The organism is Georgenia thermotolerans, from assembly GCF_009193185.1.
GTDB lineage: Bacteria > Actinomycetota > Actinomycetes > Actinomycetales > Actinomycetaceae > Georgenia > Georgenia thermotolerans.
The window spans coordinates 1-57,061 of the sequence record NZ_VUKF01000027.1 but is presented as its reverse complement, the minus strand read 5'-3'; the positions used below and the strand labels follow the sequence as shown (position 1 = coordinate 57,061).

Here is a 57,061-nt window from a genome sequence, read left to right as displayed (position 1 = left end):
GGCACATCTCCGGACCCCGCGGCCGCCGACGCGCGCAGCGCATCTCCGGACCCCGCGGCCGCCGACGCGCCACACTGGCGTCATGCCGCTCTCGCACCGCGCCGTGCCCGCCGCTCCCGGCGGACCGCGATGAGGCGGGCCGGCACGCCGTCGTGGTTGCTGAGCGTCGCGACCAGCACCGAGCCGGCGCCCGAGCTGTACGTGCGCGACGCGCTCGGCCTGGACACGACGGCGGAGCCGACGTCGCCGCCCCGGCTCGACCCGCCGCCCCCCGACCGCCGCCACCTGCTCGGCCCGGCCGAGCGCGTCGAGGCGTCGGCGCAGTGGCCGCGGTGGTGGCGCGAGACCTTGCGCCTGCAGGCGCGCTTCCACGACCCGGACGAGGAGCCGCGGGACGTCGAAGCCTGGCTCCGCGCCCACGCGGAGGAACGCGGGCGCCTCGTCGGCGAGCCGCCGGACTTCGCGGGGCTGGCCTCCTCCCCGGCGCTGCGCCGCGCCGTCGTCGCGCTGCACACGGAGGCGGTCCGGTGGCGGCCGCACCGAGCGCGCCCCGAGTTCGACGAGGCGGGCGGCCTCGCCGCGGACGCCCGCGAGGTCGCCGAGTCGGTCATGGCCGCGCACGACGTCGCTCCCGACCAGGTCCGCGGCTCGCTGCTCGGGCTCGCCGTGCCGGGCACCTGGTGGGTGCTGGTCGAGCCGGGAGTCATCGCCTGCTCGCTGGCCTGCCTGGAGGACGCGGACCTCGCACCGGTGCTCGTCCGCGAGGCGTTCGAGTCACGGCTGCGCGGCGGGCCCGCTCCCCGGCGACCCGGCACGCACCGGTGACCGCGCTCCGCCCTGCCCTGGGGAGATCCTGATGCCGAGCTCGGACGCGTCGACGTGGGTCAACACCACCCACGACTGGGCCGCGGGCGTCGACCGCCCGCATCTGGCCGCCATCCGCCGCGACCCTGGCCGGTACGCGCCCGGCGGCGCGGTGCACCTGGTCCTGGAGGTCCTGGCCTACGCCGACGACGAGGCCGAGGCGCTGGGCCGACGAGGACGCTGCGCCGTCACCGTCCAGCAGGACGGCTCGATCCGGCTCGCCGACGACGGCCGCGGCACCGACACGCGGCGCGACGACACCGGGCGGGCCATCAAGAAGCCCGTGATGGCGACCAAGGACCTGCGCTTCTTCGACGGCGACCACGGCATCCTGCTCCCCGATGGTCACCCTCGCCGCGGGATGTCGGTGGTCGCCGCCCTGAGCCGGTGGCTGGTCCACACCAACCGCCGCGCCAACGGCGCCTGGTCACAGCGCTACGAGCACGGCCTTCCCGTGACGGACCTTGTCCCGCTCGACCACGGGCCTGGTGCCGCCGCTGGGACCGGCACGGGCACCGGCACCGGCACCGGCACCGGCACCGGCACCACCGTCCACTTCCTGGTCGATCGCCACCTCGTGGCCAGGCCGACCACCACCGCCGCCGAGATCCGCGCCGCCGCGCGCTTCCGGTCGCTGACGGTCGAGGTCACCACGAGGACGTCGCCCGGCTAGGCAAAGACTGGGCGGCGCGCCGTCGTCGGACCGCGAGGGATCGGACGAGGGATCGGACCGGCGGGCTCAGCCCGCCTGGGCGAGGGTGTGGCCGGCCAGGTCCTGCTCGAGGTCGCCGGTCTCCCCCGCCCGCGCGGCGCGCCGGCCCAGCACGAGGGTGTAGGTCCAGTAGCCGGCGAGCACGAGGGCGCCGACGGCGATCTTCGCCCAGGTGGGCAGCGAGGACGGGGTGACGAAGCCCTCGACGAGCCCCGAGAGGGCGAGCACGAGCACGAGGCCGACCGCCACGGTGATGAGCGCCCGGCCCTCCTCGGCCAGCGCCCGCGACCGGGTGCGCCGCCCCGGCGCCACCGCCGTCCAGAACAGCTTCAGCCCCGTGCCGCCGGCGATGAAGATGGCGGTGAGCTCCATGAGGCCGTGCGGCAGGATCAGCGCGAAGAAGACCCGCAGGTCGCCGAAGACGGCCATGATCGCGCCGGCCTGCCCCACGCCCACGGCGTTGGCGAGGAGCACGTAGACGGGGAACACGCCGGTGATGCCCAGCCCCACGCACTGCGCGGCGATCCAGGCGTTGTTGGTCCACACCTGCGCGGCGAAGTCGGGCGCGGGGTAGTTCGAGTAGTACGCCGCGAAGGCCTCCTGGGCGTACTGCTCCAGCTCGGCGGGGCTGCCCAGCTGGGCGATGACCGCCGGGGTGCGCGCCGTCCAGAAGCCCACGACGACGGCGATGCCGATCCAGGCCACCATCACCGCGACCGTCCACCACCGCACCCGGTAGAAGGCGGTGGGCAGGGTGATGGTGAAGAAGCGCGCCAGGTCGGCCAGGCGCAGCTCGTGGGTCCCGGCCACCCGCCCGCGGGCCTGGCCGAGCAGGCCGGAGAGCCGCCCGACCAGGTAGGGGTCGGGGGCGGAGGTGCGCACGGCCGAGAGGTGCCCGGCGGTGGCCTGGTAGAGGCGCACCAGCTCGTCGGCCTCCGGGCCGGTCAGCCGGCGCTGCTTGCTCAGCTGCTCGAGGCGGTCCCACTCGGCGCCGTGCACCAAGGCGAAGGCGTCGGTGTCCACACCGGTACCCTGCCACACATGACGACCCCCTCCCGCCGCCCCGGCCCGGAGGCCGCCCTCGCGCGCGCCCGGTTGCAGGAGGACCTCATCGTCACCGGTGAGGCGGTCGCGCTGGACATCCGGCCGACGTCGGTGGGCATGCGGGTGCTGGGCGGGCTGGTCGACGCCGTGGCGTACCTCCTCGGCGCGGTCGGGCTGCTCGTCCTCGCCGCCCGGCTGCTCTCCGGCCTCAACGAGGCCCAGCTCGGCGTGGTGCAGGTGACCACGTTCGCCGTCGTCATGGTCATCGCCCCCACGGTGATCGAGACGCTCACCCGCGGGCGCTCGCTGGGCAAGTGGGCCACCGGCACCCGCGTCGTCCGCGACGACGGCGGCCCGGTGCGGCTGCGCCACACGCTCGTGCGGGCGCTGGCCGGGGTCGGGGAGCTGTGGCTGACGGCCGGGTCGGTGGCGGTGGTGGCCGCGGCGGTCAACCGGCGCGGCAAGCGGCTGGGCGACCTGCTCGCCGGCACCTACGCCGTGCGGGTGCGTGGCGGGGCCCGGCCGCCGGCCCCGCTGGCCATGCCGCCGGAGCTGGCGGCCTGGGCCGCCGGGGCGGACATCCGCGCCCTGCCCGACGGGCTGGGCCTCTCCGTGCGGACCTTCCTCGGGCGCGACTCGATGACGCCGCAGCGCCGCGCCGAGCTCGGCGCCCGCCTCGCCGCCCAGGTGGAGCCGTTCGTGGCGCCGCCCCCGCCGTGGGGCACCCCGCCGGAGCGCTTCCTCACCGCGGTGCTGGTGGCCCGCCGAGACCGGGAGTACGCCGCCGGCCTGCGTGCCCAGGAGCGCGAGCGGGCGGAGGCGGCCCAGATCGGGCGGCTGCCGTTCGAGATCCGCGGCTGAGCTTCACCCGCGCCGGTCCCCAGACACGCCCGGATGCGCCTCGCGGTGGGCCGGATCGCTGAGGGGTAAAGAACGTCAGGCTATTCCTGACGTTCTTTACCCCTCAGCACGTGCCCTATGGGGCAGCCGCCTCACCGGCTGAACGTCCACGCCGCGGGCCGGCCGCTCGGCGTGCCAGCACCGCTCACCCCCGGACGCGGCGGTCCGCCTCGTCACACCTCGCGGGCGGCCAGGCCGGGATAGCTCACGAGCAGCCCCGAGGCGTCGAACCGCAGCTCGGCGGCCACGTCGAAGGCGGGCGCCGCGTAGGCGTACCGGCCCTCCCCCGGCAGGCGCTCGTAGCTCTGCGCCAGCCGCTCGACGGCGAGGAACGGCACCCGGACGTATGCCGCGGGAGCCTCGGCACGCTCGCCCGGCGCGAGGCCCAGCCGGTGCACGGGCAGGGCGTTGGTCAGCACGGAGGACTCCAGGTCCAGGTCCAGGCAGCCCTGCAGCTGGGGGGCGGTGCGCCCGTCCACCCGCCACGAGCCGGTGCCGTCCGCCTCCACCTCGAGGTGGAAGAGCCCCGACGTGGACCGCGCCGTGATCCGCGCGTGGTGCGTGGTCCAGCTCGCGTCGACCTCCACGAGGTACTCCACCATCCACGTCTCCCCCGCCTCCACGGCGGTCGTGCCGCCCTCGAGGCGCCACCCGGTGCCGTGCGTGCGCAGATAGGCGACCTCGAAGCCGACGCGGGCGCCGGCATGGCGCCAGGCCGCCGTCGTCGGCGGGGGCAGCCAGGCGCCGGCACCGCCCGACGCGCCGACGGCCCGCGCGCCACCCACCGGGGCGGCGCCGGGTGCGGGCACGCCCGCCCGCCACGCCGTGCCGGGTGCCACCGGGTCGCCGGGCCGCATGCCGCTCACGTGAACGTCACGTCGGTGGCGGGCACGACGACGGCCCCCTCGGCGGCCAGCTCCTCCTCCACCGCGCGGGCGAGCTCGGCCGCCGGCGCCTCGTCGTCGAACGTGGCATGGGCCCCGCTGGGGATCGTCACCCGGAAGCCGGCCTGCAGCCCGGCGCGGCCCGTGGCCCGGATGCAGTAGTCGCTCTGCAGCCCGGCCACGACCACGTGGTCGACCCCGCGCTCGCGCAGCGTGGTGACGAGCTCCGGGTCCGCGCCCAGCGCGTCGGAGGCGGACTTGCGCACGAGCAGCTCGCCGTCCCGCACCTCGAACACCAGCGCCCACCCGGCGGACCCGGGCTCGTCGGGATAGCCCCGCGGCCCGTCGTTCTGCACGTGGACGACGACGGCGCCCGCCGCCCGCGCCCGGTCCAGCAGGTCGAGCAGCGCCGGGCGGACCGTGCCCGCCGCCGGCACCGCCCCCTCCCCCTCGAGGAGGTTGCGTTGGGCGTCGACCACCATGAGCGCTGTCGCCATGCCTCAAGTGTGACCCCGCTCACCAGCGACCGCCGCGCCTGCGCACCCTCGCGCAGCGGCAGAGGCGCGGCGCTCGGCCCCCTGCCGCCCGGCGCCTCGAGACGCTCCTCGACAGCCTCCGAGCCGCCTCGCACCGACCTCTCGACACCCACTGAACGCGCGTGTAGTGTACTGAACGTGCGTTCAACGAAGTCCGGCACCCCCGAGGACCTCACCGCCCGGGCCCGCATCCGCGACGCGGCCATCCGCCGCTTCGCCACCGACGGCATGGGCGCCCCGCTGCGGGCCGTCGCGGCCGACGCCGGGGTGAGCCCGGGCCTGATCCTCCACCACTTCGGCTCGCGGGCCGGGCTGCGCGCGGCCTGCGACGAGCACGTCCTCGCGGAGATCCGCGAGAGCAAGACCGCCGTGCTCAACCCCACCGGTGGCACCGGCGCGTTCCTCGCCCAGCTGGCCGGGGTCGAGGGCTACGCCCCGCTGGTCGGCTACGTGCTGCGGTGCCTGCAGGCCGGCGGTCAGCTGGCGAGCGACCTGGTCGACCATCTCGCGAGCGACGCCGTCGGCTACTTCGCCCAGGCCGTGGAGGCCGGCACCATGCGCCCCAGCCGCGACCCGGAGGGACGCGCCCGCCTGCTCACCGAGCAGGCTCTGGGCGCCCTGCTCCTCCAGCTGCCCGCCCGCCAGGAGCACCTCGACCTCGAGACGCTGCCCGCCTGGCTGCACGGGTATCTGAACCGCATCGCCCTGCCCATGCTCGAGCTGCTCACCGAGCCGCTCCTCACCGACGCCACCCTGCTCGAGGCCTACCTGGCCTCGCGCACCGACTGACCCGGAGCCCCCCCATGGTCGACCTCGCGATCGAGGCCCGCGGCCTCGTGAAGTCCTTCGGCACCACCCGCGCCCTCGACGGCTTCTCGCTGCGGGTCGAGCGCGGCCAGGTCGCCGGCTTCCTCGGGCCCAACGGCGCCGGGAAGTCCACCACCATCCGCGTGCTGCTCGGCATGCTGCGCGCCGACGGCGGCACCGCGGCCGTGCTGGGGCGCGACCCGTGGGCCGACGCCGTCGAGATCCACCGCCGCACCGCCTACGTGCCCGGCGACACGAACCTGTGGTCGAACCTGACCGGCGGGGAGGCGATCGACCTGCTCACCCGGCTGCACGGCGCCGAGCGCCCGCGCCGGCGCGCCGAGCTGCTCGAGCGCTTCGAGCTGGACCCGACCAAGAAGGCCCGGGCCTACTCCAAGGGCAACCGGCAGAAGGTGGCCCTGGTCGCCGCCCTGGCCTCGGACGCCGAGCTGTTCCTGCTCGACGAGCCGACCTCCGGCCTGGACCCGCTCATGGAGGCGGTCTTCACCGACGAGGTGCGCCGGCTGCGCGACGAGGGCCGCACGGTCCTGCTCTCCAGCCACATCCTCGCCGAGGTGGAGAAGCTCTGCGACACCGTGACGATCATCCGCGCGGGCCGCGACGTGGAGTCCGGCACCCTGGCCCATCTGCGCCACCTGACCCGCTCCACCGTCACGGCCACCACGGCGGCGGACCCGGCCGCGCTGCGCACCGCGCCGGGCGTGCACGACTTGGCGTTCGACGACGGCTTCCTCACCTTCGACGTCGACTCCGCCGAGGTGCCCGCCGTCCTGCGGGTCCTCGCGGACGCCGGCGTGGAGAACCTCACCATCGCCCCGCCCTCGCTGGAGGAGCTGTTCCTGCGCCACTACGGCGACGAGGTGCGCGAGCACGCCGAGGTGGGCGTCCGATGAGCGCCACCGCGGTGGCGCCCGCCGTGCCCCGGCCGGCCGTGACCCGCGAGCCGTGGGCCGGCACCGGCACGCTGCTGCGGCTGTACCTGCGCCTGGACCGGGTGCGCGTGGCGGTGTGGGTGCTCGCCCTGACCCTCACCGTCGCCGGCACCGTGCCCGCGCTGCAGGCGGCCTACCCCGACGCCGCCGCGCGCCAGACCCGCGCGGCCCTCATGTCCAACCCCTCGGCCGTGCTCATGACCGGACCGGCCTTCGGGGTGGACGACTACACCTTCGGCGCCATGGTCGCCAACGAGCTCAGCCTCACCGTCCTCGTCGCGACGTCGATCATGGCCGTCCTCCTCGTGGTGCGGCACACCCGCGCCGACGAGGAGGCCGGCCGCACCGAGGTCCTGCGCGCGCTGCCCGTGGGCCGCTTCGCCCCGGCGACGGCGGCGCTGCTGTTCGTCACCGTCGCCACGTTCGGCGTCGGCGCGGGGGTCGCGGCGGGCCTGCTCGCCGGTGGGCTCGAGGCGGCCGGTGCGGCGGCCATGGGCCTCGGCGCCGCGCTGACCGGGCTGGTCTTCGGCGCCGTCGCGGCCGTGACCACCCAGGTGACGGCGCACGCGCGCGGCGCCTCCGGTCTCGCCCTGGCGGTGCTGGGCGCGGCGTTCCTCGTCCGCGGCGTCGGCGACATCATGGAGACCGGCGGGTCGTGGCTGTCGTGGTTCTCCCCGCTGGCCTGGGCGCAGCAGACCCGCCCGTTCGTCGCGCTGCGCTGGTGGCCCCTCGCCCTCTCGCTCGCCGCGGTCCTCGTGCTGCTGGCCGCGGCCGTGGCCCTGGCGCAGCGCCGGGACCTGGGCGCCGGGCTGCTGCCGGGCCGCCCCGGCCCGGCCGGCGCCCGCCCCGCCCTGCTCTCCCCCGCCGGCCTGGCCGCGCGGCTGCTGCGCGGGTCGTTCCTCGGCTGGGCGGTGGGGCTGTTCTTCTTCGCCGTCGCCTTCGGCACCCTCGCCCGCTCGCTCGAGGACGCGGTGGCCGACCTGCCGCAGATCGGCGAGTGGATCGGCGCCGGGTCCCTGCTCGCGGACATGACCGCCACCTTCGCCGCCGCGATGCTGTCCTACCTCGCGCTGGGCGTCGCGGCGTTCGCCGTCGGGGCGGTGCTGCGCCTGCGCGCCGAGGAGGAGGCGGGCCGCGCCGCGCTCGTCCTGACGGCCGGCGCCTCCCGGGCGCGGTGGCTGGCCGGGTGGCTCGCGACGGTGCTGGCGCAGAGCGTGGCGCTCCTCGTGCTCTCCGGCCTGGGCCTGGGCCTCGGCGTGGCGGCGGCGACCGGCGACGGCGGCGCCGTCGGCCGGCTCACCGCCGCGGCCCTCGCCTACCTGCCGGCGGTGCTCGCCACGGCGGGCCTCGCCGTCGCCCTGCTCGGGGTGGCGCCGCGGCTGGCGTCGCTGGCCTGGGCGGTGGTGACGTACGCGATCTTCGTGGCGTGGTTCGGCCCGCTGCTGGGCATGGCCGGCTGGGCGCAGGACATCTCGCCGGTCGGGCTGACCCCGGACGTGCCGGTCGCGGACGCCGCCGTCGGGCCGCTCGTGCTGCTCACCGGGGTGGCCGCGGTGCTGGTGGCGGCCGGGTTCGCCGGGTTCCGGCGGCGCGACCTGGCCGGGTGAGGCGCCCCGGCGACGACGGGACGGCGCCCCCCGCGTCCGGCGGGGTGAGGGGGAACACGCTGCGCCGCACCCCCGCGCGCGGTTACCGTCGAAGTCGATCCTCATTCGCCGACAGGTGGCCGTCCGCCGCCGGCGGTACCCTCGACCTGGCGCGGTGACAGCCGCGCGGAAGCCGGAGCACCATGACGCGTCAGCTCGTCGTGACCGCTGACGACCTGGGCCTCGATGCCGAGACCAACGAGACGATCGCGGACCTCGTCGCCAGCGGCCGCGTCACGTCCACGACGCTGATGACCGTCGCCCCCGCCGCCCGCGACGCCGTCGAGCGCGTGCGCGCCGCGGGCCTGCCCGCGCCCCGGCTGCACGTGACCCTGACGAGCGCCCGCGAGATGCGGCCGTGGCGCCCGCTCGCCGACGGCGTCGCCACGCTCACCGATCCCGACGGCGCCTTCCACACCGATCCCGGCCGGCTCGCGGGCGCGGCCACCCCGGCCGACGTCGACCGGGAGATGACGGCGCAGCTGGCGTGGATGCACGAGGCCGGGCTGCGGCCCACCGGCCTGGACTCCCACTCCGGCAGCCTCTACGGCACCCGCGGCCGGGCCCTGCTGCCCGCCGCGCTGCAGTTCTGCGCGGACAACGGCCTGGCCTTCCGGCTGCCGCGGCGCCTGCCCCGCCTCGTCGACGCGGCCTGGCGCGGCAAGGTCCGCCGCCGCTACGACGAGGGCGTGGCGGCCGCGGCGGCGGTGGGCGTGCGGCTGCCCGAGGCCCTGGTCGGCTGCTGGCTGCCGGGCCGGCTGCTCCTGGGCGGCTACGCCCAGCTGCGCGCCGGGGTGCTCAACCAGCTGCGCCACCTGCCCGAGGGCGTCTCCGAGCTCATCCTCCACCCGGCCCCGGCGCGCGCCGCGCGCCGGCTCGACCGGGCCGAGGGGCGCAAGCGCGTGTGGGAGCTCCGCCTGCTGCGCGACCCGGTGTTCTGGCGCGCGCTGCGCAGCGAGGGCATCGGGCTGGTGCCCGCCTGGTAGCCGCTCAGCGCTCCTGGGCCGGCGCGGCCGGCACCGCCACCACCGCCGGCTCCGGCGCGCGCAGCTCGTCGTAGCGCACCGCCACCAGCCCGGCGACGATGAGGACCCCGCCTAGCAGCTGGACCGGCAGCGGCAGCTCGCCGACGAGCAGCCAGGCGAACAGCACCGCGAACATCACCTCGGTCAGCCCGACGAACGAGGCGATCTTCGAGCCCAGCCGCCGCGTGCCCGCGATGCCGGTCGCGTACGCCGTCGCCGTGGCCACCAGGGACAGCGCGGCCAGCGGCACCAGCCAGTGCACCTCGATCCCGGCGAGGACCACGTGCCCGCCGGCGGCGCGCATCGGCATGAGCCCGGCCGCCCCGGCCGCGCCCAGGGCGAGCGCGGCGACCACCATCGCCCCGGCGGCCATGACCAGCGGCGGCAGCCCGGTGCGCTGGTGCGCGGACAGGATGAAGTAGACGGCCAGGCCGACGGCGGCGCCCAGCCCCCACAGCACCCCGCCGAGGTCGACGCGCACCCCGCCGGTGACGTCGAGCACGAGGACCAGGCCGGCCAGGGCCGCGACGATGCCCAGGACGGTGAACCGGCGCGGGCGCTGCCCGTGGCGCGCCCACAGCCAGCCCACCACGAGCAGGAAGCCGAGGTACTCCAGCAGCAGCGCCACGCCCACCGACAGGGTGGTCACGGCGTTGAAGTAGAACAGCTGGCAGGCGGCCATCGCGAGCAGCCCGTAGACCGCGATGAGCGGGAGGTTGCGCCACAGCAGGCGCCACCGTCCCCGCAGCGCGACCAGCGCGGGCACCAGGAGGATGAGGGCGCCGCCGGCGACCCGGGCCGTCACCGCGGCCCCGGGGGACCAGCCGGCCTCGAGCAGCGACTTCGCGACCGCGCCGGAGGTGCCGAACGCGGCCGCGGAGGTCAGCGCGAAGGCCAGCCCCGGGCGCAGGCTGCGGTCGTCGACGGGCACGGCTCCCCCTCGCTCGCCGCGCCTGATCGGCAGGCCGGCCGGGTTGATGTCATGAGTCAAATGCATGACACTCATGACAGTAGTCCTGGCCGGTTTGAGGGGTCAACGTGGTCTTCAGTCGCGACACCGAGGTCGGCCTCGTCACCGCCGCGGCGCTCGTGAACACCCTGGGCGCCGAGGAGGACCGGCTGAGCTCGCTCGCCGACCTCGACGCGTTCGTGGCGCGCTGGGAGTTCACCGGCGACCGCCGCCACGACGACGCCGAGCTGCAGGCGGTGCGCGCCCTGCGCCCGGTGCTGCGCGAGCTGTGGACGGTCGGCGCCCCGGACGCCGTCGCCGCCGGCGTCAACGCCCTGCTGGCCGAGGCCCGCGCCCTGCCCCAGCTCGTCCGCCACGACGGGTGGGACTGGCACCTCCACGCCACCCCGCCCGACGCCCCGCTGGCCACCCGGATGGCGGTGGAGGCGGCCATGGCGCTGGCCGACGTCGTGCGCGGCGGGGAGCTGGGCCGGCTGCGGGTGTGCGCCGGGGAGGACTGCGCCGACCTCGTCGTGGATCTCTCCCGGAACCGCTCGCGCCGCTACTGCGACAGCGGGTGCGGCAACCGCGCCAACGTGGCCGCCTACCGGGCGCGCCGGGCGGCGTCGTAGGCCGCAGGCCGACGGCCGCGAGCGCGACCGCCGGCCCCCGCTCAGGCGGTCAGGCCTCCAGGCGCATGGCCTGGCGCCACGTCAGCGCGGTGCCGCTCTGCATGACCGCGCGCTGGTAGATCTTCTCCCCCAGGCGCAGCAGCAGGTAGGCGGCCGCGACCGTGAGGAGCAGGGAGGCCACCGGCTCCCACAGCGCGACGTCGTCCTTGACCATGCGGATGGGCATCGCCACCGAGGACACGATCGGCACGTAGGACGCCCCGGTCAGCCAGGTGCCCTCGGCGAACAGGCCGGCGAAGAGCGCGACCATGATGATCCCGATGACCGGGCCGGTGTTGGACTGCAGGTCCTCGCTGCGGCTGGCGAGCGAGCCGAGCACCGCCCAGATCGCGGCCAGCGCGACGAAGCCGGCGACGAAGAAGACGATGAACCACCCCGACGCGCTCAGCAGCCAGCCCAGGTCCTCGGCCAGCCCGGCCACGTTCACCGCGATGAGGCCGACGACGGCGTACAGGGCCACCTGGGCGAGGGCCAGGATGCTGTTGCCGAGCACCTTGCCGTAGAGGAGCTGGCGGACCGGGATCGCCGTGGCGAGGATCTCCACGACCCGGTTCTGCTTCTCCTCGAGCACCGAGTTCGCGATCGCCATGCCGAACACGATCGCCGCCACGTAGAAGAGGAAGGCGAAGACGAAGCCGACGGCGCTGGCCATGGCGCTGCGCTCGCCACCCTCGAGCAGCTCCGTCTCCAGGGTCGACCCGGCGGTGAGGGCGGCCGCGGTGGTACCGGCCGCCCGCGCGTTCGTCTCGAGGACGCTCGCCTCGACGGCGTCGCCCAGCGCGCGGCTCAGCGTGCCGCTCACGTCGTCCAGCCCGACGACGGTCCACCCGTCGCCGGTCTGCAGGAGCGCGGCGTCGGCCTCTTCCTCGCGCACCGCGTCGCGGGCGGCGTCCGCGTCGGCGACCTCGACGGCCCGCAGGGTGTCTCCGGAGTCGTCGGCCGTGATGGCCGGCTCCGCCTGGCCGACGACGTCGCGGGCGGCGTCCGAGGCGACGGCGACGGTGTAGTCGGTGCTGCGGGAGTCCATGAAGGCGGAGATGCCGACGCCGGCCAGGATCATCACCAGCGTGACCGCCGTGGAGATGAGGAAGTTCCGGTCGGTGAGCTTGACCGTCATCTCCCGGACCGTCACGACGAGCCACGGGCTCTTCACGGCCGGCGCGGGCGCCTGCTCGACGGTGGTGCGGGGCGTGGTGGGGGCGCTCATCGGGTGACCTCGCGGTAGATCTCGGACAGGGTGGGCCGCAGCGGGGTGAACTCGCGCAGGCCGCGGGCGACGGCGTGCGTCAGGACGCGGTCCCGGGCGGCGTCGTCGAGCTCGACGACGGCCGCGGGGCCCTCGACGTCGACGACGTGGACGCCCGGCTCCTCGCGCAGCCAGCCGGCGTCGGGCTCGGTGGCGATGCGGAAGCGGCGCGGGCCGCGGGCCCGGAGCTCCTCGGACGTGCCGGCGGCCATGATCTTGCCGTCGGAGAGCACCACGAGGGACTCGCACAGCCGGTCGACCAGGTCGAGCTGGTGGCTGGAGAAGAGCACCGGGACGCCCTCGCGGAGGCGGTCGCGCAGGAGGTCGACCATGGAGTCGACGGCGACCGGGTCCAGGCCGGAGAAGGGCTCGTCGAGGACGAGCGCCGTCGGGCCGTGCAGGAGCGAGGCGATGATCTGCACGCGCTGCTGGTTGCCCAGGGAGAGGGACTCGAGCTTGTCCTTGAGGCGGGCGCCCAGGCCGAAGCGGTCGAGCATGCGGGTGGCCTCGGAGGCGGCGTCGCGGCGGGTCATGCCGCGCAGCTGGCCGAGGTAGGTGAGCTGGTCGATGACCGTCTGCTTGGGGTACAGGCCGCGCTCCTCGGGCATGTAGCCGAAGCGGGAGCGGTCGGCGGCGGTGATGGGGCGCCCGCCCCACAGCACCTCCCCGCCGTGGAGGGCGAGGACGCCCATGATCATGCGCATCGTGGTGGTCTTGCCGGCACCGTTGGCGCCGACGAAGCCGGTCATCCGGCCCGGCTCGACGACGAACGAGACGTCGTCGACGGCGGTCTTGTCGCCGAACTTCCGTGTCAGGTGCCGCACCTCGAGCGCGGGCGGCGTGTGGTGACTCATCCCGGTCCCCTTTCTGGTCTGGCGCCAGACTAGGAATCGGCCGGTGTCGGGCGCTTCCGCCGGGGGGCGGATTTTCGCGGTCCTGCGGGCCTCCCCCGCGCGGCGGAGCGGGCGTCGTCAGGCGCGGCCCGCAGTCCAGCGCCTCAGCCGGCGCCGGGCCCGCGCGCAGCCGCTGCTCGGCCACGCTCGGCGCCCCCGACTGCGACGAAATTGCTGCCTGGGCGCCGCCGAAGGCGCAATATCGTCACACTCGCGGGTTGGGCGCCGGTCAGGCCAGGGCTCCAGCCGTGCGGGCGGCGAGCAGGCGACGCACCAGCGCCACCACGTCCTCCGGCCGGGCAAGCTGGGACCGGTCGATGACGAGCACCGTCCACCCTGCGGCATGCAGGGCGTTGAGCCGGGCGCGGTCGAGGGCGATCTGCGCCGGATCGTCGTGATACGCGCCGTCGTACTCGAGGCCGATCTTGAGGGTGGGCCAGCCGAGGTCGAGGCGCGCGACGAACTCCCCCGCATCGTTGTAGACCCTCACCTGTGACTCGGGCCGGGGCAATCCGGCGAGCACGAGGGTCACGCGGAGCCGCGACTCGCGAGGTGACTCAGACCGTGGGTCGACCATGTCGAGCGCCCGCCTGATCCGCCTCACTCCCCGCGCGCCGGCGTGCCCGTCCGCCACCGCCTCGACCTGCCGGCGGGTGACGCCCGTGCGCCCGGCGAGAACGTCCAGCAACGGCACGCTCTGGAGGACGTTGGGAAGGCGCGCGATATCGAACGCCGTCCGCGCCGGGCTGGTCGCCGCGCCGTATCGTGTACGGACGACCTCGTCTGCGGGAAGTGAGCAGCTCCTCACGCGAATGAGGTCCCGGCCCCTCACCCGGGCCTCCGCCGGTAGGTACACCTCTACGGGGTCCGACGGACGAAGCACATCCCCCGCGAGCACGTGCAGCGCCGTGCGTCCGCGCAGCACGGCGCTGGGTGGGAGGACCAGCCGGGCGGCGGCGACAGCGTCGTCGTGGGTTCGGAGGCCCGAGACGATGTAGACACCGTGCGTCACCCGCACGTACGCGCGATTCCGCAGCTGGGCGGGGGTGATGTGGCGCAGGGCGGTGGCGCGAGTGAACGGTCCGTCGCGCAAGGCAGCAGGGACCACCGGACGAGAGGACATGGCCGGAGTGTGTTGCGGCGGTTCGGGGCGCCGCCGAGCGCGGTCCGCTGCCTGTGGAGCGGCTGGCGTTTCGTCCGCGGGTGAGACGGCAAGGTCGTTGAGCTGGAAGGGCAGCGGTCCGCGAGTGCAACGAACTGGCGGTTTCCCGGAGCCCCAAGGCAGCAACTTCGTCGATCTCGGCGTGGCGGGCGCGGCGAGAGCGACGAAATTGCGACGGTGAGCGCGGAGATCGAGCAACTTCGTCGATCTCGGCGCTGCCCGACCTCAGGTGCACCGCGCTCTGCACGTCTCGGGAGCGCATGCCGAGCGGGTGGGTGGCGGAACCTCAGGCTCGGCCCGCGGATCCCGACGGGCCTCAGGCGCGGCCCGCGAGCCCGGCGTGGTAGGCGAAGACGACGGCCTGCACCCGGTCGCGCGAGTCGGTCTTGGCGAGGATGTTCGACACGTACGTCTTCACCGTCGACTCCCCCAGGAACAGCCGGGCGGCGATCTCGGCGTTGGACAGGCCCTCGGCGAGCAGGACGAGCACCTCGCGCTCGCGCGGGGTGAGCGACTCGACAGCGCGGCGCACCTGGGGGTCCTGGCCGACGGCGGTGCTGAGGCTCCCGGCCGCCGCCCCGGCGCCGTCCACCGTCTGGTGCCCCCCGACCACGCCCGCGGCCCCAGCCTGTGCCGCCCCGCCGGGTGTCTCCCCGACGAGCCGCGAGATGACCTTGAGGGTCACCTCGGGCGCGAGGAGGGCGTGGCCGCCGGCCACGGCGCGGATGGCCTCGACGAGGTCGTCGGGGTCGGCGTTCTTGAGCAGGAAGCCGCTCGCGCCGGCGGCGAGGGCGTCGAAGAGGTAGTCCTCGCGGTCGAAGGTGGTGAGGATGATGACCTTCGCCAGCCCGGCGGCGACGACCTCGCGGGTGGCCTCGATGCCGTCCATCCCGGGCATCTGCACGTCCATGAGGACGACGTCGGCGGGCCGCTCGGCCAGCACGGCCAGCGCCTCGCGCCCGTTCGCCGCCTGCCCGACCACCTCGACGTCGTCCTCCACGGACAGGACCATGGCGAAGCCCGAACGGACGAGGGCGTGGTCGTCGACGAGCAGGACGCGGATGGGGTCGGACACGGGCTCTTCCTTCTGACGGTGTGGACGGTGGGCCCAACGGTGTGGACGGTGGGCGACGGAGGTGGTGCGGGGTGATCGGAAGCGATGTGCGCCGGGCGGCTCCCGGGGTCGGATCCCCGGGCCATCCGGGGGTCGGATCCCCCGGGGCCAGGTTGGGCTACCCGGAGGGCTGCAGAGCCGTGGCCCCGGATGACGCGGGCACGCCCGGGCCGGCGGCCACGCGACTGACCGGCAGGCGGACCCGCACCCGCCAGCCGGTCGCCTGCGCGCGGGGGCCGATCTCGGCCTCGCCGCCGTGGAGGTGCACCCGCTCGCGGATGCCGCGCAGGCCGTATCCGGAGCCGTCGGTGCCGGGGCGGGGGTGGCCGTTGTCGACCACCTCGACCTCGCTCCACCGCGCCCCGTCGGAGCCGCCGGTGCGGAGGGTGACCTGCACGCGGGTGGCGGTGCTGTGCCGCACCACGTTGGCGATGGACTCCTGCGCCGTTCGGTACAGCGAGAGCGCGACCGGCCCGGTCACCGCGCCCAGGTCGCCGGGATGCCGCTCGACGACGGCCAGCTCGACGTCGAGCCCGGGGCGCCGCTGCGCGGCGACGAGCTCGCGCAGCTCGGCCAGGCCCGGCTCGGGCGCGCGGCCGCCGTCGCCGCCGCGCACGGTGTCGGTCTCGCTGCGCAGCACCCCGAGGAGCGAGCGCATCTCGCCGACGGCGGTGCGGCTGGCGTCCTCGATGGTGCGCAGGGCCTCGGCGGCGGCGTCGGGCGTGCGGGTGAGCACCTTGCGCGCGGCCCCGGCCTGCACGCCGATGACCGAGACGTGGTGGGCGACGACGTCGTGCAGCTCGCGGGCGATGCGCAGCCGCTCGTCCACGACCGCCCGGCGGGCGAGCTCGTCGGCCTGCTGGCGGATGCGCTCGCTCTGGGCGGCCATCCGCTCGCGCCGCAGCGCGCCGCGCCAGGAGGTCCGGCCCATGGCGATGGCGCCGCCGAAGTACAGGAAGTTGATGGCGGCGGAGTAGAGCACAGCCGCCGTCACCTGGGACAGAGGGCCCTGCGGCCTCTCGTAGGACGTCAGCATCGCGGCATAGCCCGAGCTGATCGTGAACCCGATCGCTATCCACAATGCCATCGCGAGCAGCACGAGGCCCATGGCGATCCACAGCAGCCGCCGGTCCGGGGCCCACGCAACGGCGGCGTACAGGGCCGCGAAATACGCCACCTGGAAGCTGATCTGGCTGGCCACCTCCGGGCTGAGATAGCTCAGCGCGACGAAAGCGGCGCTGGAGACCACGAGGACGCCCAACGGGAACCGGCGTCGCACGGCCAGCGGCAGGATCATGAGCCCGACGGCGAGGTATGCACGCCAGGCCGCCTCGTCATCGAGTCGCATGCCCATGTTCTTCGCCAGCATCGTCATGAGGAGCGCCACGGCGAGGAACACGGCCACGCCGACGACGTCGTTGCGCAGCTGGCGCGCGTCCGGCCGGGGTCGTTCCCACAGGGGGTCGACGGGGTCGTTGAGCCAGGCGTTCAGCCGTTCCGGCAGCCCGGTGGAGGCGGGGACGGGAGGGGCCATGCGCGCCACAGTATCGGCGCTCCGCCGTCCCGAGATCCGTCGTCCGGCGGAGCCGCGGCGGGACTGCCGGCGCCGCAGGGCTCCCCCGCGGGACGGAGGGCGGGCGTGGCCGCAGGCTCATACCGGCGGCATGCCCGCCGCCGTCGACGCGGCGGGCATGCCGCGCGGCGGTCAGCCCAGCGTCAGCACCATCGTGTCGGCGTTGCCGTCGCGGCCCACCGGCACGAACCCGTGACGCAGATAGAGGTTCCGCGCCCGGTTGCCGTCCTCGACGCTGAGGCTGAGGCCCGGCAGGCCCTCGCGGCGGGCGTGCGCGACGACGGCGCCCATCAGGGCGGAGCCGATCCCGGCGCCGCGACGGTCACCGAAGACGCAGATGCTGAGCTCCGGGACGTCGGCGCGCCAGAAACCGTACCCAGGGTCCGCCACGGCGAAGCAGCGGGCCCACGCCACCCCGACGGGTCGGCCGCCGTCCTCGGCGACGTAGCCGAAGTCGCCGTCGGCGGGAAAGGTGTCGAAGTAGTGCGCGAACTGGGGGTTGCGGTCGACGTCCTCGTGGCTGAGTCGGTCGGCGACGTGGTTGACGTTGACCCAGGTCGCCTCGCGCAGCAGGGTCCGGTCCGCGGCGGTCGCGGGGCGCAGCATCACGAGGCGTGAGCATAGGGCCGGGCGCGCGCCGCGCTGCGCCGCCGGCCGGGCGTGCAGTGCGCGCTGTGCCGCCGGCCGGGCGGGCGCCGGCGGCGAGCCGGCCGGCAAGCCGCAGCTCAGGCCGCGCGCTTCGTCGCCCGCACGATCGTGAGGGGGCCGTCCTCGTCGGCCTCGGCGGACAGGTCGGGGACGTCGAGCGAGCGCAGTGCCGGGGCGGCGGCGCGGCCGGCCCCGCTCGGGCCCTCGAAGAAGAGCCACAGCCGCGCGCCCGGGCGCATGAGGTCGGCGAGGGACTGTGCCACCGCGGTGGCGGTCGTGGTCCAGAACAGGTGGACGTTGATGGCGAAGACGACGTCGAACGGGCCCTCCGGGGCGACGTCCGGCCCGAGCTCCTCCAGCGGGCAGCACAGCGTGCGCAGGCGTCCCTGGGCGATCGCCGCGGCGTTGCGGGCGGCGGCCGCGGCCACGGCGGCGGCGGACCGGTCGACGGCGAGGTAGCGCAGCCCGGGATGGCGGGCCAGGAGGAGCTCGGCGGCGACGCCGCGGCCGCACCCGAGCTCGAGGACCCGCTCGTCGCCGGCCAGGTCCAGCTCATCGGCGGCCCGCAGGATCCGCTCCGGGACGCGCGGGCGGCTCATGGCCCGGGCGGGCTCGGGCGGCGTGCGGCCATCTCGGACAACGGCTGTGCGGCCACCTCGTACACGGTCTCCCAGCCGTCCTCCTCGTCCCACTGGCGGCCCACCTCGGCGAAGCCGTAGCCGAGCACGAGGCTCCGCGAGGGGAGGTTGTCCGGCCGGATCGAGGCGCGCACCGTGCGCACCCCGGGCTCGCGGGCGGCGCGGGCCAGCAGGTGCTCCAGCGCCGCCCGGGCGTAGCCGCGACGGCGGCACGCCGGGTCGACGGCGTAGCCCACCTCGACCATGCCTGCCTCGTCCGGCGGGCCGTGGTAGCCGGCCTTCCCCACCACCGCGCGCCGGTCGGCGTCGAGGACGACGGCGGTGACCCACCCGGCGGCCACCGGGTCGGCGGCGACCTGGGCGGCGCGGATGCGCCACGTGCCCACGCACTCGGGACCGGCCAGCCACGCCGTCACGGGCAGCCCGCTCGCCTCGCGGGCGGCGGCGAGGTCGCCGGCCGCGAGCGCCCGCAGGGCCGCCAGGCCCAGGTGGACGAGCTCGACGCGCGGGCCGGTGCGGGCATCGGGGTCGTTCATGCCACGACGGTCGCAGACGACCACGCGCCTGTCGACGGGTTTGCGTCTGTCCAGGAGAGCGATCCCCGTGCCGGCCTCGAAGGTGACGTCGGGGACGGCAGCGCGGGGATCTCCGGTCAGGAACACGGCGACGGCCCCGGGGTCTCCGGGGCCGTCGTCAGTTCAGCGTCGGGCGGCGCGGGTGGGCCGGGCAGCTCAGTCCACGCGCCGGGCGTACGCCGGGATGGTGAGGAAGGTCGGGTAGTCCTCCCCCAGCGCGACCTCGGTGAACAGGTCGGCCGCCTGGGCGATCCGGTCGGCGCGGGCGACGTCGTCCGCCTCCCCCAGCAGGATCGCCGTCTCCTCCTCGAGGACCTGGCGGGCGAGCTCGCGGGTGACCGTGCGGCCGTCCTCCAGCCGGGTGCCGTGGTGGATCCACTGCCACACCTGGGACCGGCAGATCTCCGCCGTCGCCGCGTCCTCCATGAGCCCGAAGATCCCGACGGCCCCGCGCCCGCCGAGCCACGCCTCGAGGTAGCGCAGCGCCACGGCGACGTTGGTGCGCAGCCCGGCGGCTGTGACGGCGCCCGGGGTGGCGGCGACGTCGAGGAGCTCGCCGGGGGTCACCGTGACGTCCTCGCGCTGCCGGCCGATCTGGTGGGGCATGAAGCCGAGCACCTCGTCGAAGACCTCCCGGACGGCGGCGACCATGCCGGGGTGGGCCACCCAGGAGCCGTCGAAGCCGGCGAGGGCCTCGCGGCGCTTGTCCTCGCGCACCGTGGCGTCGACCAGGGCGTCGCGCTCGGGGTCCTTGGAGGGGATGAACGCGGACATCCCGCCGATGGCGTGGGCGCCGCGGCGGTGGCAGGTGCGCACCAGCAGCTCGGTGTAGGCCCGCATGAACGGCACCGTCATCGTCACGTCCGCCCGGTCCGGCAGGACGAAGTCCGGTCGGGTCCGGAAGTTCTTGATGACCGAGAAGATGTAGTCCCACCGCCCGGCGTTGAGCCCCGCGGCGTGCTCACGCAGCTCGAAGAGGATCTCCTCCATCTCGAAGGCGGCGGTGATCGTCTCGATGAGGACCGTCGCGCGGATGGTGCCGCGCGCCAGGCCCAGGTGCTGCTCGGTGAAGGTGAACACGTCGTTCCACAGCCGCGCCTCTCGGTGGCTCTCGAGCTTGGCCAGGTAGAAGTACGGTCCCACGCCGCGGCGGACGAGCTCGTGGGCGTTGTGGAAGGCGTAGAGCCCAAAGTCCACCAGGCCGCCGACCATCGCCTCGCCGCCGACCCGCAGGTGCTTCTCGGTGAGGTGCCACCCGCGGGGGCGCACGACGATGGTGGCCAGCTCGCCGTCGTGCAGGGCGTAGCGCTTGCCCTCCGGGGCGGTGAAGGTTATGGTGCGGCGGATCGCGTCACGCAGGTTCACCTGCCCGCCGACGACGTTGGCCAGGTGCGGGGTGTTGGCGTCCTCGAGGTCGGCGAGCCAGACCTTCGCCCCGGAGTTCAGGGCGTTGATGGTCATCTTCCGGTCGGTGGGGCCGGTGATCTCGACCCGCCGGTCCTCCAGGCCCGGGGCCGGCGCCGGCACCCGCCAGTCCCGGTCCTCGCGGATGTGGGCGGTCTCGGGCAGGAAGCCGAGGCTGCCGCCCTCGGCGAGGCGGCGCCGGCGCTCCTGCCGCTCGGCGAGCAGGTCGGCCCGCCGCCCGGCGAACCGGCGGTGCAGCTCGGCGAGGAAGGCCAGCGCCTCGGGGGTGAGGATCTCCGCGGCGCCGGGGACCGCCGGGCCGACGACCTCCACCGGCGGGGCCGACACCGCCGTCACCGGGGTGGGCACCACCATCGCCGGGCTCTGTGCGCCGTTGCTGCGGTACACCGGGGGCCGGGTCCGCCGCACGGGCGGGGCCGTGACTGGTACCGCCGTCGTCGTCCCGGCGGGCAGGACGGCGGTGCCCTGGGTCCCGCCGCGCCCCGGCGTCCCGGCCGAGGCCGGGGTCGCCGCGGACGCGGGCGTCGCGGCGGAGGCCGGCGACGGCGCGCTGGGGGCGACGACGTGCAGGGCGCTGGTGCCGCTGCGGCGCGGCGGGGCGACGGTGAGGCGTGTTCCGGTGGTGGTCATGGCCGTGTCCTTGTCCGCTGCTCGGTCTAGTGGAACTGCTGCTCTTCGGTGGACCCGCGCAGCGCGAGGGTGTCGCTCTCGGGGTTCAGCGCGGTGGAGACGAGGTCGAAGTAGCCCGTGCCCACCTCGCGCTGGTGCTTGGTGGCGGTGTAGCCGCGCGGCTCGGCGGCGAACTCCTTCTCCTGGAGCTCGACGTAGGCGCTCATGCCCCGGGCGGCGTAGCCCTCGGCCAGCTCGAACATGCCGTAGTTGAGCTGGTGGAAGCCGGCGAGGGTGATGAACTGGAACTTGTAGCCCATCGCGCCCAGCTCGCGCTGGAAGCGGGCGATGTCCTCGTCCGTCAGGTGCTTCTTCCAGTTGAACGACGGCGAGCAGTTGTAGGCGAGCATCTTGCCGGGGAACTCCGCGTGCACGGCCTCGGCGACCTGGCGGGCCAGCCCGAGGTCCGGCGTCGACGTCTCGACCCAGATGAGGTCGGCGTACGGGGCGTAGGCCAGGGCGCGGGCGACGACCACCTCGGGGCCCGGGGTGGTGCGGTAGAAGCCCTCGGGCGTGCGCTCGCCGGTGGTGAAGGCCCGGTCGCGCTCGTCGACGTCGGAGGTGATGAGGTTGGCGGCCAGGGAGTCGGTGCGCGCGACGACGATCGTGGGGACGTCGAGGACGTCGGCGGCCAGCCGGGCGGCGTTGAGGGTGCGCACGTGCTGGCGGGTGGGGACGAGGACCTTGCCGCCCAGGTGCCCGCACTTCTTCTCCGAGGCGAGCTGGTCCTCGTAGTGCACGCCCGCGGCGCCGGCGGCGATGAGCGCCTTGGCCAGCTCGAAGGCGTTGAGCGGGCCGCCGAAGCCGGCCTCGGCGTCGGCCACGATCGGGGCGAGCCACTCGTTGCCGGGCTCGGTGCCCTCGGACCAGGTGATCTCGTCCGCGCGCAGCAGCGCGTTGTTGATGCGCCGGACGACCGTGGGCACGGAGTTGACCGGGTAGAGGGACTGGTCGGGGTAGGTGTTGCCGGAGGTGTTGCCGTCCGCGGCGACCTGCCAGCCGGAGAGGTAGATGGCCTGCAGGCCGGCGCGGACCATCTGCACCGCCTGGTTGCCGGTGATCGCGCCCAGGGCGTGGACGTAGTCCTTGGTGTGCAGCAGCTCCCACAGCCGCTCGGCGCCGCGGCGGGCGAGGGTGAACTCCTCGCGGACCGACCCGCGCAGCCGCACGACGTCCCCGGCGGTGTAGTCGCGGCGGATGCCGGCCCAGCGCGGGTCGGAGGCCCAGGTGCGCTCGAGCTCGGCGGCCTCGGCGCGTTGGCGCTCGGCGAGGGCGGGGCGGGTGGGGGTCTGCAGCGTGCTGGTCATCGGTGCTCCTCGGTGGTCCGCCGGGAGGTGGTCGCTCCGCCCGGCCGGGTGAATGTTGTTGTGAATACACAGTGGCGCCGTGATTCAGGTCACAACCACTGCTACCGTGGGTGAAGTTCGTTCGTTCTTCACCCTTGGAGAAGAAGTGGCCAGTCGAGTGCGACCGACGACGGCGGAGCGGGCGCCCGAGGAGGAGATCGACCTCGCCACCCTCGGCGCCCGGATCCGGCACGCCCGCCAGGCCCGCGGGCTGACCCTGGCCGACCTTGCCCAGCGGGTGGACCGGGCGCCGTCGCTGCTCTCCCAGATCGAGAACGGCCGTAAGGAGCCGCGGCTGGCGCTGCTCAGCGCCATCGCGCGCGAGCTGGACGTCACCGTCGCCGACCTCATGCGCGCCGAGCCGCCGTCGCGCCGGGCGGCGCTGGAGATCGCCCTGGCCCAGGCGCAGGCCCGGCCGCTGTACGCCGGGCTGGGCCTGCCGGAGGTGCGGCCGAGCGCGAAGCTGCCCACCGAGGCGCTCGAGGCGCTGGTGGGCCTGCACGCCGAGGTCGGCCGGCTCGCGTCGGTTCGCTCGGCCACCCCGGAGGAGGCCCGGCGCGCCAACGCGGAGCTGCGGCTGCACATGCGCGCCCGGCACAACTACTTCGCCGAGATCGAGCAGCTCGCCTCGCGCATCTCCGCCGCGGTGGGGCACACGGGCGGGCCGCTGACCGAGCGCGGCGTCAGCGCGGTGACGGGCCACCTCGGCTTCACCCTGCACCGGGTCGCGGACCTGCCCCGGGCCACCCGGTCGGTGACCGACCTGCGCAACCGGCGCATCTACCTGCCCATGGCCGCCGACGGCGGGCACGACCCGCGCACAATCCTGCTGCAGACCCTGGGCCACTTCGCCCTGGGCCACACCGAGCCGGCCGGGTACGCCGACTTCCTGCGCCAGCGCGTCGAGGCCAACTACTTCGCGGCGGCGCTGATGATGCCCGAGCGCCCGGCGGTGGACTTCCTCCGGCAGGCCAAGGCCGCCAAGGCGCTGGCCATCGACGACCTGCGCGACGTCTTCGCCGTCTCCTACGAGACCGCCGCGCACCGCTTCACCAACCTGGCCACCGAGCACCTGGGCCTGCCGGTGCACTTCATGCGGGTCGGCGAGGACGGGGTGATCTACAAGGCCTACGAGAACGACGACGTCACCTTCCCCACCGACGTCAGCGGCGCCATCGAGGGGCAGATCGTCTGCCGGTACTGGGCCTCGCGGGCGGTGTTCCACAACCCCGACCGCTACGCCACCCACTACCAGTACACCGACATGGGGCGCGGGACGTACTGGTGCACCACCCACGTCGAGCGCACCGGCTCCGGGGACTTCGCCATCGACGTTGGCGTGCCGTTCGCGCACGTGAAGTGGTTCCAGGGCCGGGAGACGACCGTGCGGGCGACGTCGAGCTGCCCGGACCCGGCGTGCTGCCGCCGCCCGCCGGCGGACCTGGCCGCCCGGTGGGCCGAGCACGCCTGGCCCAGCGCCCGGGCCCACTCCCACCTGCTCGCCGCCATCCCGCCGGGCACGTTCCCGGGCGTGGACGACACCGAGGTCTACGAGTTCCTCGACCGCCACGGCGCCGAGTGACGCGCGCGCCGGCTCCTCAATGACGCCCGGACGGCGGCACGATCAGCGATGCACCGTCCCCCCGTTCTGCTCGATGGCGACACGCAGCAGTCCGCCCGCCCGGTCGATCGCAGCCTGGGCGTCTGACGCGGCGACGTCGGTGAGCAAGACGAGGATCGCCTTCTTGACCGAGCCGTCGACGGCGGCGAGTGCCCGCGCCGCCTCGTCCACCTCCACCCCGGCGGCCCTCATGACGGTGCGCACCGAGCGCGCCTTGAGCTTGTCGTTGGTGGCCTGCAGGTCGACCATGACGCCGTTGTAGGTCTTGCCCAGCCTTACCATCGCAAGCGTGCTAAGCATGTTGACGACCAGCTTCTGGGCCGTCCCGGACTTCAGCCGGGTGGACCCGGCGACGATCTCTGGGCCGACGACGACCTCGATCGACACATCGGCGAGCGTACCGATCGCTGACCCGGCGTTCTGAGCGATCGCCACCGTGAACGCGCCCACGGACCGCGCGACCTTCAGGCCCCCGACGACGTACGGGGTGCGCCCCGAGGCGGAGATGCCCACGACGGCGTCGCGCTCGGTGAGGCCGAGGGCGACGAGCTCGGCGGCCGCCGCCTCCCGGTCATCCTCGGAGTTCTCCACCGCTCGTTGGATGGCGGTCGGCCCGCCGGCGATCAGGCCCACGACGAGTCCGGGATCGGTGCCGAACGTGGGCGGGCACTCGCTCGCGTCGAGAATCCCGATGCGACCGGCGGTGCCGGCGCCCAGGTAGATCAGCCGGCCGCCCCGCCGCATCCGCCCGACGATGCCGTCGACGGCGGCGGCGATCGCTGGCGCCTGCGCGCCGACGGCGGCCGGCACCTTGGCGTCCTCGACGTTCATCTCCCGCACGAGCTCCAGGGTGCTGAGTGTGTCGAGGTCGCCGCGCCGCACCCCGGCGGCCTCGGTGGTCAGCGTCGAGAGCTCATCCAGCAGCTCGTCCAGGCGTGCGGGGTCGTCACTGAGCACGATGGATGTACCTCTCGTGGGGCAGATCGGCGCGACGGGCGATGATGTGGGCGCCGTCGAGCGCCGAGCCGGCCGGAGCGACCGGCACGAGGCCGCGCGAGCGCAGCGCGTCAACCAAGCGCTCCACAAACCAGGGCGCACCGGTCAGGCCACCGAGCACGCTCACGCGCCGCGACGTGGGCCCTGATGCAGCGTGCGCGCTCTCCGCCAGCAGGGCCGCGGCCTGGTCGGCGATCTCCACGGCCACCCCATCACCCGCCGCGGCACGGCCCAGCACGGCGGGAGCGAACGCGGCGAGGCGCCGGGCGGGGATCGGGTCGACGGAGACCCAGCGGACGACGTCACCCTCGGAGCCGATGAGGCCCGCCAGGTCCGCGGCGAGCCCGGTGGCGGGGCCGAGCCCGGACTCGGCCCGCAGGACGGCGCGCATCCCCTCGCGACCGATCCACGAGCCGCCACCCAGATCGCCGAGATGCGGTCCCCAGCCATCGACGCGGCGCAACTCGCCGCCGGCCGTGACGCCAAGCGCGACGGCGCCCGTGCCGGCGACAAGGCCGACGCCGGCTCCGCCCCCCAGCGCCCCCACGTGCGCGGTGACGACGTCGGAGGTCACCGCGACCGGAAGGCGGAGACCGGAGACCAGCGCCGTGGCGATCTCACGAGCCGCGACCGCGTCGGTGAGGGCGCCTGCGGCACCCACCCCGACGGCGGACGCCCCGTGCGCGGGCAGCCGCCTGACGAGGTCCAGCACGCGACGGGAGACCTCGCCGGCGCCGTCGGGGACCGCGGCGCCGGCGGTCCCCTCATCCTCGACCCCCTCGAGCACGCCGCGTGCGGACATGACCGCGACGCGACAGCGGGTCTTGCCGAGATCGACGGCGAGCGTGACCGCGTCGTCGCGCTCCATGCAGCCTCCCGACGATGTAACAGCAATCCACACTCAACACTGAGCGTGTAACCTATTTTCAGCACATGCCAGAGGAAGCCGCAAGCACTTACGAGGAGGCGCCGGTGAGCGTCCAGGCGACGATCGAGGCGGCACTGGGGTCACTGTCCCCCTCACTCGGCCGCGTGGGCTCGGCGATCCGGGAGAACCCGGCGATGGTCCTCGACAGCACGATCAACGACCTCGCGACCGCCTGCGATACCTCGGTGGCATCGGTCGTGCGCTTCTGCCGGGCGATCGGCCTGAGCGGGTACACACAGCTGCGCATGCTGCTCGCCGCCGAGCTGGGCAAGGAGGCCGCACAGTTCGGCGGGGCAAGCTATGGCGCCGACATCACCGAGGGCGAGTCGCTCCCGGCGATGGCACAGAAGATCGCCGCCCTGGAGATCCTCGCGATCGAGGAGACCATCGAGCGCATGGACTACCGGGCGCTCGAGGAGATCGTCGACGCGCTCGACGGGGCGGACCGCATCCTCCTCTACGGCGTCGGAGCGAGCCGGTCCGTCGCCGAGGACCTCCAGGGCAAGCTCTTCCGTATCGGGCGCAACGCGTTCGCGCCCAGCGAGCCGCACGAGGCCTGGGCGGCAGCGGCAATCCCGGTCGAGGGGGTCGTCGTCATCGGTTTCTCGCACCTGGGCGAGACGCACGAGACCGTCGAGTTCCTCCGCCTCGCCCGCGACCACGGCGCGCGCACCATAGGGATCACCGGCGTCAAGGACTCGAGCCTGGCCCGGCTCGCTGACATCGCCGTGTTCACCCAGGTCCGCGAGACGACATTTCGGGCTGGCGCCATGGTGAGCCGCATCGCTCAGCTCGCCGTCGTCGACTGCATCTTCGCCGGCGTCGCTCAGCGGCGCTACGACTACACGATCGAGGCGCTCCGACGCACCCGCGAGGTGACACGGGGCGCCCGCGGCGTCTGACGCCGGGCGCGGTCCGGCGCCAACCTCCACCTGCGCCGACACCTCCGCACGCCGGGGGACTCCGCGTCGCAAAGGACCTCGCGCGGCACACTCCCGGCACTCCGGGACCCCCCTCCCGCAAGGGAGTTCACGGCAGCCCCCTCCGCCACACCTCATCCGCGAGCGCCAGCCGGCCGCGGCGGCCCACGCTGCGCCCTAGCGCGCATGAAACTGAACTCCGTCACAAACTCTCCCACTGAAAAAACTTGTCAGCGAGCCCGGGCGACATTACGGTCGTGCTGAGGCAGACGACGTCGTCTGCCAAGGAAAGGAACGCGAGTGTCCCAGATCGCGCCACCTGTCACGCTCCGGACGTTCACGTCTGGCGACGCCCGGGCCGTCGCCGAGGCGTGGACCACGGCCGCCCCGCAGGACGGAATGACGGAGCTGCGCTTGCGCAACCTCGTGCTGCTCGATCGCAACTTCGACGCCGACGGCCTGTTCGTCGCCGAGCAGGCTGACCGCGTCGTCGGCTCCGCCTATGCCGTGCGCCGCCGGGTCGCCCACCACGGCGACGACCTCGAGCCCGGCACCGGCTGGATCCCCTACTTTTTCGTCGTGCCGTCCGCCCGTGGGTCGGGCCTGGGCCGCCGGCTCGTCCAAGCCGCACTGGACTGGCTGCGCGCGCGGGGCGCCCGTGAGGTGTTCTTCTCCAACTACACGCCCAACTACGTCCTGCCCGGGCTCGACGCGGCGCGCTACCCCGTCGCGCAGCGACTCTTGACGTCCCTCGGTTTCGCCGAGGTGGAACGGCCCAGCGCCATGGACCGCTCGATCATCGGCTACCAGATGCCCGAGGACGTCCGGTCCCGGGTGGCCGAGCTGCGCGCCGAGGGCTGGTACCTCGGCACGCCGACCAACGACGACCTCGTCCCGCTGATCAAGATCGCCGGCGAGGCCTTCAGCTCCGACTGGGCCCGCGCCATCCGGGAGGGCGTGCTCGGCGGCATGCCGCTCGAGCGCATCGTCATCGCCCGCACGCCGGATGGAGAGGTGCTGGGCTGGGCCATGCACGGCACGTATGAGTCCGTCATCGAGCGTTTCGGCCCCTTCGGCGTGCTGCCGGCGAGCCGCGGGACAGGTCTCGGCAAGGTGCTGCTCCACCTCACGCTCGAGCGCATGACCGCGCTCGGGGCGCACAGCGCCTGGTTCCTGTGGGCCGACGAGGGCTCGACTGCCGCAAAGCTCTACGAGCGCACCGGGTTTCGCGCGACCCGCACCTTTTCCATCCTGCGGGCCACGCTCGGCTGATCGGGCAGAGAGGACAGCTCATGGCGAAGACCGTCGTCGCCGTCGGCGGCCACATCGGCGACATGGAGCTCACCGCGGGGCCCACCCTGGCCAAGGTGACGCTCGAGGGTGGGCGTGCCGTCATCGTCGACTGCACCTACGGCGAGCGTGGGCATCCGACGCTGGCCCCGAGCGTCTACCGAGAGCAGAAGCTGCACGAGGCGCAGTTCTTCGCAGACAAGATCGGCGCCGAGCTGGTCACGCTCGACTACTCCGACGGCTTCCTGCCCGACGGTGAGGAGGTCGCCGAGCAGGTCGCCGCGGTGATCCGCGAGGCGAGGCCCGACCTCCTCATCACGCACTGGACCCGAAGCATGCACCGCGACCACGAGCGCGCCGCTCAAGCCGCCCTGCGGGGCGCGTTCCTCGCCTCGATCCCGATGGAAGAGATCGCCGCCGAGCGCCACTCAGTCCCCCAGATCCTCCACGCGGAGAACTGGGAGGACATGGACGGCTTCGAGGCCGACACGTTTGTCGCGATCCCGGAGGAGGCCTACGCCCGCTGGCGCGAGGGCATCCAGGAGCACGCCTTCGCCCGCGGCGAGACCTACGGGTTCCGCTTCATCGACTACTACTCGGCGCTCATGGAGGTGAAGGGCTGCCTCGTCGGCGAGAAGCGGGCAGCCGCCTTCAAGAGCGCCGGCACGGAGAAGTTCGCCCTCGCCGGCCCGTAACCCACGCCCGTCCCCATCCCCACCGATCCCCGAAGGAGCACCATGAACAGAAAGGCACTTCTCGCGGCCACGAGCCTGGGGGCCGCGCTCGCGCTCGGCCTCGCCGGCTGCTCCTCAGGTGGCGGCTCCGGCGGCAGCTCTAGCAGCGGCGGCGGGGGCGACGGCGCCCAGAAGATCACGTTCCTCACCCACTGGGGGCCGGAGCAGGTGGGCATGCTCGACGAGGCCGCGGCCGCGTTCACCAAGGAGAACCCGGACATCACCGTGGATGTCCAGGCCGTCCCGTTCGGCAACCTGCTCTCCACCCTGCGCACGCAAGGCGCCTCACCCGACGGCCCGACCATCGCCGGCATCTACGACGCCTGGCTCCCAGAGCTCGCCCGCGACGGGCTTGCCGCAGAGGCTCCCTCCGACGTCGCCGGCGACGTCAAGGCGAACTGGCCGGCCAACGTCGTCGGCGCCGCCTCGCAGCAGGGCACCGTCCACGGCATCCCCAACGAGGTCGACCTCTACCAGCTCAACTACAACAAGGCGCTCTTCGCCGACGCCGGGGTGGCGGAGCCGCCGGCCGACTGGGACGCACTGATCGACGCGGCGACGAAGATCAAGGCGACCGGGCAGGCACGCCAGGGCATCGGCTTCATCACCAGCTGGAACTCCGGCGCCGTGCACCCCTTCCTCTCGCTCCTCGCCTCCGACGGCGGCACGTTCCTCAACGAGGAAGGCACCCAGGCCACTCTGACCAGCCCGCAGGCGCTCGAGACCGCTGAGCTCTACCAGCGCCTCGTCGACGAGGGCCTGACGGACACGGCGATGTCGACGGCCAACGCCAACACGACCGGGCCTTACCTGGACAACTTCGTCAACGGCAAGACCGGCATGATCATCATGGCCAACTGGTGGGAGGGGTCCCTCAAGGACGCCATGGGCGACAAGTTCGGCGACGTCGCGACCGCACCGATCCCGGTCGGCCCGAGCGGCACCACGTCCTCCTCGATCTCCTACTCATGGATGACGATGGTCAACGGCAACGCCGACGACGCCAAGCAGAAGGCGGCGTGGGAGTTTCTCACCTGGCTCAATGGCCCCGACTCGGGCAAGGGCGGATCCTCGGCGATGGGCGACATCCTCGTGTCGATGGGCATTCTGCCCTCCCGCAGCTCCGACATTGATGCGCACAAGGCGGACCTCGAATCGGACTTCCTCACGCCCTACGTCGACGCGCTCGACTCCGCCACGCCGTTCCCCACGGTGATCGGCGGCCCGGCCGCGGCTGACGCGCTCCAGCGCCAGATCGAGGCGCTGCTCAACGGGCAGCTCGACGCCAAGGCCGCCATGGAGGCCGCCAACAAGGACGTCGACGCCGCTCTCAGCTCGGCACAGTGACACACGAGGACGTGACCCTGCAGTGACGACGCTTCAGTCGGTGGGGGAAGGCTCCGTCATTCGGAGCCTTCCCCCGGCGCCCCGTGCCCGGCACCGGCACCGCGTGCAGGCCGGCTGGTCCGCGCTCTTCCTGAGCCCGACCCTCCTCATCATCGGGCTCTTCACGGTTGTCCCGATGGTCATGACGGTGGTGATCAGCTTTCATCAGTGGTCAATGTTCACCCCCATGGGCGACATGACCTTTGTCGGCCTCGACAACTACCGCCGCCTACTCAGCGACCCGGCCCGAGTTCAGGCGATCGGCAACACGGCCGTATACGTCGGGCTCAGCGTCCTCATCACGGTGCCCTTGGCGCTGCTTGTCTCCTTGCTTCTCTACTTCCCCACGGTCCGGGGCAAGCACGTCGTGCGCGTCATCCTCTTCGCCACCTACGTCATTCCCACCGTTGCGATCGTCATCGTCTGGAGCAACATCTATGCGCCCGGGTACGGCCCGCTCAGCGCAACGCTCGGCGCGGTGGGCATCCCCTCCCCGGCCTGGCTGAGCGACCCGAGCTGGGCCCTGCTCTCCCTGGTGATCTTCAACGTGTGGCAGATGCTCGGGTACTACGTCATCCTGCTGATCGCGGGGCTCACCCAGATTCCTGAAGAGCTCTATGAAGCGGCGAAGATCGACGGCGCCGGTGTCGCCCGGCGCACCTGGTGGATCACCATTCCGCTGCTGCGGCGCTCACTCGTCTTCGTCATCCTCATGACGTTCATCAACTCGATCCAGGTCTTCGACCCGATCTACCTGCTCACCCAGGGCGGACCCGCCGGCTCGACCGACGTCGTCTCCTTCGAGATCCAGCGTTCGGCGTTTCAGTACGGCTTGGCCGGCGAGGCCAGCGCCCTCGCGGTGTCCCTCTTCATGATGATCGTCGTCGTCGGGACCGTCCTGGGAATACTCATGAAGGGCCGGAACAAGTGAGCACCGCCGTCGCCCTACGTTCTCGCACACCCGCGAGACGCCGCCGCGCCCCCCGGCAGATCGGCACGCAGGTGATCCTGTACGTGCTCCTCGCCGTCGTCGTCCTGATGCCGCTCCTGCCGCTGTACTGGCTGGTGATCTCCGCATTCAAGACACCCGCGGAATTCGTGCAGATCCCGCCCACCGCGTTCCCGGCGGAGCCCACCCTCGAACCGCTCCGAACAGCGATGACCGAGGTGCCGTTCTTTCGTTCGCTGCTCAACAGCTTCATCATCGCCGGTGGCTGCACCGTGTCTGTGGTGGTGACCAGCATCTTCGCCGGCTACGTCTTCGCCAAGCACCAGTTCCGCGGCCGCGACCTGCTCTTCTGGGGAATCGTCGCGACCATGTTCCTGCCGCCTGTGGTGACCTTGGTGCCGCTGTACTACCTCGTGTCGAACCTGGGCCTGGCGGACACCTACCTCGGCGTCATGCTGCCGTGGCTTGCCAACGCCTTCGGCATCTTCCTCATGCGGCAGTTCATCATGGACGTCCCCGACGACCTCCTCGAGGCCGCCCGGATGGACGGCGCCGGCGAGTTCCGCCTCGTCTGGCAGTTCGTCGTCCCGCTGCTCAAGCCGGCCGTGGTCACCCTCGCGGTGTTCATGTTCGTCTACGCGTGGAACAACTTCCTATGGCCGCTGTCGATCCTGCGATCGGAGGCGATGTACCCGGTGGTCCTGACGCTAAACCGGCTGATGTCGTACACGATGAGCTTCGAGTTCCAGAACGTCGTCATCGCCGGGGCGCTCGTCGCCTCGCTGCCGACCCTCCTCGTCTTCCTCGTCGCACAGCGTGTGTTCGTCCAGGGGATCGCCTCGACAGGCGTGAAGGGCTGAGTCTTCTGCGCCGACGGCGCACAACGCGTACGCCTCCACCTTCTGAGCGGGCGCGAACTTCCCGACCCCATGTGACCGGCATCTCATCCACCGGGATGGCGGCTCCGCACCCTTGACCCGTCAACCGAGCCCTGCGTACGGTCTCGCCCATGCGCAAGGCATCTGGCGTCCGGAACACGGCAACTGTCGCCGTGCGTCCCTTCGACCGCCTCGCCACGCGTCGGTGTTGTCAGGGCTGACGCCCCGCCGACCGTAGGACTGCCTGCCGCGTCACCCGCCGCCCCTAGGCCAGCTGTCCGGACATCCCGGACCAGGCCCGGCCCGCGGACGCCCCGACCGAGCCCGTGCTCTCGGAGCGCCGTGCCGAACCGCCCGGGGACCGGCGTCGACCGCGCTCCCTGACTCCTCGGGCCGCCTGACAGCCGTCGGGCGCCGACCGAGCAGCGCATGCCGCAGGCAGTCTCGCCGGAGGCCCCCCTTCCTGCGTAGTACCCGGGCAACCAGCGCCGGCCCCGTCCGCCGTCGCCCGTCCCTCCCCCAGCAGGAGCACCGGCAACCGTCCCTGCCGCCCCGTCCCCGCCGTCGCCGGCCCGCAGCCACCGCAGCAGCCACCCACCCGCAGCCACACCAGCCATCACAGCCCCACACGAAGGAACGCCATGACCACCACCACCCCCACCCGGACCCTGCCGATCATCGACCTGCGCGAGGTCGAGACCGACCCCCTCGGGTTCCAGGAGCGCCTCAGCGCCGCCACCCGCGACTTCGGCTTCTTCTACCTCGTCGGCCACGGCATCCCCCGGGAGCTCAGCGACGACCTCGTCGCCGTGGCGCGGCGGTTCTTCGCCCTGCCCGAGGAGCAGAAGCTCGCGATCGAGAAGATCAACAGCCCGCACTTCCGCGGCTACAGCCGGGTGGGCGACGAGCTGACCAAGGGCGCGCAGGACTGGCGCGAGCAGGTCGACGTCGGCCCCGAGACCGCGCCGCGGCAGGCCACCGCCGAGGAGCCGTGGCTCGTGCTCGAGGGCCCGAACCTGTGGCCCGCCGAGCCGGTCGACTTCCGCGGCATCGTCGAGGAGTGGGTGCGCCACAACGAGCGCGTGGCCCGCACCCTGCTGCACGGCTGGCTGCGGGCCCTCGGCCAGCCGGGCGACCTGCTCGACGACGACTTCCGCGCCCCGGACGCGCGGCTGAAGATCGTGCGCTACCCCGAGGCGCCGGACGACGACCACGGCCAGGGCGTCGGGGAGCACAAGGACTTCGGCTTCCTCACCCTGCTGTTCGTCGAGCCCGGCAAGGGCGGGCTGCAGGTGGAGAAGGACGGTGCCTGGATCGAGGCCGAGCCGCTCGAGGACGCCCTCATCGTCAACATCGGCGAGATGCTCGAGGCGGCCACGGACGGGTACCTGCGCGCCACCAACCACCGCGTGGTCTCCCGGCCCGGCGACGGCGACCGCATCTCCGTGCCGTACTTCTTCAACCCCGGCCTCGGCACCACGTTCCACCCGTGGGAGCTGCCGGCCGAGCTCGCCGCGGCCGCCCCCGGCGTCGAGGTCCAGGAGCACAACAAGATCTACGACACCTACGGGCGCAACGCGCTGAAGATGTGGTTCCGCAGCCACCCGAAGGTCACCGCCCGGCACCACGCCGAACTGGCGGCGCGCCTCGGCATCTGACCTGGGCACGCACCCCCGGGCACCTGACCCGAACGTCTGCCCCCGCCGACGACGGCTCCCCACCCGCGAGGGCGGCCCCTGCCCGCTGGGACTGCCCTCGCCGCTCCTACACTGACCACCCATGACCGCGCTCGCCGCCGTGGCCGACGGCGTCCTCGTCGCCACCCACGAGTTCTGCACCACCACGACGACGGTGGTCCTCGGCGAGGACGGCGGCTGCCTCGTGGTCGATCCGGCGGTCACCCCCGCCGAGATCGACGCGCTCGCCGCCGAGCTCGCCGCGCTCGGGCGGCGGGTCACCGCGTCGTTCTCCACCCACCCGCACTGGGACCACCTGCTGTGGCGCGACGCCCTCGGCGAGGCGCCCCGCTGGGCCACCGCCGCGGGCGCCCGCGCCGCCCGCGAGCGCCAGGCGGAGAACCGCCAGAAGGCGCTCGCCGCCCTGCCGGGGCTGGACGTCTCGGGCCTGGGCCGGGTCACCGCGGTGCCCGAGGGGGCCGCCACGCTGCCGTGGGCGGGCCCGCGCGTCGAGGTGCTCGAGCACCGGGCCCATGCCCCCGGCCACGCCGCCCTGCTCGTCCCCGACGCCGGGGTCCTCGTGGCCGGCGACATGCTCTCCGACATCGAGATCCCCCTGCCCGACACCGCTGCGGCGGACCCGCTGGGCGACTACGACCGGGCGCTGGACCTGTTCGCCGCGGCCCTGAGCCGGGTCGACGTCGTCGTCCCCGGGCACGGCAGCGCCGGCGACCGCGCCGCGCTGCGCCGCCGGATCGCGGCCGACCGGCGCTACCTCGCCGACGTCCGCGCGGGCCGGCCGGTCGAGGACCCGCGGCTCAGCGGGGGCCCGGACTGGCTGCAGCGCGAGCACGCCGAACTGCTCAGCATCGTGGGGCGCGTGCGGGATCGCTGACCCCGCGATCGCTCCCGGCTACTCGCTCACCTGGAAGAACCCGTGCGCGCCGCGCTCGGCGTCGACCATGGCGTGGGAGACGAAGGGATAGTTGCCGGCCTCGGGGAAGGTGAGCTCGACGAACCCGCCCTGCGCCGCCGCCAGCGCGAGCACCTGGGCCCCGCCGGTGGGGTCGCCGCCGGCGCCGTCGGGGCCGCCGAGGTGGTAGGCGCCCTCGGTGTAGAGGGTGTCGAACTGCGCCCCGACGACGTGGAAGGCGCTGCCCCGGTTCGGCCCGGCGTCGAGCACCCACACCCGCACCCGCTCGCCGACGCGGGCCGGGAGGCGGGCGTGGTCGTACTGGTTGGCGTAGCCGTCGAAGACCACGAGGTCGGGGGTGTCGGCGGTGATCTTGTCCGCGTCCGCGGGCCCGCCCACGGCGCCGAGGTAGAGCTCGGACTGGACCAGGACGTACTCGCGGTCCACCGGCGGCAGGTTCGGCGGGTCGATGATGACGGCGCCGAACATGCCGTTGGCGATGTGCATCGACATGGGCATCGTCGAGCAGTGGTACATCCAGATGCCGCTGTGCGTGGCGGTGAACCGGTAGGTCAGCGACTCCCCCGGCGCGATCGTGCGCATGGGCCTGTCCGGCGCCAGGGCGCCGGCGTGGAAGTCGATGGAGTGCCCGATGGTGCCGTCGTTGACGAGGGTGACGTCGAAGACGTCGCCGACCTTGCCGCGCAGCGTCGGCCCCGGCGCGGAGCCGTTGAACGTCCACCGCTCCTGGGTGACGCCGGGCGCCACCTCGGCCTGCACCTCGCTGACGGTCAGCGTCACCCGGTGCACGGTGGCGTCGGGGGCCGGCGGCAGCGCGGCGTCGTGGGGGCGGAAGCCCGGGCCGGGGTCGGCCTGCAGGTCGAGCAGGTCCGCGGCCGGGGCGCCGGTCGGCGGTGAGGGGGGTCCCATCGCGGCGTGGCCGCCGGTCGTCGGGGCGCCCTGGGCGCGGTCACCGGTCGCGCCGGCCGAGGCGGTCTTGCCGGCCGGCGCCCCGACCGCGACCACCCGCAGCGTCATGCCCATCTGCCGGTGACCGGCGACGGAGCACCAGCCGTCCAGGTCGCGGCCGACGACGCCGACGTCCACCGTGGCGCGCTGCCCCACGCTCAGCCGGCCCGAAGTGGCGCCGGTCTCGAGGACGAGGTCGTGGACGTCGGTGCCGGTGTTGGTCAGCTCGATGACGAGCCGGTTGCCCGCCGGGACCTCGATGGTGCTCGGCGTGAACCGCATGCCCTCGACCGAGACCTCGACGGTGGTGGTCTCCCCCGTCGCGGCCACGTCGGCCGACGCCGACGCCGCGCCCAGCCCGGCCGCGGCCGGGTCGCCCGCGACGCCGAGGACGACCGCGAGCGCCACCGCCCCCACGCCCCAGGCCCCGCCCAGGCGGCGGCGCACCGGCGGCGGCCCCACCCGCAGCCCGCCGGTGACGACGTCGTCGTCGCGGCGCCGGGCGGCACGCCGACGGGCGAGGCCGGCGCGGGCCAGCAGCACGAGGAAGGCGACCATGACCGCCAGACCGAGCATCGACGTCGTCACCCGCACCAGCGACGGCACGGGCAGGACGAACAGCGCCAGGCACAGGTTGACGGTGACCACGCGCGCGACGGCGGCGCGGTCCATCTCCGCGTTGACCGCCCGCACCACCGCCGGGCCGCCGCCGAGCATGACCGGGGCGAGGTAGCTCAGCGCGCCGAGCAGCACCTGGGCGGCGAATCCGGCGGCGAACGGGGCGACGAGGCCGCCCACGCGGTCGACGGCGCCCGGCCAGCTGGGAGCGGTGGCCACGAGCACGCCGAGGGCCGCCACGCACACGGCGAACCAGGCGACGGCGGCGGCTGCGGACAGGGTCGCGAAGGAGATCGGCCGCTTGACGCGGGCGATGGTCACCATGGGCCGCACGAGCAGGGCCACGCCGAGCAGGTAGACCAGCGCGCCGGCGGCCACGAGCGGGCGCACCCCTGTCAGCGCGGCGGATTCGACGACGGCGACCCCGCCGGCGAGCACCCCGAGCGCCCGGCCGGCGGCCAGCGGGGCGCTGGGGACCATCTTGGTGCGCAGCATGGTCGGCCAGAGCACCACCAGGGTGCCGAGCACCGTCAGGCCGACGAAGCCGAGCAGCATCGTGGCCACGTGCGCGAGGTAGAGCTGCGCCTGGACGACGGCGTCGGTGGCCGTGCGGGCGAGCAGCGCGCCGAGCACCGCGCCGGTGGCGAGGAAGGCCACGGCGAGGACGTAGAACAGCGACAGCGCGCCGAACCGGGCCATGAGCGCCCCGCGCCGCTGGCGCAGGATGACGCCCCCGTGCACGACGGCGACGAGCGCCACCAGCGCGGCGCCGACGGTCAGGACCGCGTCGCGGCCGGTGATCATGCCGGCGACGATCGCGAGCGCCCCGAGGGTGTGGCCGGCGAGGCGGGCCACCATGAACCGCTGCCCGCCGGGTGCCGGCCGCCCGAGCAGGGTGTCGGCGAAGTGGCTGGACCACACGAGGATCGCCGACGTCACGGCGCCGAGCAGCAGCAGGTGGGTGAGCAGCCACGTGGACTCGGGCAGGAAGCGGTGCACGACGGCCGCGACGGCCGCGGCCAGCAGCCAGGCCACGACGACGGCGTTGGCGCGCACGTGCCAGGTGCGCCGGTCCAGGCCCGACCGGGCGGGTCGCGTGGAGGCGGTGCCCGGCGCCGGGCCGACGGGGAGGGTCATGACGAGGCTCCGGTGGCGGTGGCGCGCGGCGGCGTGGACGAGGTGGCATGCGGCGGCGGGGACGAGGTGGCATGCGGCGGCGTGGACGAGGTGGCACCCGACGGCGTGGACGGCGTGGTGCGCGGCGACGTGGCGCGCCGGTGCGGCGCGGCGAGCACCGCCCAGACGGACACGGCGACGAACGCCAGCAGGGCGACGATGTTGCCGACGCCGCCGGCCTGCACCGCCCACTCCAGGCCCCGGGCGTCGCCGACTGCCAGGCGCAGCACCAGCGAGGCGTGCAGCAGGAGGGCCGGGCCGTACATCACCGGGTGATAGGGCAGCGTGCGGCGCAGCACGGCCGGGAAGATCACCGGGGCGTGCGCCATGATCATCGAGATGACGTAGCCCAGCATGATGGCGTGCAGCACGGCCTCGTAGCCGCGGCCCTCGGTCACCGCGCCGCCCAGGGCCCAGATCGCCCCTCCGACGGCCAGCCAGGCGTACCCGGCGAGCAGGCACGCCGCGGCGAAGCGGGGCAGGCCGGTCCCCCGGACCGTGCGGCGGGCGACGTCCCTGGCGGCCAGCCACCCGGCGATGCCGAGCAGGTTCAGCCCGACCAGGCTGAAGCCGAGCGGCGGGGCGAGCAGCGCGGCCACCGCGGCGCCCAGCAGGGCGAGCGCGAGGCCGAGGGCGACTCGGGAGGCGGCACCGGAGAGCGCCTCGAGGCGGGCGAGCTCGAGGCGCTCGCCGAAGATGGTGAGCACGAGGAACCCGGCCAGCCAGGGGGTGAGGTCGGGCACCGGCACCCCACCGGCCCACAGCAGCGCGGCGCCGAGCGCCATGACGGCCCCGAGCACCTGGATCGTCACCGCGGTGGCCGGCTGGCGGGCGAAGAGCTGACGGTAGACGAGCAGGAGCAGCACGGCGGCGACCACCAGCGCGCCCTTGCCGTAGGCCAGCGGCAGGTCGGACACGAGCGCCAGGGCGCCGACGCCGAAGGCGGCGGGCGCGGCGAACGCCCAGGCCCGGCCGAGCGCGACCGCCCGCTCCAGCGCGATGATGGTGCCGACGAAGCCGAGGACCATGAGCGGGCCGTGCACGTCGGGCAGGCGGGTGAGGTCGAGGGCCGGCCCGAGCAGCTGTGGCAGGCCGAGCAGACCGAGCGCGGCGTCGAGGCCGAGAAGCAGGGCGACGGCGCCCGGGGCGAGGAAGATCAGGCGGAAGCCGGTGCGGCTGCGCAGGGGCCTGGCGCCGGGCGTGCCCGCGGCGGAGGTGCGGCGAGCGGTGCCCGTGCGCACGGGTGAGGCGGGCGGCGCCGGCCGGTGCGCGGGCGCGGCCGGCCGCGGCTCGGACGAGACGGGCCGCGGCTCGGGCGAGGCCGATGGGGCTGGCTGCTGCACGGCACTCATCCGAGTGCTCGGCGGTGCGGTCCGACGACCAGCCCGTCCTCCTCCAGGGCAGGCCACTCGCGCCGGCTGGCTGCGAGGCCGTCAGCACCGGCCGCCGCAGCCGTGCAGTCGACCGTCGCGCCGGGACGAGCCGCGACCGCCCCGTTGGCGGCGGTCCGGGCGGCGACGTGCAGCAGGCACGCACCAGGCTCGGTGAAGGCCTCGAGGGTGACCTGGTCGGACGGGACGTCGCCGGCGGCGAGGATCTCTCGCGCCATGCCCAGGTGGGCGCCACACACCAGCTCGGGACGGTCCTTCGCCAGCTCGAGCACCGGGCAGCGGTACAGCCGCAGCGTGCGCACGTCGCCGTCACGCGTGGCCTCGGGCTCGAAGCCGGTGCGCTCGAGCAGCCGGCGCAGGTGCTCGACGGCGCCTGCCGTGCCGCGGGGGGCCTGCTCCGCGTGCCCGGCCTGCTCCCGCTCGAGGATGGCCCGACCCCAGGCCCGGCCGGCCTCGCGGGCGTGATGGCGCAGCAGCGCGCCGTCGGGCAGCACGTGCGAGAGGTAGGAGACGATGACGCCGGCGAGCACGGCGTACTCCGGGCTGGAGAAGGAGGCCTCGGGCGCGTACGTGTAGACCGAGGCGGGCCGGCCGCGGCCGACCGGGGCGCGCTGGTCGCGCACGGCGAGGCCGGTGCGGGCGAGCGCCTCGAGGTGCTCGCGCACGGTGTTCGGATGCTGCCCCAGCGTCTCGGCCACCTGCGCGACCGTCATGGGCTCGGCGTGCTCCACCAGCAGGTCGAGCACGGCGCGGCGCGGTCCGGAGAGACGCTCGCGCCGGTCGGACCGGGAGGGGCGAGGACCCAAATTACTCACGGTTCGACCGTACTTATTCGGTCGCCCCGGTGGCGGGACCTTGGTCCCTGCTGGCCCGTCGCAGCGGGTGCGGCGGGTGCGGCGGGTCAGCCCTCCAGGTGCCGGCGCAGCTCGTGGTACTCGTCAGCGCCGATCTCCCCGCGGGCGAAGCGCTCGTCCAGGATCTGTCGGGCGGGCGTCATGCCAGGCCCCGCCCCCGCCGCGGGGCCGTAGGGGCCCGGGCCGGGGCCGTACGGGCTCGGCGCGGCACCCATGCCCGGCTGCCCGGGCGGCCCCATGCCCGGCCCGGACATAGGCGGGGCGGGGTGTGAGCCCGACCGCACCAGCCGGACCGCCAGCAGCACCAGCACCACGATCGCCACGATGACGAGCACCGAGAACAAGAATCCCAGCAACCCCCAGGCCCACGACGCGCCGTAGCCGTAACCCATCATGTCCGCCCACCTCCTCGGCGCTGATCCACGCTCTACCACCCGGCCATCACACCGACAGGCCGCCATGCCCGATCTCTCACCCCCGCCGGGCCGTCACGGGCGGGCAGGGCGCGGGGCGCGGGCCCGAGCACCAGGACATCGCGCCGTGACTGGACGGCGTCGTCAACGCTCCACCTCCTCACCGTCGCCCTTGACCGTGATGGCGTCACGGTAGCGGCAACCACCGACAGCCACGACCGGGGGGGGCCGAGCGGCGGTGTCGGCGCAGTGGACGCGGGGTGCCGGCACTTTCGGCAAGAGGTGTCAGCGGCCGGGGTGCGCGTCCTCGTCCGCCGGCCCGGCAGGGGCATCGTCGTCGCCGGCGATGATCGCCCGGAGCTCGCCGAGCGGCAGCTTCGGTTCCCGGTCCGCGGTGAGCAGGCCGTTGGTCTCCTGACCGGTGTCGGCGAGCTGGGTGTAGCAGTAGCCGGCGAGCGGCGCGCAGGCGTTGACGGCGTCGAAGATCTCGGTGAGGCGGGCGCGGAGGTCGGCGGCGTCGCGCGCGGTGGAGTACCCCCAGGCGTCGGGGTCGCTCGCGGGGGCGAGGCTCACGCCGCCGAACTCGGTGAGCATGACGGGCTGGCCCCGGTCCGGCTCCGTGGTTAGCCGCATCCGCCGGCCGGCCGGCCCCAGCCCGTCGAGCAGCTCGCCGATCGCACCCGGCGTGCCGTAACGGGCCCGCAGCGTCGCGCCGTCGGGCGTGTAGTCGTGGACCGTCCAGATGTCCGAGTCGGTGTGCTCCCAGCCGTCGTTGGAGACCACCGGCCGGGTGGGGTCGAGCGCCCGGGTGAGGTGGGCGAGGGCGAGGCCGTAGTGCCGCTGCGCGGGGTCGTGGGCGGCGTGTGGCACGCCCCAGCTCTCGTTGAGCGGCACCCAGGTGACCACGCACGGGTGGGAGCGGTCCCGGCGCACCAGGGCGGCCCACTCGGTGGTGAGGTGGGTGACGGCGCGGGCGTCGAAGGCGTAGGCGTTGGCCGTCTCGCCCCACACGAGCAGGCCGAGCCGGTCGGCCCAGAAGAGGAAGCGGGGGTCCTCGGCCTTCTGGTGCACCCGGGCGGCGTTGAACCCGAGCGCCTTGATGAGCTCGACCTCCCGCCGCAGCGCCGCCGCGCTCGGGGCCGCGAGGTGGGACTGGGGCCAGTAGCCCTGCTCGAGCACGGACCGGACGAAGTACGGGCGGTCGTTGAGCATGAACCGGCGGGCGGTGGCGCCGACGGAGCGCAGGCCGGTGTAGCTGCGCACGACGTCGACGGCGCGGCCGCGGCGCAGCACCTCGACCGTCACGTCGAGCAGCGTGGGATGCTCCGGGGACCACAGCAGCTCCGCGTCCTGCTGGCCGTCGTGCTGGCGGGCGAGGTCCAGGCGCAGCCGGAGGTCGCGGCGCAGCGCCCGGGCCGAGCCCTCGGCGAGCAGCTCGCCGTCGTGCTCGACGCGCACCCGCACCGTGAGGTCCGGCTCCGCCGCCGCGGACAGCCGCAGCTCGAGGTCGACGGCGCCGGCCGGCACGTCCGGGGTCAGGGCGAGCTCCTCGACGTGCGCGGCCGGCACGGTCTCGAGCCACACCGGCTGCCAGATCCCGGTGGTGCGGTGGTACCAGATGGAGTGCGGGCGCTCGCGCCAGTCCTGCTTGCCGCGCGGCATGGAGACGTCGTTCGGGTCGTCCTGGGCGCGCACGAGCAGCTCGTGCGTCTCCCCCGGGCCGAGCGCGGCGGTGACGTCGCAGGTGAAGGGGGCCTGTCCGCCCTCGTGGTGGCCGACGTGGTGGCCGTTCACCCAGACGTCGGCGACCTGGTCCACCGCGCCGAGATGGAGCAGCACCCGGCGGCCGGGCCCCCGCTCGCCGGCGTCGTCGAGCTCGCGCGGGCCGACGGTGCGCCGGTACCAGACGACGGGGTGGTAGGCCCGGTCGCCGATGCCGGAGGCGGGTGACTCGGGCGGGAAGGGCACCTCGATGGTGCGGTTGAACGTGGGCACGGTGTCGGGGTCCTGCGCGGCGCCGAAGGCGAAGTCCCAGGGACCGCACAGGTCGGCCCAGCCGGCCCGGACCAGCTGGGGCCGGGGGTACGAGCCGTCCTGGCGGCTGGCGGGGAGGTCTCGGTGGCGCGACGGCGTCACGGGGGTCCCTCTCTGACTCGCTGCCGGGCCGTCGCGGCGCTGCGGTGCTCGCGGACGACGGCCCTCTTGCCGGCTCATCATGCCGTCGCTCGGACCCGGGCGCCTTGGGGGGCGGGGCGGCGCTCGCGGCGGCTCAAGGACGGTTCGCGAAACCGGCTCAAAACGTGAGCCACCTCATTGATTGCCGCGCCCACGATGTCACATAGATCACGATCCGGTCACAAATTTCCGGGAACTGTGATGTGGACCTATCCGCGCCACAGCAACGAATACCCCATGTCGATCGGCTTAACTTGCACGATCTCGCCCATGTGCATCACACCGAATCTTTGCCATAGTGAGGTGTCCATTTTTCCAAGGTCGCGAGTCGCGGCGCCGCCGCCCAGGTTCCTCCCAGGGAACCGCGGTAGGGCGGCCAAGCTGCGGACCCGCCCGGGTGCGGTGCCTGCCGGTGCCCCCGCGACCGACGCGTGGACGGGCGACGTGCCTCCCCCCGGCACGGCGCCCGACCCTGAACGGATACGAGGTGAACGTGAGCGCGATTCGCGCAGAACACGTCTACAAGGTCTTCGGCCGACGCTCGCAGGAAGCTGTGAAGCGGCTCAGGGCAGGAAAGACCCGCGAGGAGGTCAAGCCGCTCGGCACCGCCGCCGTCATCGACGCCTCCTTCGAGGTCGCCAAGGGCGAGACGTTCGTCGTCATGGGCCTGTCCGGGTCCGGGAAGTCGACGCTGATCCGCATGCTCAACGGCCTGCTGCCGCCCTCCAGCGGCAGGATCGAGGTCGACGGCGCCGACATCGCCGGCGTCTCGGCGGGCGAGCTGCGGCAGATCCGGCGCAAGAAGATCTCCATGGTCTTCCAGCACTTCGCGCTGCTGCCCCACCGCACGGTCCTCGACAACGCCGCCTACCCCCTGGAGATCCAGGGCGTGGGCGCGGCCGAGCGCCGCGAGAAGGCGGCCGAGGCCCTCCAGCTCACCGGGCTCGCCGGCTGGGAGGACTCCCTGCCCTCGCAGCTGTCCGGCGGCATGCGCCAGCGCGTGGGCCTGGCCCGGGCGCTGGCCGCCGACACCGACATCCTGCTCATGGACGAGGCCTTCTCCGCCCTCGACCCGCTGATCCGCCGCGAGATGCAGGACCAGCTCGTCGAGCTGCAGGCCACCCTGGGCAAGACGATCGTCTTCATCACCCACGACCTCAACGAGGCCATGTACCTCGGGGACCGGATCGCCGTCATGCGCGCCGGCCGCATCGTCCAGATCGGCACCGCCGAGGAGATCCTCACCCACCCGGCGGACGAGTACGTCACCCAGTTCGTGGCCGACGTCGACCGGTCCCGGGTGCTCACCGCCGGCTCGCTCATGCGCCGCCCCATGGTCACCATCCAGGCCGGCGCCGGGCCCGCCGTGGCCCTGCGCGAGCTGCGCGACGGCCACGCCTCGGCCGGCTACGTCATCGACCGCCGCCGGGTCCTGCAGGGCTCGGTGTACGACGACGAGCTGCTCGCCGCGCACCGCGCGGGCGCCACGACCCTCGAGGGCCTCGTCCACCCCGACACCACGGCCGTGCGGGTGGAGACGCCCCTGTCAGAGATGTTCGCCCCGGCCGCCGAGGCGCGCCTGCCCCTGGCCGTGCTCGACGACGGCGGTCGGCTGGTCGGCGTCGTCCCGCGCGTGGCGCTGCTGGAGGCCATGGCGCCGAGCACCAGCGCCGACTCCGCCGTCTCCGCGGCATCGCCGGACGACGGCGAGAGCGTGCTGGCCGGGGCCGCCGGCACCCCGGGCGCCGGTGAGGCGACCACCACGGAGGGCACCTCGTCCGCGGGCGGGCCGATCGCCGTCGGCCGCTCCGGCGCGAGCGAGGGGGGCGAGCGATGAACGACGTCCTCTTCCGCATCCCGGTCGGCGAGTGGGCCGACCTGCTCGTCGACTGGCTGACCATGAACGTCGGGCGCGCCTTCGACATCGTCCGCTCCATCCTCGGCTGGGGCTACGACGCGCTGGAGCTCGTCCTCTCCACCCCGCCGTTCTGGGTGGTCGGGCTCGTCCTCGCCGCGCTGGCGTTCCTCGCCAAGGGCTGGAAGCTCGCCGTCGGCTCGCTCATCGGCTTCGCGGTCATCTACGGCGTCGAGCAGTGGGACAACGCCATGGCGACCCTGGCGCTGGTGCTCGTCGCGAGCATCGTGGCGCTGGTCATCGCCATCCCGGTCGGCATCCTTGCCGCCCGCAACGCCACGGTGTCGAAGATCGTCCGGCCGGTCCTCGACTTCATGCAGACCATGCCGGCGTTCGTCTACCTCATCCCCGCCGTCGTGCTCTTCCGCGTCGGCGTCGTGCCGGGCCTGGTGGCGACGGTGATCTTCGCGCTCGCCCCGGGCGTGCGCATGACCGAGCTGGGCATCCGGCAGGTCGACGGCGAGGTCGTCGAGGCCGGGCACGCCTTCGGCGCCGCGCCGGGGCGCATCCTGCGCCAGATCCAGCTGCCGCTCGCGCTGCCGACGATCATGGCCGGCGTCAACCAGGTGATCATGCTGGCCCTGTCCATGGTGGTCATCTCCGGCATGGTCGGCGCCGCCGGGCTCGGCCAGGACGTCGTCCAGGCCCTGCAGCGCGTCGACGTCGCGCTCGGCTTCGAGGCCGGTCTGTCGGTGGTCATCCTCGCGATGTTCCTCGACCGCGTCACCGCGGCGCTGGGCGACCGGGCACCGGTGGCCCGCGCCCTGAAGATCCGCGCCGAGCGCTGAGGCCCCTGGGCGGCGGGGCTCGCCCCTGCCGCCCGGAGGCGCAGCGGCGCGACGCCATGGCCCGCGCCCGCCCCCGTACCGGGCCCACCGCTACCGGCGCCACCGCCGGGGCCCCCGCCCGGCCCACAGTCCGAATCCCCCGACGAAAACCGAGCGCCGACCGCGCTCACGAACCGAGCGCCGACCGCGCTCACGAAAGGAATTCCATGAAGCTCCCCATGCGCCGCGCCGCCGCCATCGCGACCGCCGCCGCCGTCGCCGTCACGCTCGCCGCGTGCGGCCCCTCGGAGACCACGGACGCCGGTGCCGCGACGGGTGGTGGCGCCGCGGAGGACGACAAGACCATCACCATCGGGGTCCACTCCGGCTGGGACGAGGGCATCGCCGTCTCCCACCTGTGGCAGCGCATCCTCGAGGACGAGGGCTATGACGTCGAGCTCGAGACCGCCGACGCCGGCGTCGTCTTCACCGGGCTCGCCGAAGGCGACTACGACCTCAACTTCGACACCTGGCTGCCGCTGACCCACGCGTCCTACATGGACGAGTACGGCGACAAGCTCGAGGAGCTGGGCACCTGGTACGACGACGCCAAGCTCACCATCGCGGTGAACGAGGACGCGCCCATCGACTCCCTCGCCGAGCTCGCCGACAACGCCGACCTGTTCGGCAACAAGCTCGTCGGCATCGAGGCCGGGGCCGGCCTGACCAAGACCACCCAGGAGCAGGCCATCCCCACCTACGGCCTGGAGAAGATGGAGTACCTCATCTCCTCCACGCCGGCCATGCTCGCCGAGCTCGACGGCGCCACCAAGGCCGGCAACAACGTGGCCGTGACGCTGTGGCGCCCGCACTGGGCCTACGACGCCTACCCCATCAAGGACCTCGAGGACCCCGAGGGCGCCATGGGCGCAGCCGAGGAGATCAAGACGATGGGCACCAAGGGCTTCGCCGAGGCCAACCCCGACGTCGCCGGGTGGATCAAGAAGTTCACCCTGACCGACGAGCAGCTGTTCTCCCTCGAGAACATCATGTTCAACGAGATGGACGGCAAGGACAACGACGCCGCCGTCGACCAGTGGCTGGAGGAGAACCCCTACTTCGTCGCGGGGATCACCGGCTGACCTGGAGCTGCTCCACGGCCCGCGGCGCACGTGCGCCGCGGGCCGTCGTGCTTCGCCCCGTCCCAGGGCCGCCCGGCCGCCCGGGCGCCGTCGTCCCGCCGCCCCGACGCGTCGCCCCCACGCGATGCGCGAGTGGGTAAAGAACCGCAGGCATAGCCTGACGGATGTACACCACTAGGCGTCAACGGCGTCACGGCTCCGTCTCGGTCTCGATCCAGCGCGCGCGTCACCAGGCGCGCGCTGTCCACAGGGCTTCCGCGCCGCCAATCCGCCTCCTCACCGGCTGCGGCACCGTCATCACGTGGCACCCAGGGCCGATCTCCCACGCATCGCCCGCCTGGCGACCGCTCAGGATGGCGTGGTTGCTCGAGCCCAGCTCCTCGCGCTGGGCGCAACGACGGACTGGATCTCCCGGCAGGTGACGTCGAACCGCTGGCTGCGGCTGTTTCCGGGCGTCTACCTCACCCACACCGGTCAGCCCCGCTGGGCGAGCCGTGCCCGGGCCGCGCTCTTGTACGCCGGTCGAGGAGCGGCCATCAGCCACGCCAGCGCGGCGTACCGGCACAGCCTCGTCGACGTGCCGGGGCCTGTTGTCCATGTCAGCGTTCCTCATGGGCGGCGGCTGCAACGTCAACGTGGTCTCCAGGTGCACTACCGCCGCCGCATGCCGGCCGTATGGGGGCGGATGCCCACCGTCGGCCCGATCGACACCGTGCTGGATATGGCGGACCTGCGGCAGACATCTGCGGACGATGTCGTGGGTCTGGTCTGCCGGGCCGCGCAGCGCAACATCGACACCGAGCAGATCCACAAAGCACTGCAGCTCCGCGGGCGGATTCGGCACCGACGCCTGCTGGCAGAGCTGCTGGGTGCGGTCAGCGAGGGCATCGAGTCACCGCTCGAGTACCGGTACCACCGCATCGAGCGCAGCCATGGACTGCCCCGCTCGTCGCTTCAGGTTCGCGAGGTGCTCGACGGGCTCTGGTTACGTGCCGACTGCCGGTACCGCCGGTATCGCCTCCGGGTGGAGCTCGACGGACAGCTGGCCCACCCGTTCGGTCGCACCGACGCGGACGTCTGGCGCGACAACGCCGTGGGCATCCTCGCCAGCGAGCTGACGCTCCGGTATCGCTGGCGACATGTCGCCATCACACCCTGCCGTGTGGCGCGCCAAGTGGCGCTGGCGCTGCGCTCGCGTGGGTGGACCGGCACGCCGCGCCCCTGCAGTCCGGACTGTCCGCTGGCCGACCTTGCCTCGGACGCAGGGCACTAGTGACCACGGCCCAGCCCTGCTCCCTTCTCCCGTGCCACTGGCTGCTACGCGCTGAGGCGTCCGCACGGTTCCGTCGGGCGCCACCTTCAAAGGTTTATGGGTAAGGAACGGCTGGCATAGCCGTACGGAAGTACACCGTTAGCCCCACGGAGCAGGAATCGGGGCCTGGGCGCGCTCCCTCAGTGCCCCGACGGCGCAGCGGGGCGCTCGTCCGCCGCCGTGCCCGCGGCCTCGGAACGCTCGGCGTGGAAGATGTCCGGCTCCAGGTAGATCAGCGTCTTCAGCGGCACCGCGGCGCGCACGCGCTCCTCGCCGCGGTCGATCGCCGCCGCGATCTCCGGGGCGGACGCCCCGGCCGGGACCGCGACCTTGGCGGCCACGAGGACCTCGTCCGGGCCCAGGTGCATCGTGCGCATGTGGATGACCCGCTCGATCCCCTCGCCGGGCAGGGCCGCCTCGATCGCCCGGTGGTGCGAGGGCAGCGCCGACTCCCCGATGAGCATCGACGACATCTCCCGCGCGAGGTAGATCGCGATGACGACGAGCAGCAGGCCGATCGCCGCCGACCCGACGGCGTCCCACCGGCCGTCGTGCGTCACGAGCGTCATGCTCACGCCGAAGAGGCCGAAGATCAGGCCGACCAGCGCGCCGAAGTCCTCCAGCAGGATCACCGGGATCTCCGGTGCCCGCGAGGCCCTGATGTACTCCCGCAGCGAGTGCGTGCCGCGGACGGCGTTCGCCTCCTTGATGGCCACCGAGAAGGAGCGCCCCTCGAGGCCGATGGCGATCAGCAGCACCACGATCGGCACCCACTGCCAGGACTCGATGGGGTGCGGGTCGGCGAACTTGTGCCAGGCCTCGTAGAGCGCGAAGAGCCCGCCGAGGCTGAAGAGCACGATGGAGACGATGAACGCGTAGATGTACCGCGCCCGCCCGTAGCCGAACTGGTGGACGGACGAGGCCCGCCGGGCCGCCCGCTTGCCGCCGACCAGCAGGAGCACCTGGTTGCCCGAGTCGGCCACGGAGTGGATCGCCTCGGCGAGCATCGAGCTCGACGCCGTCAGCAAGAACGCGACGAACTTGGCGACGGCGATGCCCAGGTTGGCGGTGAGGGCCGCGATGATCGCCTTGGTGCCGCCGCTCGCGGACATGTGTGCTCCCTCTGCTCGATCGGACGGACCCTGCGAGGTCCGCGTCACAGGCTAGTGCGAAGGCCCGGGCCCGGCCGTGCGAGGGTCCGGGAGCCGACGGCGTGGGGCGGGTCGACGCCGAGTCGCCGCCGCGGGCTCAGGCCACGGCCGCTGCGGGCTCAGGCCACGGCCGCCGCGGGCTCAGGCCATGGCCGCCGCGGGCTCAGGCCGCGGTCGGCACCGGCCTCTCAGTCCTCGCTGGGCACGCGCTCGGCGTGACGGGCCTCGTCCTCGAGCAGGATGGGCACGCCGTCGCGCACCGGATAGGCGAGCGGGTTGACCTCGCTGGTGGAGACCAGCTCGGGCTGGCCGTCCGGCCCCACCCCGTCGACGAGGTCGGCCCCGGTCACCGGGCAGCGCAGGATCTGCCGCACCCACGGGTCGATCCCGAGAAGCGGGGTGTGGGGGGCGTGCGAGGTCTCGCTCATGGGTGCTGCTCCTGGGCTCGGGTGCGTGGCCAGCGTACCGGCGCGGCTACTCGCCCTCGCCCTTGAGCACCCGCAGGTGCCCGCGGCGGCCGATCTCGCCGTCGACCAGCGGCTCGGGCAGGTGGTGGGTGACCGGGGCCGGGGCGGCGGAGCTGGGGCGCTGCGCGGGCGCGGCGTGCTGCGGCTTGGCGCGGGAGGCCTCGCGGACGGCGTCGGCGAGGGCGACCAGGTCGTCGTTTGAGGGGCTGGCGGGCTTGAACTCGGTCGCCAGGCGCACGACGTCCCAGCCCCGCGGGACGGTGAGACGGTCCGCGTGCACGTCGCACAGGTCGTAGGCGTGCGGCTCGACCGTGGTGGAGAGCGGGCCGAGGACGACCGTCGAGTCGGCGTAGACGTACGTGAGCGTCGCGACGGCGGCGCGGTCGCAGGCGGACCTGCTGCACTGACGGACGGCTCTCACGATGGTCGACGCTACCGCGTCCGGTGCCGGTACCGACGGATCCACGCCGTGAGCGGCGTTACCTCCCGGGGCGGCCAGGGGCAAACGGGCCGGTGGGAGGGCCAAGCGGGCGGGGGTGCGGCAAGCCGGCCGGTGAGCGGCAAGCGGCGGCCCGGAGCAAGCGGGCCGGTGAGCGGAAAGTGGGCCGGTGAGGGGCAACCGGGGCGGCGCCATGACCGGCGCCGATCGCTCGACTAGCCTCGTGGGATGCCCGACATCGAGCCGACCCTGCCCGCCATGCCGGTGCGCCGGCCGGCCCGCCGCCGGGACCGCCACGGGCGCGGCCTGCGCGGCCCCCTCATCCCCCCGTCGCTGCCCGGGTGGCGCACCCGCGGGGACCGCTTCGACGACCTCGTGCTGCGCTGCGTGCGCCGGCTCGAGCGCCGCTGGGCCAAGCAGCTCGACGGGGTGGAGTTCGCCGTCGAGGAGGTGCCGCCGTCGGACCCCGCACCCTGGGAGCACCGCACGGTCGCGCTCGGGCGCTACTTCCCCGCCGACCCCGCCGCCGGGCTGACCCACCGGGTGGTCGTCTACCGCCGCCCGATCCTGGCCCGCGCGGAGGACGTCGAGGAGATGGAGATGCTCGTGCGGGCCGTGCTCGTCGAGCAGGTGGCCGGGATGCTGGGCCGCTCGCCGGAGGACATCGACCCCGACTACCCCGGCGACTTCTGACCGCCCGGACGGCCCGGTCACGGGGCGAAGGGTATCGGTCATTGCTTTCTTACAAATGACGTCCTCATCCAGGGTAGTTTGCGTCCGATGAGATGAACGACGTTCTTCGGACGACGGCGTCACAAGAACGCGCACGACCACGCAAGGCCCCGGGAGGCGACACATGACGGATCGGCCGTCGCGACCCGTCATCGAGCGCTGGGGCGCGCCGCTGAACCTGGCCACCACCGCCGTCCTGGCGATGCACGGCCGCGGGCAGGACGCCGCCGACATGCGCGCCCTGGCCGAGCAGATCGGCGAGACCCGGGCCGCCTACTTCGCGCCCGTCGCGCCGGAGGGCAGCTGGTACCCCAACCCGCTGACCGACCCGATCGACACCAACCAGCCCGAGCTCGACGCCGCGCTGCAGGCGGTGGAGGCCACGCTCACCAAGATCACCTGGTCGGGCTTCGCCCCCGCCCGCACGGTGCTGGTCGGCTTCTGCCAGGGCGCCAGCGTGCTGGCGCACCACATCGCGTCCTCGCGCATGCCGTACGCGGGCGCGGTCCTGCTCGCCGGCGGCTACCTGGGCCCGGAGGGCACCAGGGCCCCGGTGGAGGGGCGCTGGGACGGCCGGCCGGTGGTGCTCGGCGCGGCGCAGGACGACCCCGAGGTCCCGATGGAGCGCGTCGAGGAGACCGCCGACGCGCTGTGGCGGCGCGGGGCCGACGTCGAGCTGGTCGTCTCCCCCGGCGCCGACCACCTCATCTTCGCCGAGCAGGCGGCGGCCGCGCGGCGGCTGCTCGCCCGCGTGCGGGCCGACGTCGCCGCCTGAGGGACCGCGCGCGGCGCCCGTCCTGGGCGCGTGGGCAGGGCGGCCGAGCCCTCGGACGGACGGCGAGACGCCACCGTGACCGCGCCGGCAAAGGGCGCAGGCACCACCTGGTCATCCGGCCGCGAACGAGAGCACGCCGTCGCCCCCGGAACGGACCGGGGACGACGGCGTGCTGGGGCCTGGTGGCGTCAGAAGCGGGCCTTGTGCGCCTTGACGGCGTTCACGTACATCTTGGTGTCGGAGTACAGGCCGTAGCGCTGCACGCCACCTGCACCCTGGTAGTACGCGCCGATGGCGTAGTCGAGGTTGTTCGGGAAGGTCTTGTGCAGCGCCCGGATGATCGCGACGCCGGCCACGACGTTGTCGTAGGGGTCCATGAGGTTGAGGTGGCGTCCCACCAGCTGCGAGGCCCACTCCCCCGAGGACGGGATGACCTGCATCGTCCCGATGGCGTTGGCCGGGGAGACCGAGGCGTGGTTGAAGCCTGACTCCTGGTAGGCGTGCGCCTGGGCCAGGGCCGGGTCGACGCCCATCTCGCGCGCCACCCGGACGACCATCGCCTGCATCTCGGCGCGGCTGGGCACGCCTACGGCGAGCAGCGCCGCCTTGTTGGCGTTCGCGGCGTTGACGGTGGCCTCGGGGTAGGTGCGGCCGAGGAAGCTGCTGGGGACCAGCTGCTTGGTCACCGGGGTGACGGTCGGCGTGCTGGCCGTGCCGGGGATCTTCAGCGTCTGGCCCACGTAGATCAGCGCGGCGCTGCTCAGCCCGTTGGCCTGGACGACGGCGGAGGTGGTGGTCCCCCAGGTCTTGGCGAGGGCGGAGACCGTGTCGCCGGCGCGGACGGTGTAGGTGCCGGACGTCGCAGCAGGGGCGGACGGCGCGGCCGGCGCCGGGGCGGGCTTGGGCGCGGCAGGCGCCGGCGCGGCGGGCTTCGGCGCGGCGGGAGCCGGCGTGCTCGCGGCGCCGCCCGGGATCGTCAGCACCTGGCCGACGTGGATGAGGTTCGCCGAGCGCAGGCTGTTCGCCGCGACGATGGCCGAGACCGTGGTGCCGTAGCGCTTGGCCAGCACCGAGACGGTGTCGCCGGCGGCGACGCGGTGGGTGGCGCCGGAGGCCTGAACGGGCGCCGAGCTCTTGGCGGGCGCGGGGCTCTTCGCCGGGGCCGGCGCGGACGGCGCCGCGGCGGCCGGGGCCGCCGTGCCCGGGATCGTCAGGCGCTGCCCGACGTAGATGAGGTTCGCGGACTTCAGCCCGTTCGCGGACACGATGGCCGAGACCGTCGTGCCGTAGCGCTTGGCCAGCACCGAGACGGTGTCCCCACCGGCCACGGTGTGCGTCGTCGTCCCGGCCGACGCCGGAGCGGCGGCGGGCGCCGGGGTGGACGCCGCGGCCGCCGCCGTCGTCCCCGCGGCCGAGGGAATCTTGAGCATCTGGCCCACGCGGATGAGCGCGCGGGAGTCGAGGTTGTTCGCCCGGACGATCGCGCTCACCGACGAGCCCGTGCGCAGCGCGATGTGGGAGACGGTGTCCCCCGGCTGGACGCGGTAGGTCATCTGCGGCACCGCGCTCGGGACGCTCGTGCGCGCCGCGGTGGCGCCTCCGTGCAGGGCGGCCGTGGGCAGGCTGGGGGCGGCCTGCGCCTGGGTGGCGGGCACGGCGACGCTGACCGCGGTGGTCGCCGCGAGCGCGAGGCCCACGCCGGCACGTCCCGCCTGGGCGCGGGGCAGTGCCCGGGTGTGTCCGGCCTTCGACATCAGTCCTCCATCAAGCAGTGTGGCGACAATTCGGCGGCAACCGCCCGCGCTCCTCCCCAGCGTCGGCGCGGCGTGGTGAATGTGACACCTGTGTCGCCTGTTACTGTTGTTACGAATGTGACAGTAACGATCTTGACGCGTTGCGACAACCTCCGTCCCGATATTGCGTCCGGAAGTTTGCCGGGACGGCGACGATGCCGAGACGACGGCGCCGGGCAACCCGGGGCGGTGACCGGCGCGGCTAGCTAGCGGCGCTTCGGGCGGTACCGCCGCCCGAAGCTCCGGGGGCTGTCGTCGAAGATCTCGACGAGTTCCCAGTCGATCCGGCGCCCACCGGGGACCTCGAAGATGCGGACGCCGTCGCCGAGGAACACCGGGGCGACGAAGACCTGCATCTCGTCGACGAGGTCGTGCTCGAGCGCCTGCCGCGCGATGTCGGCGCTGATGATCTGCACGTCCCTGTCGCCGGCGATCTCCTGGGCGCGCCGGATCGCCTCCACGACGTCGCAGCTCATCGCGACGACGCTCGGGTCATCGGCGAGCTCCTCCGGTCGGTGGGTCAGGATGAGCTCGGTCCCGGACCAGGCGCCGCCGTAGGCCTGGGAGGTCGTCTCGTCACGCTCGTCCCGCTGCGCCTTCGCCGCGTCGTAGCCGGCCCGCCCGGCGATGATCACCGCGACCTCGCCGGCCATCCGCTCGACCGTGCCCGCGGCCAGCGGTTCGGCGGCCGACATCCAGCTCATGTCGTGGTCCGGTCCGGCGATGAAGCCGTCGATCGAGCACGTGAATCCCCAGGCGACCTTGCCCATGTCTCCTCCTCGTCGAGCGACGCTGCCGGCAGCCTGCGAGGTCCCACTGTTCCGGAACCGGCGACATCCGCTACCCGAGACCGTCGACGGGGTCGTTGCCCGTCCCCTGAGGGAAATCAGCGCACGTCGACGCGGACCGCCCGCTGGGCGTGCGGGTCGGCCGTGGGCGGCAGGACCGAGATGAGCTCGCCGTCGGGCGCCTTGGCGGTGAGCACGACGGCGGCGGTGATCCCGTCCGGCGCGCTGAGCTCGACGGCGGCTAGCTTGCCGCCCAGGTCCGCGGCGGGCCTGGCCACGGTAGCCCTCGCCGGCACGCTCACCTCGACCGGCTTCCCGCGCGCGCCGCTCGCGCTCACGGGGACGAGCTCGACCTCGACCGGCGTCTCGGCCGGGTTGCTCAGCGTCACGGTGGCGGCGTCGACCAGCTGGCCGAGCGCCGGCACCGGCAGCGTCGCGGAGCTGAGCGGCGCGGCCGCGGCCGTCCACGCGCGGTCCACGGGGGCGACGTCGGGGTCGAGCTCGCCGGGCTTGCCGGGGCGGGCCAGGACGACGGCGCCGGTGACGGGCACGTCGGACTCGACGGCGACCGCGTACGCCCCCGGGGCGATGCCGGCGAGGGAGAGGTCGAGCACGGCGCCGGGGTCGATCGCGACCTCCTCGGCGCCGGCGATCGCCTGCTCCCCCTCGGGGCCGAGGAGGGCGACGCGCGCGGTAGCGACCTCCTCCCCGGGGTTGACCAGCCGCACGGCCGAGCTGGCGGCGTCGTCGATGCCGGATTCGCCGAGCACGACACCGGGGATCGTCTGGCGCAGCGCCGGCGGCCCGGCGGGCGTGACGGCGTCGACGCCGGCGGGGACGAAGCCGCTCAGCTGGGCGTCCTGGACGACGGCGGTGACCTCGCCGCCGTCGGCGTCCACGCGCAGGGCCAGGCGCGGGTCGCTCGTGACGGCGGCCTCGAGCAGGACCTCGGTCTGCTTGCCGGGCGCGATGACCACGTCGCGGAGCAGCGGCGCGTCCGTGACGCCGAGCGACGTCCACACCGTGACGTTCGCCGTCACCGGCGTGCGGCCGGGGTTGGTCAGGACGAGCTGGCTGCTCGCGCCGGGCTCGCTTGCGCCGCCGACGAGCCAGCTCGACGACGACGGCGCCTGGCAGGCGGTGGCGACGAGGCCGCGCAGGTCCCCGGCGTTGGTCCGGGCGACGGTGGCGCCGGCGAGCAGGGCGCTGACCTCGCCGACGGGCTCGGCCTGGACGATCCCGGCGGCGGCCGGGTCGGTGACGAGCGCGCGGACCCCGCCCTTCCGGGCCAGGGGCTGCGCGTCTCCCTCCAGCGGGGCGAAGGTGGCCGCGCCTGCGGCGGCGTCCGGGCGCGGAAGGGTGAGCAGCTGGGTGCGGCTGGCCGGGGTGACGTCCGCCGGGTCCAGGTCGGGGTCCACGGACATGCCGTCGCCGCTGGTCAGGGTGGGCGGACCGGCACACACGGCGGTCACCGGGCCGGCGGGCACGTCCACGAGCGGGGCGGTGACCGCCGCCGAGGGTTCCGGGGTCAGGTACTGGGCGGCGACGACGGCGCCCGCGGCGGCGCCGAGGAGCAGGAGCGCGGAGGTGGTCGCGCCGACGCGGCGCAGGGCCGTGCGGCCGCGGGAGGGGCGGTCGGCCGCCGCCGGGGTCTCGGTCTCGCCGTCGCCCGAGGCCTGGGGGCCGCCGGCGGCCGAGGACTCGGGGGTGTCGTCCGCAGCGGGCGCGGGAGGCACCTCCGCCGGTGCGGGAGGCTCCTCCGCCGGTGCGGGCTTGTCGCCGGCGTCCGCCGCCGCCTCCGCCTCGCCGGTCGGACGCGTCTCTGTCGCCTCCACGGACTCCGGCGCGGCGTCCGCCTCCGGGGCGTCCTTGTCCTTGCGCCAGCGCATCAGTCCACCTCCCGGCGGCGTCGAAGGGGCAGGGCGAGCAGCAGGGTCAGGCCGAAGACGGCGCCCTGCGCCCAGCCCCACGCCGCGCCCTGCGGGGCGGTGTACCGCACGGTCAGCGTTCCGGTGTGCGGGGGCAGCTCGAACGCCTGGTGCCAGCCGTCGGTGGTGGCCCGCAGCGGGCGCCCGTCGTACCAGGCGCGCCAGCCGGCGTCGGCGCGCTCGGCCAGAACGAGGCGCCGGCCCTCGGGCCCGCGCGGCAGCTCGGTGTGGACGCCGACCATGCCGGCGGCGACGTCCTGCACCCACGCGCCGTCGGCGTCGAGCACCCGGGCGCGGGCGACGGACGGCGTCGCGTCGTCGCCGGCGCCGCGGGCCACGCGCCAGACCGTGCCCGAGGCGTTCTCGGTGACGCGCTCGAGCCCGGCGGTCGCGTCCAGGCGGGCGACGAGGGCCCGTCGCTCGGCGGTGGTCGGCTCGGTGCCCGCGGGGACGAACTGCGCCTCCGGCGGGACGACGACGATGCTCACCGCGTGGGCGCCGAGCCGGGTCGCGGCGTCGTCGGCGGCGCCGACGGCCAGGGCGGCGACGAGGTCGGCGAGGTCGGTCGCCGCGGGGTCGGCGGCGGCGTCCCCCTCGCCGGTCGCGGCGGCGGTCGCCTCGGCCAGGTCCCGCGCGCCGATCACGGCGGCGGCCGTGGTCAGCTGCGGGCCGGGCCCGCGCCACAGCTCGGCGCGGACCTCGCCGTCCAGCGGGGTCAGCGCGAGCACGCGGGAGCGTTGCGACGAGCCCTGCATCTCGGCGGCGACCGCCGGGACGGCCGGGGCGGTGCGCCCGTGGAGGGCGAAGACGGCGGTGGGCTGGTCCTGCCCGACGCGCGCGGCCACCAACCACCCGCCGGCGGTGACGAGCGGGCCGAGGAAGGCCAGCACGCTGAGCACGGTCGCGCCCACCTGGGCCCAGCCGAAGCTGCGGGTGCCGAGCGCGGCCTGGACGCCGTCACCCGCGACGACGGCGGCGAGCAGCAGCCCGAGGACCACCAGGCTCAGCCCGGCGCCGGCCCAGCCCGCGACGACGGCGGCCGTGCCGTCCGGACCGGCGCCGAGGGCGACGTCGGTGCGGGCGGCGGCGAGGGCCGCGACCAGGCCGACGACGGCGACCAGCCAGCCCGCGCGCACGGCCCGCGCCCGGCCGGTGCCACGCAGCAGCGCGGCCAGGGCGGCGAGCAGGAGGCCGGCGCCGCCGGCGAGCAGGGCGAACCGGGCGAGCCAACCGACCATCCCGCCGGCGGCCGGGTCCAGCCCGGGGAAGGCCGGCGGCGCGACGGGCCAGCCAAGCACGGCCAGCCACGGCGCGGCAGGCGCGGCGGCGTAGGCGGCCCCGGGGTCGGCGAGCAGCAGCCGCCACGTGCCGGCCTCGAGGTCGCCCAGCGCCTCGAGGACGAGCGGGCCGAGCAGGGCGAGGGCGGGCACCGGGACGGCGAGCACCCAGCGGCGCCGGCGCGGGACGACGAGGGCGAGCAGGACGGCGAGCACCGCCGCGGCGGGCAGCAGCACCGGCGCGCCGGCGGCGGCGACGGCCAGGGCCAGCGAGGATCTGCACGACGTCGCCCGGGGGCACCGGGAACCGGCCCACCGACAGTGCCGCCAGCGCGACGGCGAGGACGACCAGCGTCATGACCGCCACCGGAACGGCCGCGGCGGTCA

51 protein-coding genes are annotated in these 57,061 nt (G+C 74.3%); 23 read left to right on the top strand and 28 right to left on the bottom strand.

Annotated elements, in window-relative coordinates; all coding sequences use genetic code 11:
• Positions 1–129: 129 nt before the first annotated feature.
• A complete protein-coding gene (locus tag GD970_RS13455) occupies positions 130–825 on the top strand; it encodes a hypothetical protein (protein WP_226925341.1) in 696 nt (231 codons plus the stop codon).
• A 31-nt stretch (positions 826–856) separates the two neighbouring features.
• Positions 857–1,537: an ATP-binding protein gene (locus GD970_RS13450; protein ID WP_211489724.1), complete on the top strand. Its 681-nt coding sequence runs from the start codon at positions 857–859 to the stop codon at positions 1,535–1,537.
• Between the two features lie 66 nt (positions 1,538–1,603).
• Here the strand turns inward: GD970_RS13450 and GD970_RS13445 are convergent, their stop codons facing one another.
• Positions 1,604–2,599, bottom strand: a complete 996-nt coding sequence (locus tag GD970_RS13445; protein WP_152203410.1) for a stage II sporulation protein M — start codon at positions 2,597–2,599, stop codon at positions 1,604–1,606.
• Positions 2,600–2,617: 18 nt separating this feature from the next.
• Between GD970_RS13445 and GD970_RS13440 the strand changes: the two genes are divergently transcribed.
• The gene (locus GD970_RS13440; RefSeq protein ID WP_152203409.1) at positions 2,618–3,481 is read left to right on the top strand and encodes an RDD family protein; all 864 of its coding nucleotides are present in this window, start codon (positions 2,618–2,620) and stop codon (positions 3,479–3,481) included.
• 212 nt (positions 3,482–3,693) lie between these two features.
• Here the strand turns inward: GD970_RS13440 and GD970_RS13435 are convergent, their stop codons facing one another.
• Both GD970_RS13435 and GD970_RS13430 read right to left on the bottom strand, forming a co-directional pair.
• Positions 3,694–4,377, bottom strand: coding sequence for a putative glycolipid-binding domain-containing protein (locus GD970_RS13435; RefSeq protein ID WP_226925342.1), 684 nt, complete (start codon positions 4,375–4,377; stop codon positions 3,694–3,696).
• Positions 4,378–4,382: 5 nt separating this feature from the next.
• A complete protein-coding gene (locus tag GD970_RS13430; protein ID WP_152203408.1) occupies positions 4,383–4,901 on the bottom strand; it encodes an isochorismatase family protein in 519 nt (172 codons plus the stop codon).
• Between the two features lie 177 nt (positions 4,902–5,078).
• Here GD970_RS13430 and GD970_RS13425 point away from each other — a divergent pair, with 177 nt between their 5' ends.
• From GD970_RS13425 to GD970_RS13410, 4 genes are all read left to right on the top strand, one after another.
• Entirely contained in the window at positions 5,079–5,729 is a 651-nt protein-coding gene (locus tag GD970_RS13425) for a TetR/AcrR family transcriptional regulator (protein ID WP_152203407.1), read from the top strand.
• 14 nt (positions 5,730–5,743) lie between these two features.
• Positions 5,744–6,661, top strand: coding sequence for an ABC transporter ATP-binding protein (locus tag GD970_RS13420; RefSeq protein ID WP_152203406.1), 918 nt, complete (start codon positions 5,744–5,746; stop codon positions 6,659–6,661).
• Positions 6,658–8,307 carry an ABC transporter permease gene (locus tag GD970_RS13415; protein WP_152203405.1) on the top strand — a complete coding sequence of 550 codons (1,650 nt, stop codon included), beginning with the start codon at positions 6,658–6,660 and terminating at the stop codon, positions 8,305–8,307. Before GD970_RS13420 ends, GD970_RS13415 begins: the two co-directional genes overlap by 4 nt.
• Positions 8,308–8,489: 182 nt before the next feature.
• Positions 8,490–9,332, top strand: coding sequence for a carbohydrate deacetylase (locus GD970_RS13410; RefSeq protein WP_152203404.1), 843 nt, complete (start codon positions 8,490–8,492; stop codon positions 9,330–9,332).
• 4 nt (positions 9,333–9,336) lie between these two features.
• Here GD970_RS13410 and GD970_RS13405 read toward each other — a convergent pair whose 3' ends face one another.
• Entirely contained in the window at positions 9,337–10,377 is a 1,041-nt protein-coding gene (locus GD970_RS13405) for an EamA family transporter (protein ID WP_226925340.1), read from the bottom strand.
• A 32-nt stretch (positions 10,378–10,409) separates the two neighbouring features.
• Between GD970_RS13405 and GD970_RS13400 the strand changes: the two genes are divergently transcribed.
• Positions 10,410–10,952 (top strand): CGNR zinc finger domain-containing protein, encoded by a 543-nt coding sequence (locus GD970_RS13400; RefSeq protein ID WP_152203403.1) that lies wholly within the window; start codon positions 10,410–10,412, stop codon positions 10,950–10,952.
• A 49-nt stretch (positions 10,953–11,001) separates the two neighbouring features.
• Here GD970_RS13400 and GD970_RS13395 read toward each other — a convergent pair whose 3' ends face one another.
• The 10 genes from GD970_RS13395 to aceA all read right to left on the bottom strand — a co-directional run bounded on the left by GD970_RS13395 (position 11,002) and on the right by aceA (position 22,262).
• On the bottom strand, positions 11,002–12,219 hold the full coding sequence (locus tag GD970_RS13395) for an ABC transporter permease (RefSeq protein WP_152203402.1): 1,218 nt from the start codon (positions 12,217–12,219) through the stop codon (positions 11,002–11,004).
• Complete coding sequence (locus tag GD970_RS13390) at positions 12,216–13,112, bottom strand: ABC transporter ATP-binding protein (RefSeq protein WP_152203401.1); 897 nt, start codon at positions 13,110–13,112, stop codon at positions 12,216–12,218. Before GD970_RS13390 ends, GD970_RS13395 begins: the two co-directional genes overlap by 4 nt.
• Positions 13,113–13,380: 268 nt before the next feature.
• Positions 13,381–14,274, bottom strand: a complete 894-nt coding sequence (locus GD970_RS13385; RefSeq protein WP_152203400.1) for a PDDEXK family nuclease — start codon at positions 14,272–14,274, stop codon at positions 13,381–13,383.
• Between the two features lie 355 nt (positions 14,275–14,629).
• On the bottom strand, positions 14,630–15,325 hold the full coding sequence (locus tag GD970_RS13380) for a response regulator (protein WP_249043192.1): 696 nt from the start codon (positions 15,323–15,325) through the stop codon (positions 14,630–14,632).
• 220 nt (positions 15,326–15,545) lie between these two features.
• Entirely contained in the window at positions 15,546–16,961 is a 1,416-nt protein-coding gene (locus GD970_RS13375) for a sensor histidine kinase (RefSeq protein ID WP_152203398.1), read from the bottom strand.
• Positions 16,962–17,132: 171 nt separating this feature from the next.
• Positions 17,133–17,606, bottom strand: a complete 474-nt coding sequence (locus tag GD970_RS13370) for a GNAT family N-acetyltransferase (RefSeq protein ID WP_152203420.1) — start codon at positions 17,604–17,606, stop codon at positions 17,133–17,135.
• Between the two features lie 119 nt (positions 17,607–17,725).
• A complete protein-coding gene (locus tag GD970_RS13365) occupies positions 17,726–18,247 on the bottom strand; it encodes a class I SAM-dependent methyltransferase (RefSeq protein WP_152203397.1) in 522 nt (173 codons plus the stop codon).
• Positions 18,244–18,822 (bottom strand): GNAT family N-acetyltransferase, encoded by a 579-nt coding sequence (locus tag GD970_RS13360; RefSeq protein ID WP_152203396.1) that lies wholly within the window; start codon positions 18,820–18,822, stop codon positions 18,244–18,246. The genes GD970_RS13365 and GD970_RS13360 overlap by 4 nt, the downstream gene beginning before the upstream one ends.
• Before the next feature lie 195 nt (positions 18,823–19,017).
• Positions 19,018–20,640, bottom strand: a complete 1,623-nt coding sequence (gene aceB, locus GD970_RS13355; RefSeq protein ID WP_152203419.1) for a malate synthase A — start codon at positions 20,638–20,640, stop codon at positions 19,018–19,020.
• Between the two features lie 302 nt (positions 20,641–20,942).
• The gene (gene aceA, locus GD970_RS13350; protein ID WP_152203395.1) at positions 20,943–22,262 is read right to left on the bottom strand and encodes an isocitrate lyase; all 1,320 of its coding nucleotides are present in this window, start codon (positions 22,260–22,262) and stop codon (positions 20,943–20,945) included.
• A gap of 157 nt (positions 22,263–22,419) precedes the next feature.
• Here aceA and GD970_RS13345 point away from each other — a divergent pair, with 157 nt between their 5' ends.
• A complete protein-coding gene (locus GD970_RS13345) occupies positions 22,420–23,883 on the top strand; it encodes a helix-turn-helix domain-containing protein (RefSeq protein WP_193314939.1) in 1,464 nt (487 codons plus the stop codon).
• Positions 23,884–23,925: 42 nt separating this feature from the next.
• Here the strand turns inward: GD970_RS13345 and murQ are convergent, their stop codons facing one another.
• Positions 23,926–24,879, bottom strand: a complete 954-nt coding sequence (murQ, locus tag GD970_RS13340; protein ID WP_152203393.1) for an N-acetylmuramic acid 6-phosphate etherase — start codon at positions 24,877–24,879, stop codon at positions 23,926–23,928.
• Positions 24,869–25,786 carry an N-acetylglucosamine kinase gene (locus GD970_RS13335; RefSeq protein WP_152203392.1) on the bottom strand — a complete coding sequence of 306 codons (918 nt, stop codon included), beginning with the start codon at positions 25,784–25,786 and terminating at the stop codon, positions 24,869–24,871. Before GD970_RS13335 ends, murQ begins: the two co-directional genes overlap by 11 nt.
• Positions 25,787–25,890: 104 nt before the next feature.
• Between GD970_RS13335 and GD970_RS13330 the strand changes: the two genes are divergently transcribed.
• From GD970_RS13330 to GD970_RS13295, 8 genes are all read left to right on the top strand, one after another.
• Positions 25,891–26,748 carry a MurR/RpiR family transcriptional regulator gene (locus GD970_RS13330; protein ID WP_152203391.1) on the top strand — a complete coding sequence of 286 codons (858 nt, stop codon included), beginning with the start codon at positions 25,891–25,893 and terminating at the stop codon, positions 26,746–26,748.
• 318 nt (positions 26,749–27,066) lie between these two features.
• A complete protein-coding gene (locus tag GD970_RS13325) occupies positions 27,067–28,038 on the top strand; it encodes a GNAT family N-acetyltransferase (protein ID WP_211489720.1) in 972 nt (323 codons plus the stop codon).
• A 20-nt stretch (positions 28,039–28,058) separates the two neighbouring features.
• Complete coding sequence (locus GD970_RS13320) at positions 28,059–28,751, top strand: PIG-L deacetylase family protein (protein ID WP_152203390.1); 693 nt, start codon at positions 28,059–28,061, stop codon at positions 28,749–28,751.
• 42 nt (positions 28,752–28,793) lie between these two features.
• Entirely contained in the window at positions 28,794–30,137 is a 1,344-nt protein-coding gene (locus GD970_RS13315) for an extracellular solute-binding protein (RefSeq protein ID WP_152203389.1), read from the top strand.
• Between the two features lie 103 nt (positions 30,138–30,240).
• On the top strand, positions 30,241–31,107 hold the full coding sequence (locus GD970_RS13310) for a carbohydrate ABC transporter permease (protein ID WP_152203388.1): 867 nt from the start codon (positions 30,241–30,243) through the stop codon (positions 31,105–31,107).
• 71 nt (positions 31,108–31,178) lie between these two features.
• Positions 31,179–31,985 carry a carbohydrate ABC transporter permease gene (locus GD970_RS13305; RefSeq protein ID WP_211489719.1) on the top strand — a complete coding sequence of 269 codons (807 nt, stop codon included), beginning with the start codon at positions 31,179–31,181 and terminating at the stop codon, positions 31,983–31,985.
• A 659-nt stretch (positions 31,986–32,644) separates the two neighbouring features.
• Positions 32,645–33,661 carry an isopenicillin N synthase family dioxygenase gene (locus tag GD970_RS13300; RefSeq protein ID WP_152203387.1) on the top strand — a complete coding sequence of 339 codons (1,017 nt, stop codon included), beginning with the start codon at positions 32,645–32,647 and terminating at the stop codon, positions 33,659–33,661.
• Between the two features lie 121 nt (positions 33,662–33,782).
• Complete coding sequence (locus GD970_RS13295; protein WP_152203386.1) at positions 33,783–34,574, top strand: MBL fold metallo-hydrolase; 792 nt, start codon at positions 33,783–33,785, stop codon at positions 34,572–34,574.
• A gap of 18 nt (positions 34,575–34,592) precedes the next feature.
• On the opposite strand, the gene GD970_RS13290 is transcribed toward GD970_RS13295, so the two are convergent.
• From GD970_RS13290 to GD970_RS13270, 5 genes are all read right to left on the bottom strand, one after another.
• Positions 34,593–37,316, bottom strand: a complete 2,724-nt coding sequence (locus GD970_RS13290) for a multicopper oxidase domain-containing protein (RefSeq protein ID WP_211489718.1) — start codon at positions 37,314–37,316, stop codon at positions 34,593–34,595.
• Positions 37,313–38,596 carry a hypothetical protein gene (locus GD970_RS13285; RefSeq protein ID WP_211489717.1) on the bottom strand — a complete coding sequence of 428 codons (1,284 nt, stop codon included), beginning with the start codon at positions 38,594–38,596 and terminating at the stop codon, positions 37,313–37,315. The genes GD970_RS13290 and GD970_RS13285 overlap by 4 nt, the downstream gene beginning before the upstream one ends.
• A gap of 107 nt (positions 38,597–38,703) precedes the next feature.
• Positions 38,704–39,561, bottom strand: a complete 858-nt coding sequence (locus GD970_RS13280) for a helix-turn-helix transcriptional regulator (protein ID WP_152203385.1) — start codon at positions 39,559–39,561, stop codon at positions 38,704–38,706.
• A gap of 86 nt (positions 39,562–39,647) precedes the next feature.
• On the bottom strand, positions 39,648–39,995 hold the full coding sequence (locus tag GD970_RS13275) for an SHOCT domain-containing protein (protein WP_211489716.1): 348 nt from the start codon (positions 39,993–39,995) through the stop codon (positions 39,648–39,650).
• 303 nt (positions 39,996–40,298) lie between these two features.
• The gene (locus tag GD970_RS13270) at positions 40,299–42,149 is read right to left on the bottom strand and encodes a glycoside hydrolase family 2 protein (protein WP_226925339.1); all 1,851 of its coding nucleotides are present in this window, start codon (positions 42,147–42,149) and stop codon (positions 40,299–40,301) included.
• 532 nt (positions 42,150–42,681) lie between these two features.
• Between GD970_RS13270 and GD970_RS13265 the strand changes: the two genes are divergently transcribed.
• From GD970_RS13265 to GD970_RS13250, 4 genes are all read left to right on the top strand, one after another.
• Positions 42,682–44,025 carry a quaternary amine ABC transporter ATP-binding protein gene (locus GD970_RS13265; protein ID WP_193314938.1) on the top strand — a complete coding sequence of 448 codons (1,344 nt, stop codon included), beginning with the start codon at positions 42,682–42,684 and terminating at the stop codon, positions 44,023–44,025.
• A complete protein-coding gene (locus tag GD970_RS13260) occupies positions 44,022–44,891 on the top strand; it encodes an ABC transporter permease (RefSeq protein ID WP_152203382.1) in 870 nt (289 codons plus the stop codon). The genes GD970_RS13265 and GD970_RS13260 overlap by 4 nt, the downstream gene beginning before the upstream one ends.
• A 206-nt stretch (positions 44,892–45,097) precedes the next feature.
• Positions 45,098–46,012, top strand: a complete 915-nt coding sequence (locus tag GD970_RS13255; RefSeq protein ID WP_152203381.1) for a glycine betaine ABC transporter substrate-binding protein — start codon at positions 45,098–45,100, stop codon at positions 46,010–46,012.
• 301 nt (positions 46,013–46,313) lie between these two features.
• On the top strand, positions 46,314–47,285 hold the full coding sequence (locus GD970_RS13250; RefSeq protein ID WP_152203380.1) for a hypothetical protein: 972 nt from the start codon (positions 46,314–46,316) through the stop codon (positions 47,283–47,285).
• Between the two features lie 179 nt (positions 47,286–47,464).
• On the opposite strand, the gene GD970_RS13245 is transcribed toward GD970_RS13250, so the two are convergent.
• From GD970_RS13245 to GD970_RS13235, 3 genes are all read right to left on the bottom strand, one after another.
• On the bottom strand, positions 47,465–48,436 hold the full coding sequence (locus tag GD970_RS13245; protein WP_152203379.1) for a cation diffusion facilitator family transporter: 972 nt from the start codon (positions 48,434–48,436) through the stop codon (positions 47,465–47,467).
• A gap of 227 nt (positions 48,437–48,663) precedes the next feature.
• Positions 48,664–48,903, bottom strand: coding sequence for a Trm112 family protein (locus GD970_RS13240; protein ID WP_152203378.1), 240 nt, complete (start codon positions 48,901–48,903; stop codon positions 48,664–48,666).
• A 46-nt stretch (positions 48,904–48,949) separates the two neighbouring features.
• A complete protein-coding gene (locus tag GD970_RS13235; RefSeq protein ID WP_152203377.1) occupies positions 48,950–49,363 on the bottom strand; it encodes a DUF3499 domain-containing protein in 414 nt (137 codons plus the stop codon).
• Positions 49,364–49,609: 246 nt separating this feature from the next.
• Between GD970_RS13235 and GD970_RS13230 the strand changes: the two genes are divergently transcribed.
• Both GD970_RS13230 and GD970_RS13225 read left to right on the top strand, forming a co-directional pair.
• On the top strand, positions 49,610–50,074 hold the full coding sequence (locus GD970_RS13230; protein WP_152203376.1) for a metallopeptidase family protein: 465 nt from the start codon (positions 49,610–49,612) through the stop codon (positions 50,072–50,074).
• 163 nt (positions 50,075–50,237) lie between these two features.
• Positions 50,238–50,888, top strand: coding sequence for an alpha/beta hydrolase (locus GD970_RS13225; protein WP_152203375.1), 651 nt, complete (start codon positions 50,238–50,240; stop codon positions 50,886–50,888).
• A 188-nt stretch (positions 50,889–51,076) separates the two neighbouring features.
• Here GD970_RS13225 and GD970_RS13220 read toward each other — a convergent pair whose 3' ends face one another.
• The 4 genes from GD970_RS13220 to GD970_RS13205 form a co-directional block, all read right to left on the bottom strand.
• Positions 51,077–52,642 carry a LysM peptidoglycan-binding domain-containing protein gene (locus GD970_RS13220; RefSeq protein ID WP_226925338.1) on the bottom strand — a complete coding sequence of 522 codons (1,566 nt, stop codon included), beginning with the start codon at positions 52,640–52,642 and terminating at the stop codon, positions 51,077–51,079.
• A 245-nt stretch (positions 52,643–52,887) separates the two neighbouring features.
• Positions 52,888–53,451 carry a dihydrofolate reductase family protein gene (locus GD970_RS13215; RefSeq protein ID WP_152203373.1) on the bottom strand — a complete coding sequence of 188 codons (564 nt, stop codon included), beginning with the start codon at positions 53,449–53,451 and terminating at the stop codon, positions 52,888–52,890.
• Between the two features lie 116 nt (positions 53,452–53,567).
• Positions 53,568–55,358 carry a DUF5719 family protein gene (locus GD970_RS13210; protein ID WP_152203372.1) on the bottom strand — a complete coding sequence of 597 codons (1,791 nt, stop codon included), beginning with the start codon at positions 55,356–55,358 and terminating at the stop codon, positions 53,568–53,570.
• Positions 55,358–56,911 (bottom strand): hypothetical protein, encoded by a 1,554-nt coding sequence (locus GD970_RS13205; RefSeq protein WP_152203371.1) that lies wholly within the window; start codon positions 56,909–56,911, stop codon positions 55,358–55,360. Before GD970_RS13205 ends, GD970_RS13210 begins: the two co-directional genes overlap by 1 nt.
• Between the last annotated feature and the right edge of the window lie 150 nt (positions 56,912–57,061).

Bases quoted from the DNA above. Each gene is read 5' to 3' on its own strand.
- GD970_RS13395 (WP_152203402.1), bottom strand. From the start codon at position 12,219: ATGAGCGCCCCCACCACGCCCCGCACCACCGTCGAGCAGGCGCCCGCG.
- GD970_RS13260 (WP_152203382.1), top strand. From the start codon at position 44,022: ATGAACGACGTCCTCTTCCGCATCCCGGTCGGCGAGTGGGCCGACCTG.
- GD970_RS13275 (WP_211489716.1), bottom strand. From the start codon at position 39,995: ATGATGGGTTACGGCTACGGCGCGTCGTGGGCCTGGGGGTTGCTGGGA.
- GD970_RS13315 (WP_152203389.1), top strand. From the start codon at position 28,794: ATGAACAGAAAGGCACTTCTCGCGGCCACGAGCCTGGGGGCCGCGCTC.
- GD970_RS13255 (WP_152203381.1), top strand. From the start codon at position 45,098: ATGAAGCTCCCCATGCGCCGCGCCGCCGCCATCGCGACCGCCGCCGCC.
- aceA (WP_152203395.1), bottom strand. From the start codon at position 22,262: ATGACCAGCACGCTGCAGACCCCCACCCGCCCCGCCCTCGCCGAGCGC.
- GD970_RS13405 (WP_226925340.1), bottom strand. From the start codon at position 10,377: ATGAGTGTCATGCATTTGACTCATGACATCAACCCGGCCGGCCTGCCG.
- GD970_RS13240 (WP_152203378.1), bottom strand. From the start codon at position 48,903: ATGAGCGAGACCTCGCACGCCCCCCACACCCCGCTTCTCGGGATCGAC.
- GD970_RS13215 (WP_152203373.1), bottom strand. From the start codon at position 53,451: ATGGGCAAGGTCGCCTGGGGATTCACGTGCTCGATCGACGGCTTCATC.
- aceB (WP_152203419.1), bottom strand. From the start codon at position 20,640: ATGGTGGTGCCCACCCCGGTGACGGCGGTGTCGGCCCCGCCGGTGGAG.
- GD970_RS13230 (WP_152203376.1), top strand. From the start codon at position 49,610: ATGCCCGACATCGAGCCGACCCTGCCCGCCATGCCGGTGCGCCGGCCG.
- GD970_RS13225 (WP_152203375.1), top strand. From the start codon at position 50,238: ATGACGGATCGGCCGTCGCGACCCGTCATCGAGCGCTGGGGCGCGCCG.
- GD970_RS13335 (WP_152203392.1), bottom strand. From the start codon at position 25,786: ATGGAGCGCGACGACGCGGTCACGCTCGCCGTCGATCTCGGCAAGACC.
- GD970_RS13320 (WP_152203390.1), top strand. From the start codon at position 28,059: ATGGCGAAGACCGTCGTCGCCGTCGGCGGCCACATCGGCGACATGGAG.
- GD970_RS13365 (WP_152203397.1), bottom strand. From the start codon at position 18,247: ATGAGCCGCCCGCGCGTCCCGGAGCGGATCCTGCGGGCCGCCGATGAG.
- GD970_RS13390 (WP_152203401.1), bottom strand. From the start codon at position 13,112: ATGAGTCACCACACGCCGCCCGCGCTCGAGGTGCGGCACCTGACACGG.
- GD970_RS13220 (WP_226925338.1), bottom strand. From the start codon at position 52,642: ATGTCGAAGGCCGGACACACCCGGGCACTGCCCCGCGCCCAGGCGGGA.
- GD970_RS13380 (WP_249043192.1), bottom strand. From the start codon at position 15,325: ATGGTCCTGTCCGTGGAGGACGACGTCGAGGTGGTCGGGCAGGCGGCG.
- GD970_RS13245 (WP_152203379.1), bottom strand. From the start codon at position 48,436: ATGTCCGCGAGCGGCGGCACCAAGGCGATCATCGCGGCCCTCACCGCC.
- GD970_RS13375 (WP_152203398.1), bottom strand. From the start codon at position 16,961: ATGGCCCCTCCCGTCCCCGCCTCCACCGGGCTGCCGGAACGGCTGAAC.
- GD970_RS13435 (WP_226925342.1), bottom strand. From the start codon at position 4,377: ATGCGGCCCGGCGACCCGGTGGCACCCGGCACGGCGTGGCGGGCGGGC.
- GD970_RS13420 (WP_152203406.1), top strand. From the start codon at position 5,744: ATGGTCGACCTCGCGATCGAGGCCCGCGGCCTCGTGAAGTCCTTCGGC.
- GD970_RS13430 (WP_152203408.1), bottom strand. From the start codon at position 4,901: ATGGCGACAGCGCTCATGGTGGTCGACGCCCAACGCAACCTCCTCGAG.
- GD970_RS13370 (WP_152203420.1), bottom strand. From the start codon at position 17,606: ATGCTGCGCCCCGCGACCGCCGCGGACCGGACCCTGCTGCGCGAGGCG.
- GD970_RS13415 (WP_152203405.1), top strand. From the start codon at position 6,658: ATGAGCGCCACCGCGGTGGCGCCCGCCGTGCCCCGGCCGGCCGTGACC.
- GD970_RS13360 (WP_152203396.1), bottom strand. From the start codon at position 18,822: ATGAACGACCCCGATGCCCGCACCGGCCCGCGCGTCGAGCTCGTCCAC.
- GD970_RS13290 (WP_211489718.1), bottom strand. From the start codon at position 37,316: ATGACCCTCCCCGTCGGCCCGGCGCCGGGCACCGCCTCCACGCGACCC.
- GD970_RS13450 (WP_211489724.1), top strand. From the start codon at position 857: ATGCCGAGCTCGGACGCGTCGACGTGGGTCAACACCACCCACGACTGG.
- GD970_RS13410 (WP_152203404.1), top strand. From the start codon at position 8,490: ATGACGCGTCAGCTCGTCGTGACCGCTGACGACCTGGGCCTCGATGCC.
- GD970_RS13440 (WP_152203409.1), top strand. From the start codon at position 2,618: ATGACGACCCCCTCCCGCCGCCCCGGCCCGGAGGCCGCCCTCGCGCGC.
- GD970_RS13300 (WP_152203387.1), top strand. From the start codon at position 32,645: ATGACCACCACCACCCCCACCCGGACCCTGCCGATCATCGACCTGCGC.
- GD970_RS13210 (WP_152203372.1), bottom strand. From the start codon at position 55,358: ATGCGCTGGCGCAAGGACAAGGACGCCCCGGAGGCGGACGCCGCGCCG.
- GD970_RS13455 (WP_226925341.1), top strand. From the start codon at position 130: ATGAGGCGGGCCGGCACGCCGTCGTGGTTGCTGAGCGTCGCGACCAGC.
- GD970_RS13295 (WP_152203386.1), top strand. From the start codon at position 33,783: ATGACCGCGCTCGCCGCCGTGGCCGACGGCGTCCTCGTCGCCACCCAC.
- GD970_RS13385 (WP_152203400.1), bottom strand. From the start codon at position 14,274: ATGTCCTCTCGTCCGGTGGTCCCTGCTGCCTTGCGCGACGGACCGTTC.